This is a genomic window from Cellulomonas sp. WB94 (assembly GCF_003115775.1).
In the GTDB taxonomy this organism is placed as follows: domain Bacteria; phylum Actinomycetota; class Actinomycetes; order Actinomycetales; family Cellulomonadaceae; genus Cellulomonas_A.
Genome location: NZ_QEES01000002.1, coordinates 169,365 through 226,087, shown reverse-complemented (window position 1 = coordinate 226,087; position 56,723 = coordinate 169,365). Strand labels below are relative to the sequence as shown.

Annotated in this window: 51 protein-coding genes (2 of these 51 cut by a window edge); 25 read left to right on the top strand and 26 right to left on the bottom strand. The window is 72.4% G+C overall.

Annotation, left to right across the window (positions count from 1 at the left end):
• Together DDP54_RS02170 and DDP54_RS02165 are read left to right on the top strand one after the other, a co-directional pair.
• On the top strand, positions 1-1,095 hold the 3' portion of the coding sequence (locus DDP54_RS02170; protein WP_109130363.1) for an HD domain-containing phosphohydrolase. The gene continues 690 nt to the left of window position 1, outside the view; 1,095 of the gene's 1,785 nt are visible here — the last part of the coding sequence; its start codon lies beyond the left edge, outside the window; it ends in the stop codon at positions 1,093-1,095.
• Positions 1,096-1,135: 40 nt separating this feature from the next.
• Positions 1,136-2,374 (top strand): MFS transporter, encoded by a 1,239-nt coding sequence (locus DDP54_RS02165; protein WP_109130362.1) that lies wholly within the window; start codon positions 1,136-1,138, stop codon positions 2,372-2,374.
• A 62-nt stretch (positions 2,375-2,436) separates the two neighbouring features.
• Here DDP54_RS02165 and DDP54_RS02160 read toward each other — a convergent pair whose 3' ends face one another.
• Positions 2,437-3,165: an AIM24 family protein gene (locus DDP54_RS02160; protein ID WP_109130361.1), complete on the bottom strand. Its 729-nt coding sequence runs from the start codon at positions 3,163-3,165 to the stop codon at positions 2,437-2,439.
• A gap of 132 nt (positions 3,166-3,297) precedes the next feature.
• On the opposite strand from DDP54_RS02160, the gene DDP54_RS02155 reads away from it, so the two are divergent.
• Positions 3,298-3,735 (top strand): hypothetical protein, encoded by a 438-nt coding sequence (locus tag DDP54_RS02155; protein WP_109130360.1) that lies wholly within the window; start codon positions 3,298-3,300, stop codon positions 3,733-3,735.
• 39 nt (positions 3,736-3,774) lie between these two features.
• Entirely contained in the window at positions 3,775-4,899 is a 1,125-nt protein-coding gene (rlmC, locus tag DDP54_RS02150) for a 23S rRNA (uracil(747)-C(5))-methyltransferase RlmC (protein ID WP_109130359.1), read from the top strand.
• Positions 4,900-5,035: 136 nt separating this feature from the next.
• Here the strand turns inward: rlmC and DDP54_RS02145 are convergent, their stop codons facing one another.
• From DDP54_RS02145 to DDP54_RS02115, 7 genes are all read right to left on the bottom strand, one after another.
• A complete protein-coding gene (locus DDP54_RS02145) occupies positions 5,036-5,473 on the bottom strand; it encodes a PTS sugar transporter subunit IIA (protein ID WP_109130358.1) in 438 nt (145 codons plus the stop codon).
• A complete protein-coding gene (locus tag DDP54_RS02140; protein WP_158274431.1) occupies positions 5,470-7,080 on the bottom strand; it encodes a PTS transporter subunit EIIC in 1,611 nt (536 codons plus the stop codon). Before DDP54_RS02140 ends, DDP54_RS02145 begins: the two co-directional genes overlap by 4 nt.
• A gap of 123 nt (positions 7,081-7,203) precedes the next feature.
• On the bottom strand, positions 7,204-8,946 hold the full coding sequence (locus DDP54_RS02135; RefSeq protein ID WP_109130357.1) for a putative PEP-binding protein: 1,743 nt from the start codon (positions 8,944-8,946) through the stop codon (positions 7,204-7,206).
• Between the two features lie 93 nt (positions 8,947-9,039).
• Complete coding sequence (locus DDP54_RS02130; protein WP_109130356.1) at positions 9,040-9,315, bottom strand: HPr family phosphocarrier protein; 276 nt, start codon at positions 9,313-9,315, stop codon at positions 9,040-9,042.
• A 51-nt stretch (positions 9,316-9,366) separates the two neighbouring features.
• Positions 9,367-10,407, bottom strand: a complete 1,041-nt coding sequence (locus tag DDP54_RS02125; RefSeq protein WP_109130355.1) for an alcohol dehydrogenase catalytic domain-containing protein — start codon at positions 10,405-10,407, stop codon at positions 9,367-9,369.
• The gene (gene pfkB, locus DDP54_RS02120; protein WP_109130354.1) at positions 10,404-11,363 is read right to left on the bottom strand and encodes a 1-phosphofructokinase; all 960 of its coding nucleotides are present in this window, start codon (positions 11,361-11,363) and stop codon (positions 10,404-10,406) included. The genes DDP54_RS02125 and pfkB overlap by 4 nt, the downstream gene beginning before the upstream one ends.
• Complete coding sequence (locus DDP54_RS02115; protein ID WP_109132278.1) at positions 11,360-12,121, bottom strand: DeoR/GlpR family DNA-binding transcription regulator; 762 nt, start codon at positions 12,119-12,121, stop codon at positions 11,360-11,362. The genes pfkB and DDP54_RS02115 overlap by 4 nt, the downstream gene beginning before the upstream one ends.
• 196 nt (positions 12,122-12,317) lie before the next feature.
• Between DDP54_RS02115 and DDP54_RS02110 the strand changes: the two genes are divergently transcribed.
• Positions 12,318-14,393, top strand: coding sequence for a thioredoxin domain-containing protein (locus tag DDP54_RS02110; RefSeq protein WP_109132277.1), 2,076 nt, complete (start codon positions 12,318-12,320; stop codon positions 14,391-14,393).
• A gap of 50 nt (positions 14,394-14,443) precedes the next feature.
• Positions 14,444-15,823 carry a wax ester/triacylglycerol synthase domain-containing protein gene (locus tag DDP54_RS02105; protein WP_109130353.1) on the top strand — a complete coding sequence of 460 codons (1,380 nt, stop codon included), beginning with the start codon at positions 14,444-14,446 and terminating at the stop codon, positions 15,821-15,823.
• Positions 15,824-15,841: 18 nt separating this feature from the next.
• On the opposite strand, the gene DDP54_RS02100 is transcribed toward DDP54_RS02105, so the two are convergent.
• The 9 genes from DDP54_RS02100 to DDP54_RS02065 form a co-directional block, all read right to left on the bottom strand.
• Positions 15,842-17,176 carry an NYN domain-containing protein gene (locus DDP54_RS02100; RefSeq protein ID WP_158274430.1) on the bottom strand — a complete coding sequence of 445 codons (1,335 nt, stop codon included), beginning with the start codon at positions 17,174-17,176 and terminating at the stop codon, positions 15,842-15,844.
• A gap of 65 nt (positions 17,177-17,241) precedes the next feature.
• Positions 17,242-18,168 carry a Ppx/GppA phosphatase family protein gene (locus DDP54_RS02095; RefSeq protein WP_109130352.1) on the bottom strand — a complete coding sequence of 309 codons (927 nt, stop codon included), beginning with the start codon at positions 18,166-18,168 and terminating at the stop codon, positions 17,242-17,244.
• A 27-nt stretch (positions 18,169-18,195) separates the two neighbouring features.
• On the bottom strand, positions 18,196-19,518 hold the full coding sequence (locus DDP54_RS02090; protein ID WP_109130351.1) for an erythromycin esterase family protein: 1,323 nt from the start codon (positions 19,516-19,518) through the stop codon (positions 18,196-18,198).
• Positions 19,515-20,852 (bottom strand): phosphoribosyltransferase family protein, encoded by a 1,338-nt coding sequence (locus tag DDP54_RS02085; protein WP_109130350.1) that lies wholly within the window; start codon positions 20,850-20,852, stop codon positions 19,515-19,517. The genes DDP54_RS02090 and DDP54_RS02085 overlap by 4 nt, the downstream gene beginning before the upstream one ends.
• A gap of 102 nt (positions 20,853-20,954) precedes the next feature.
• Positions 20,955-21,083 carry a hypothetical protein gene (locus tag DDP54_RS18790; RefSeq protein WP_277949576.1) on the bottom strand — a complete coding sequence of 43 codons (129 nt, stop codon included), beginning with the start codon at positions 21,081-21,083 and terminating at the stop codon, positions 20,955-20,957.
• On the bottom strand, positions 21,062-21,346 hold the full coding sequence (locus DDP54_RS02080) for a hypothetical protein (RefSeq protein WP_197711282.1): 285 nt from the start codon (positions 21,344-21,346) through the stop codon (positions 21,062-21,064). The genes DDP54_RS18790 and DDP54_RS02080 overlap by 22 nt, the downstream gene beginning before the upstream one ends.
• Positions 21,347-22,637: 1,291 nt before the next feature.
• The gene (locus DDP54_RS02075; protein ID WP_109130349.1) at positions 22,638-23,531 is read right to left on the bottom strand and encodes an ABC transporter permease; all 894 of its coding nucleotides are present in this window, start codon (positions 23,529-23,531) and stop codon (positions 22,638-22,640) included.
• Entirely contained in the window at positions 23,518-24,540 is a 1,023-nt protein-coding gene (locus tag DDP54_RS02070; RefSeq protein WP_242448167.1) for an ATP-binding cassette domain-containing protein, read from the bottom strand. The genes DDP54_RS02075 and DDP54_RS02070 overlap by 14 nt, the downstream gene beginning before the upstream one ends.
• Positions 24,537-25,793: a hypothetical protein gene (locus DDP54_RS02065; RefSeq protein WP_242448166.1), complete on the bottom strand. Its 1,257-nt coding sequence runs from the start codon at positions 25,791-25,793 to the stop codon at positions 24,537-24,539. The genes DDP54_RS02070 and DDP54_RS02065 overlap by 4 nt, the downstream gene beginning before the upstream one ends.
• Positions 25,794-25,887: 94 nt before the next feature.
• Here DDP54_RS02065 and DDP54_RS02060 point away from each other — a divergent pair, with 94 nt between their 5' ends.
• The 3 genes from DDP54_RS02060 to DDP54_RS02050 all read left to right on the top strand — a co-directional run bounded on the left by DDP54_RS02060 (position 25,888) and on the right by DDP54_RS02050 (position 29,819).
• Positions 25,888-26,541: a response regulator transcription factor gene (locus DDP54_RS02060; RefSeq protein ID WP_109130347.1), complete on the top strand. Its 654-nt coding sequence runs from the start codon at positions 25,888-25,890 to the stop codon at positions 26,539-26,541.
• A gap of 4 nt (positions 26,542-26,545) precedes the next feature.
• On the top strand, positions 26,546-27,970 hold the full coding sequence (locus DDP54_RS02055) for a HAMP domain-containing sensor histidine kinase (RefSeq protein WP_109130346.1): 1,425 nt from the start codon (positions 26,546-26,548) through the stop codon (positions 27,968-27,970).
• A gap of 124 nt (positions 27,971-28,094) precedes the next feature.
• Complete coding sequence (locus DDP54_RS02050) at positions 28,095-29,819, top strand: AMP-binding protein (protein WP_109130345.1); 1,725 nt, start codon at positions 28,095-28,097, stop codon at positions 29,817-29,819.
• 90 nt (positions 29,820-29,909) lie between these two features.
• Here the strand turns inward: DDP54_RS02050 and DDP54_RS02045 are convergent, their stop codons facing one another.
• Genes DDP54_RS02045 through DDP54_RS02015 form a run of 7 tightly spaced genes read right to left on the bottom strand, consistent with a single transcriptional unit; the run spans position 29,910 to position 36,673 of the window.
• On the bottom strand, positions 29,910-30,845 hold the full coding sequence (locus DDP54_RS02045; protein ID WP_109130344.1) for a dihydrodipicolinate synthase family protein: 936 nt from the start codon (positions 30,843-30,845) through the stop codon (positions 29,910-29,912).
• Between the two features lie 44 nt (positions 30,846-30,889).
• Positions 30,890-31,615 (bottom strand): SDR family oxidoreductase, encoded by a 726-nt coding sequence (locus DDP54_RS02040; protein WP_109130343.1) that lies wholly within the window; start codon positions 31,613-31,615, stop codon positions 30,890-30,892.
• 42 nt (positions 31,616-31,657) lie between these two features.
• Positions 31,658-32,803, bottom strand: a complete 1,146-nt coding sequence (locus DDP54_RS02035) for a mandelate racemase/muconate lactonizing enzyme family protein (protein ID WP_109130342.1) — start codon at positions 32,801-32,803, stop codon at positions 31,658-31,660.
• Between the two features lie 43 nt (positions 32,804-32,846).
• Entirely contained in the window at positions 32,847-33,749 is a 903-nt protein-coding gene (locus DDP54_RS02030; protein ID WP_109130341.1) for a carbohydrate ABC transporter permease, read from the bottom strand.
• Positions 33,749-34,666 carry a sugar ABC transporter permease gene (locus DDP54_RS02025; RefSeq protein WP_109130340.1) on the bottom strand — a complete coding sequence of 306 codons (918 nt, stop codon included), beginning with the start codon at positions 34,664-34,666 and terminating at the stop codon, positions 33,749-33,751. The genes DDP54_RS02030 and DDP54_RS02025 overlap by 1 nt, the downstream gene beginning before the upstream one ends.
• Before the next feature lies 1 nt (position 34,667).
• Positions 34,668-35,936: a sugar ABC transporter substrate-binding protein gene (locus tag DDP54_RS02020; RefSeq protein ID WP_109130339.1), complete on the bottom strand. Its 1,269-nt coding sequence runs from the start codon at positions 35,934-35,936 to the stop codon at positions 34,668-34,670.
• Complete coding sequence (locus DDP54_RS02015) at positions 35,933-36,673, bottom strand: FCD domain-containing protein (RefSeq protein WP_109130338.1); 741 nt, start codon at positions 36,671-36,673, stop codon at positions 35,933-35,935. The genes DDP54_RS02020 and DDP54_RS02015 overlap by 4 nt, the downstream gene beginning before the upstream one ends.
• Before the next feature lie 277 nt (positions 36,674-36,950).
• On the opposite strand from DDP54_RS02015, the gene DDP54_RS02010 reads away from it, so the two are divergent.
• From DDP54_RS02010 to DDP54_RS01980, 7 genes are all read left to right on the top strand, one after another.
• Positions 36,951-37,931, top strand: coding sequence for a phosphodiester glycosidase family protein (locus DDP54_RS02010; protein ID WP_109130337.1), 981 nt, complete (start codon positions 36,951-36,953; stop codon positions 37,929-37,931).
• A gap of 8 nt (positions 37,932-37,939) precedes the next feature.
• A complete protein-coding gene (locus DDP54_RS02005) occupies positions 37,940-38,989 on the top strand; it encodes a bifunctional glycosyltransferase family 2/GtrA family protein (RefSeq protein ID WP_109130336.1) in 1,050 nt (349 codons plus the stop codon).
• Positions 38,986-39,861: an oxygenase MpaB family protein gene (locus DDP54_RS02000; RefSeq protein WP_109130335.1), complete on the top strand. Its 876-nt coding sequence runs from the start codon at positions 38,986-38,988 to the stop codon at positions 39,859-39,861. Before DDP54_RS02005 ends, DDP54_RS02000 begins: the two co-directional genes overlap by 4 nt.
• An 82-nt stretch (positions 39,862-39,943) precedes the next feature.
• On the top strand, positions 39,944-41,884 hold the full coding sequence (locus DDP54_RS01995) for an acyl-CoA dehydrogenase family protein (protein WP_109130334.1): 1,941 nt from the start codon (positions 39,944-39,946) through the stop codon (positions 41,882-41,884).
• A gap of 90 nt (positions 41,885-41,974) precedes the next feature.
• Positions 41,975-44,266 (top strand): heavy metal translocating P-type ATPase, encoded by a 2,292-nt coding sequence (locus DDP54_RS01990; RefSeq protein ID WP_109130333.1) that lies wholly within the window; start codon positions 41,975-41,977, stop codon positions 44,264-44,266.
• A gap of 108 nt (positions 44,267-44,374) precedes the next feature.
• A complete protein-coding gene (locus DDP54_RS01985) occupies positions 44,375-45,022 on the top strand; it encodes an LLM class flavin-dependent oxidoreductase (RefSeq protein WP_109130332.1) in 648 nt (215 codons plus the stop codon).
• Between the two features lie 126 nt (positions 45,023-45,148).
• A complete protein-coding gene (locus DDP54_RS01980; RefSeq protein WP_109132274.1) occupies positions 45,149-45,778 on the top strand; it encodes a GPR1/FUN34/YaaH family transporter in 630 nt (209 codons plus the stop codon).
• 51 nt (positions 45,779-45,829) lie between these two features.
• Here DDP54_RS01980 and DDP54_RS01975 read toward each other — a convergent pair whose 3' ends face one another.
• Positions 45,830-47,146, bottom strand: coding sequence for a DUF4921 family protein (locus tag DDP54_RS01975; protein ID WP_109130331.1), 1,317 nt, complete (start codon positions 47,144-47,146; stop codon positions 45,830-45,832).
• A 112-nt stretch (positions 47,147-47,258) separates the two neighbouring features.
• Here DDP54_RS01975 and DDP54_RS01970 point away from each other — a divergent pair, with 112 nt between their 5' ends.
• The 9 genes from DDP54_RS01970 to DDP54_RS01930 all read left to right on the top strand — a co-directional run bounded on the left by DDP54_RS01970 (position 47,259) and on the right by DDP54_RS01930 (position 56,588).
• Complete coding sequence (locus tag DDP54_RS01970) at positions 47,259-47,615, top strand: metalloregulator ArsR/SmtB family transcription factor (RefSeq protein ID WP_109130330.1); 357 nt, start codon at positions 47,259-47,261, stop codon at positions 47,613-47,615.
• Positions 47,615-48,112 carry an oxidoreductase gene (locus DDP54_RS01965; protein WP_109130329.1) on the top strand — a complete coding sequence of 166 codons (498 nt, stop codon included), beginning with the start codon at positions 47,615-47,617 and terminating at the stop codon, positions 48,110-48,112. The genes DDP54_RS01970 and DDP54_RS01965 overlap by 1 nt, the downstream gene beginning before the upstream one ends.
• Positions 48,109-50,253: a proton-conducting transporter membrane subunit gene (locus DDP54_RS01960; protein WP_109130328.1), complete on the top strand. Its 2,145-nt coding sequence runs from the start codon at positions 48,109-48,111 to the stop codon at positions 50,251-50,253. Before DDP54_RS01965 ends, DDP54_RS01960 begins: the two co-directional genes overlap by 4 nt.
• Positions 50,250-51,197 carry an NADH-quinone oxidoreductase subunit H gene (locus DDP54_RS01955; RefSeq protein WP_109130327.1) on the top strand — a complete coding sequence of 316 codons (948 nt, stop codon included), beginning with the start codon at positions 50,250-50,252 and terminating at the stop codon, positions 51,195-51,197. The genes DDP54_RS01960 and DDP54_RS01955 overlap by 4 nt, the downstream gene beginning before the upstream one ends.
• A gap of 16 nt (positions 51,198-51,213) precedes the next feature.
• Positions 51,214-51,873 carry a hypothetical protein gene (locus DDP54_RS01950; protein ID WP_109130326.1) on the top strand — a complete coding sequence of 220 codons (660 nt, stop codon included), beginning with the start codon at positions 51,214-51,216 and terminating at the stop codon, positions 51,871-51,873.
• 34 nt (positions 51,874-51,907) lie between these two features.
• Positions 51,908-53,494, top strand: coding sequence for a proton-conducting transporter membrane subunit (locus DDP54_RS01945; protein WP_242448165.1), 1,587 nt, complete (start codon positions 51,908-51,910; stop codon positions 53,492-53,494).
• Entirely contained in the window at positions 53,491-54,984 is a 1,494-nt protein-coding gene (locus DDP54_RS01940) for an NADH-quinone oxidoreductase subunit C (protein WP_109130325.1), read from the top strand. Before DDP54_RS01945 ends, DDP54_RS01940 begins: the two co-directional genes overlap by 4 nt.
• Before the next feature lie 31 nt (positions 54,985-55,015).
• Positions 55,016-55,942, top strand: a complete 927-nt coding sequence (locus DDP54_RS01935) for a pentapeptide repeat-containing protein (RefSeq protein WP_347338488.1) — start codon at positions 55,016-55,018, stop codon at positions 55,940-55,942.
• A gap of 100 nt (positions 55,943-56,042) precedes the next feature.
• Positions 56,043-56,588, top strand: coding sequence for a hypothetical protein (locus tag DDP54_RS01930; RefSeq protein WP_109130324.1), 546 nt, complete (start codon positions 56,043-56,045; stop codon positions 56,586-56,588).
• A 28-nt stretch (positions 56,589-56,616) separates the two neighbouring features.
• Here DDP54_RS01930 and DDP54_RS01925 read toward each other — a convergent pair whose 3' ends face one another.
• A protein-coding gene (locus DDP54_RS01925; RefSeq protein WP_242448421.1) for a DUF664 domain-containing protein crosses the window boundary here: on the bottom strand, positions 56,617-56,723 show its 3' end. It continues 289 nt past the right edge of the window; only the last 107 of its 396 coding nucleotides appear in the window; the start codon falls outside the window, past its right edge; the stop codon is at positions 56,617-56,619.

Sequence of the window (56,723 nt, the reverse complement as noted above, 5' to 3'; positions counted from 1 at the left end):
GCCGGGTGGCTCGGCGACTGGGTGCTGGCCGTCGGCCAGCACCACGAGCGTTGGGACGGCGGTGGGTACCCACGCGGCCTGGCCGGCACCGCGATCAGCCGCGGGGCTCGGATCGTGGCGGTGGCCGATGCCTACGACGCGATCACGTCCGCCCGGGCCTACAAGCAGCCGCTGACCCCGGCAGCCGCCCGCGAAGAGCTCGCGCGGTGCTCGGGCGCACAGTTCGACCCCGACGTCGTGCGGGCCTTCCTGGCGGTCGGTCTCGGCCGGCTGAGAGTCGTCGCCGGACCGGCGTCGGTCCTGTCGGCGCTGCCCGGCCTCGGGTCGACGCCGCTGTCGAACGTGGCATCCGTGGCGTCCGGTGCGACGACGGCGGTCACAACTGTCGTGGCGGCTGGGTTCGCTGGGATCCTCGGGGTCGTGCTCGCGGCGACCGGCCTGGCGACGGACGCCGCCCCCGCAACGGCGTCCGCCGACGGTCCCTCCGGAGTCGTGGCCACCCGTTCCGTCGAGCCGTCGTCGGCCGCCACGCCCGTCAACCCGGCCCAGGCAGCCGGAGCGACGAGCGCGCCCGACGTGGCGACGCCGACCGGAGATGCGCTGTCGCCTGCGCAACCACGGTCGCCGCGAGGGACGACGCCGCCGGGAGAGACGCTGCCGCCCGTCGGCGCGGCGCCCTCGGCCGTTGCGTCGTCGTCGACCGGACCGACGTCACCCCCGCCCAGCACCGCGCCGACCTCCCTGCCCGTCGCGACCCCGTGCGCCCGGGCCCAGGCCGGTGACATGGCGCTCGCGGGCGCCGACCTGTCCGGATGCGACCTGGCGGGTCGGACTCTGACGGGCGACCTCGCGGGCGCGAACCTCGTGGCGGCGGACCTGACCGGGGCGACGCTGACGATGCTCGACCTGAGCGGCGCCAAGCTCACCGGCACCAAGCTCAACGGGGCCGTGATCTCGGGCACGTCGTTCGACCGCGCCGTGCTGACCGGAGCGATCTTCACGGACGCGACGGTCACTGCCTCGAGCTTCGTGGGCGCGAGCCTGGGTCCGGCGACGTTCGACGACGCCCACGTGAGCGACTCGACGTTCGGCTGATCCCGACCCGCGGGCCGGGCACCGATACGATCTGGCCGTTGTGAACCGACTTCTCGAGACCGTGGCGCCCGAACGCCTCGGCCGCGGGTTCCGGTGGCTGCTCGCGTCGTCATGGGTCAGCAACCTCGGAGACGGGATCGCGATAGCGGCCGGTCCGCTCGTCGTCGCCTCGTTGACCCGGAGCCCCGCGCTCGTCGCGCTCGCAGCGACCGTCCAGTGGCTGCCGCCGTTGATCTTCGGGCTGTTCGCGGGCGCACTGACCGACAGGCTCGACCGTCGGCTCATCGTGGTGACGGTCGACGCGGTCCGGGCAGCCGTCCTGGCGGTCCTCGCGCTCGCCGTGGCCACGAACCGCGTGTCGATCGTCGTCGTCCTGGTCGCGTTGTTCGTGCTCGGCACCGCCGAGGTGTTCGCCGACAACGCCTCTCAGACGCTGCTGCCCATGCTGGTCGCGCGCGAGGACCTCGCCATCGCCAACGCACGGCTCCAGACGGGCTTCATCACCGTCAACCAGCTGGCCGGGCCACCGCTCGGGGCCTTGTTGTTCGCGGTGGGCGCGGCGTTGCCGTTCGCCACCCAGGGGTTCGTCGTCGCCTTCGGCGCGGTGACGATCTCCCGCATCGTCCTGCCACCGCACCGGCGGGCTGCGGGCGAGGAATCGCACATCCGCCAGGACATCGCCGAGGGCGTCCGATGGGTACGGCACCACGCCGCGGTCCGCACGCTCGTGCTCACGATCTTCACGTTCAACATCACGTTCGGGGCGGCCTGGTCCGTGCTGGTGCTGTACGCCACCCAGCGGTTGGGGATGGGTGCGCTCGGGTTCGGGCTCCTCTCCACCGTCGGCGCCCTGGGCGGTCTGGTCGGCACCGCGTCGTACGGCTGGATCACGAGGCGGGTCAGCCTCGGCAACCTGATGCGCATCGGCTTGGTCGTCGAGACGCTGACGCACCTGGCCCTCGCCGTGACGACGCGGCCGGCGGTCGCCCTCCCAGTCTTCTTCGTGTTCGGCGCGCACGCGTTCGTCTGGGGGACGACGTCGATCACGGTCCGGCAGCGAGCCGTCCCGACCGAGCTGCAGGGGCGGGTCGGCAGCGTGAACCTCGTCGGGGTCTTCGGCGGACTCGTCATCGGCTCGGCCGTCGGCGGGGCGCTGGCCGAGCGCTGGGGAGTGACCGCACCCTTCTGGTTCGCCTTCGTCGGATCGGCGGTGTTCGTGGTCCTGATCTGGCGACAGCTGCGACACATCGCGATCACTGACGAGCAGCCCGTCGCCTGAGCTGCGGTTCAGGCCACGGGCTGCGCGTGAGGCTGAGGGTGCGGTGCACCCGGGCGCACCGATCATCCGCCCAGCAGACCCCCGAGACCGCCGCTCCGGCTGCCGCTGCTGGACTGGGGACCGCCGCGGACGACCGACTCGCTCGGCTGGACCAGCACGTAGCCCTGTCCGCCGAACGCCATCTGGAAGGTCTCGCCGCTGCCACCGCGCACCATCGACATGAGGCCGCCGGTGTCGACCCGGAGGTCCATGGTCACGCCCGCGGTCCACAGGACGACGGCCTGGGCGTCCCCGAACGTCGGTGCGCTCGCGACGTCGAGGGCGACCGGCTCACCCTCGGTCGTGATGGCGACGTAGCCCGTGCCCCGCAGGGCCACGTTGTACAGGCCCCCCGCCATCGCGCCACCCCGCGCCTGGACGCGGTGGATGTCCCACTCGATCGAGGACGAGAAGGCCAGGACGTTGTTGCCGTTGATGGACAGCGCGTCGTTCTCCAGGTAGAGGATCTGCACCTCGGCGGCGTTGTCGGCGACGAACAGCTCGCCCTGCCCGGTGCACTGCATCATGTCGACGCCCTCGCCCGTGACCGCCGACTTGAGCATCTTGCTGAGCCCGCCCGCGCCCTTGTTCTCGAAGCGGACGTCGCCCTGGTAGGCCACCATCGAACCGGTCTTGGCCCAGACCGGGCCGTAACCCATCTGGATCTTCAGGAGCTTCTTGCCCTGGAGCGAGAACGGGTCCTGGGAGGCATTCTCCTGGAAGTCGTGAAAGAGCGATCCGTGGATGGTCATGACTGGTTGTCCCCTCGCACAGGTCCGACGGTCCCGCGGCCGGGGCCTGTCGAAACCTTAGCGAGACGGCTTGGACCTGCGTAGGCTTTCCGGTGGGAGCAGTTCCGCGCAGAAACGCGTGAAGGAGGAGTCATGGGCTTCCTGGACAAGGCGAAGGCTGCGGCGAGCGACCTCGCGGCGAAGGCCGACACCGCACTGGCGAGCTCGGGCCTGGGCGGACCGGGTGCCGCGGGCGGAGGCGACGCCGAGCGGTACTTCCGTGACCTCGGCGTCCTCGCGTATCTCGAGGCGACGGGCCGGCCGGGTGCTCCTGAGGACCGGCTGCGGGTGACGACGTCCCTGCAGGACCTGGAGGCGCGCGGCTCGATCCGGTCGTTCGCGCTGCACACGGCGCCGCCTCCCGCGCCCGGGATGGCCGGTTCCGGGGCGCAGCCGGGCTACCCGCCGCCTCCGCCGCCCGGCGGCGTAGCGCCACAAGGGCCGATGCCCCCGGCAGCCCCGGCGAGCGCGCCGCCACCACCGCCACCACCACCGTCGTGGATGACCACGGACGGGAGCGGCGGCAGCTGACCGGTCGGGGCGTCTCGACGGTCACCTAGACTCGCCCGCATGCACTGCTCGTACTTCGTCGCTGAGCGCTGCCGTTCGTGCGCTCTGATCGAGCAGCCTTATGGCGCGCAGCTCGCGGCCAAGCAGGCACAGGCTGAGAATGCGCTCGGCGACCGGTCCGACGTGCAATGGATTTCCCCGGTCGCGAGCCCGGAGAGGGAATTCCGGAACAAGGCGAAGATGGTCGTGGGCGGAACCGCCGGGAGCCCGACCCTGGGCATTCTCGACGCCGAGGCGCGGGGCGTCGACCTGCGCGACTGCGGCCTGTACACGCCGGGCATCCATGCGTGCTTCCCTCTGGTCGCGGAGTTCATCACGGTGGCCGACCTGACCCCGTACGACATCCCCCGGCGGACCGGGGAGCTCAAGAACGTGCTGGTGACCGAGTCGCCGGACGGTGAGCTCATGCTGCGGCTCGTGCTGCGGTCGCAAGAGCCGGTGGCCAGGATCCGCAAGCACCTGCCCGCGCTGCTGCGAGCGCTGCCACAGCTCAGAGTCGTCTCGGTCAACCTGCTCCCCGGGCACACGGCGATCGTCGAGGGGGAGCGAGAGATCGTCCTCACCGAGCAGGAGACCCTGCGGATGCGGGTCAACGGCATCGACATGTACCTGCGCCCGCAGAGCTTCTTCCAGACCAACACCGACGTCGCCGCGGCTCTGTACCGTCAGGCCGCGGACTGGGTGTCCGAGCAGGCGCCAGCGACGATCTGGGACCTCTACTGCGGTGTCGGCGGGTTCGCCCTGCACTGCGGGGGCGCCGCACGCGAGGTGGTCGGCATCGAGACCAGCCGGGAGGCGGTCGCGAGCGCCGAGCTGAGCGCACGTCAGGCCGGCCTGTCACAGGTCAGGTTCGAGACCGGCGACGCCACCGCGTTCGCGCTCGGGGCGAGCGAGGCGCCCGAGCTCGTCATCGTCAACCCGCCACGACGCGGGCTGAGCGACGACCTCTGTCGTTGGCTCGAGTCGTCGTCCGTGCAGCGGGTCGTCTACTCCAGCTGCCATGCGGGTTCTCTGGCCCGCGATCTCGCCGCGATGCCGTCGCTCGCACCGCGCCGCGCGCGCCTGTTCGACATGTTCCCGCAGACGTCGCACTTCGAGGTGCTCACCCTGCTCGAGCGGGTCTAGCGGTCCAGCCGCAGCAACCGCAGCCACAGCCGCGGCCGCAGCCGGCGGGCAGACCACCGCCCGCCCGCTGTCGTCCGGTGCAGCATGGACGGCAACGAGCGGGCGGTGTGTCAGCGCCGGCCGGTGTCAGCGGAGGTCACTCCGCGTTGACCGAGTCGAGCAGTCGGTACAGCTCGTCGACGCTGGTGGCGTCGGCCATGGCCTGGGCCTGCTCCATGTCGGAGAACAGGACCGCGATCTTCGACAGGATGCCGAGGTGCTCGTTCTCGAGCCCTGCGATCCCGACGACGATGCGTACCTCGTGCCCGCCCCAGTCGATCGGCTCGGCGTAGCGGACGAGCGACATGGCCGACCGGGTGATCGACGACTTCGACTCGTTCGTGCCGTGCGGGATCGCCAGGTAGTTGCCCATGTAGGTCGACACGGTCTGCTCGCGCTCAGCCATCGCGTCGACGTACTCAGGCGTGACGGCCCCGGTGCTCACGAGCAGGTCGCCCGCCTCGCGGATCGCGTCGTCCCTGGTCGTCGCCCGTCCTGCGGCGACGATCTGGTCCCTGGTGAGGATGTCGGTCACGGGGTCGACCCTTCGGTCTGCTGCCGGGACTTCGCCTCGCGGACGACGTCGTCGTACACGGGGCTGTTCATGAAGTTGTCGACCGAGATGTGCACCGAGGTCGGCGCCTTCAGCCGCGCCCGGTCGGTCAGCTCGCGTTGGCTGATCACGAAGTCGGCGTCGTCGTGCAGGCTCGCGACAGCCAGGTTCTCCACCTTCACGCCCGTGACGCCCGCCTTCTTGAGCTTGTCACGCAGGACGCTCGCGCCCATGGCGCTCGACCCCATGCCGGCGTCGCACGCGAACACGATGTGCCGCACCGGGTGATCGGCGACCGCGGTCGCCGCGGCGGCCATGGCAGGCTCGCCGGCGAGAGAACCAGCCAGGCCGGAGAGAGCGTCGAGCGCGCTGCTGCCCTTGCCCTTGTTCGCCTCGGTCTGGGCGATCGCGGCGGAGAGGCCGTCGCTCTCGGCGGCGAGGTCGCGGTTGCGGGAGGCCCGCAGGAGGACCGCGCTGATGAAGAACGTCACGGTGGCCGAGAGCACCACGGAGAGGATCACGCCGACGTAGCTGCCTCGCGGCGTCTGCGCGAGCACGGCGAGGATGCTGCCCGGAGCAGCAGGTGCACGGAGGCCGCTGCCGAAGACCGCGTTGGTGGCGACGCCGGTCGCCCCACCGGCGATGAGGCCGACGATGAGGACGGGCTTCATGAGGACGAACGGGAAGTACACCTCGTGGATGCCACCGAGGAACTGGATGATGATCGCGCCGGGGGCGGACGCCTTGGCGGTCCCGATCCCGAAGAGCGCGAAGGCCAGCAGCAGGCCGAAGCCGGGGCCGGGGTTCGCCTCGACGAGGAAGAGGAGCGACTGGCCGGTGTCGATGGTCTGCTGGACGCCGAGCGGGACGAGGGTGCCGTTGCCGATCGCGTTGTTGAGGAACAGGACCTTCGCGGGCTCGACGATGATGCTCATCAGCGGCAGCAGGTGCGCGTCGGCGAGCGACTGGACGCCGGAACCGAGCCACGCGGAGACGTTCGTGACGAACGGTGCGATCCCGAAGAAGGCACCGATCGCGAGGACCATGCCGAGGATCCCGGCCGAGTACATGTTGACGAGCATCTCGAAGCCGGGCTTGATCTTGCCGTCCCAGATGCTGTCGATCTTCTTCATGAGCCATGCGGCGAGCGGGCCGACGATCATGGCGCCGAGGAACATCGGGATGGTGCTGCCCACGATGACGCCCATGGTGGCGATGGAGGCGACGACGCCACCACGCTCGCCGTAGACGATCCGACCACCCTGGTTGGCGATCAGCAGGGGGAGCAGGTAGACGATCATCGGGCCGACGAGGCCGAGGTACTGCGGGAACGTCGTGCCGTCGGCGGCCTTGGCCAAGGCCGTGGCCGCGCCCTCCCAGCCGACCGTGTCGGCGTTGCCGAAGCCGCCGAGGATGCTGTTGGGCAGCCATCCCTTGGAGATGAAGAGCGACGTGATCAGGCCCCAGGCGATGAACGCCGGCAGGTTCGGCATGATCATGCCGGTGAGGAATGCTCCGAAGCGCTGGATGTGCACCTGGGCCGCTTTGGCCCCGGAGACCTTCGGCGGACTTGCTGCAAGGGAACTCATGATGACCCTCTCTTCGATGTGTCGACGCTGACTTTTCGATCGTTGCCCGGACGAGTCCTGGGGATCTCACAGGCTGTGACTCGGCCGCGTCTGTGCGGCCGGCCGTGTGCTGCGGCGGGGCCGCTACAGCTGCAGTGCCATGCGCACCTCGTCATCCACTAGCGCGAGCGCCGCGGCGCGGGCGCCCGGAGCGCTCCCGGCGGCGCGGGCTGCGCCGGCGATGTCCTGGAGCTGGCTCGTGGAGTGCCGCCGCAGGGAGTACCGAACGGCTGGCACGGCCGATGCCGACATCGACAGCGTCGTCACCCCGAAGCCGGCCAGCACCAGGGCGAGCAGCGGGTCCGACGCCGACTCCCCACAGACCCCGACGGGCTTGCCGACGTCCAGGCCGGCCCGCGCGGTCATGGCGACCAGGTCGAGCACCGCGGGCTGCCAGGGGTCGAGCAGGTCCCCGAGCTCACCGAGCGTCCGGTCGGCCGCCATCGCGTACTGCGCGAGGTCGTTGGTGCCCAGGGAGACGAAGTCCACCTCGGCGAGGATCTCCTTGGCCCGCAGCGCCGCCGCGGGGATCTCCACCATGACGCCGACCATCGACAGGCCCTTGGCGCGAGCGGCGGCGGCGAAGTCACGGGCCTCGGCCGGCGTCGCGATCATCGGGGCCATGACCCAGGCCTTGATGCCCGTCTCCTGCTCAGCGCGTGCGAGCGCCTCGAGCTGGGTGTCCAGCAGCTCGGGCATCGTGCGCACGAGCCGGTAGCCGCGGATGCCGAGGGCCGGGTTCGGCTCGTCGGACTGGTGGGCGAACGCGAGCGGCTTGTCGGCGCCGGCGTCGAGCGTGCGGACGACGACCTTGCGGCCGGCGAGCGAGCGCAGCACCTCGGCGTAGACGCCGGCCTGCTCCTCGACGGTGGGGGCCGTGACGCGATCGAGGAACAGGACCTCGGTGCGGAACAGGCCGACTCCCTCGACCGGGCTGTCGGTGAGCCGGGCGGCATCCGCGGCGGTGCCGATGTTGCCGAGCAGGCCGAAGGGGGCGCCGTCCGAGGATGCTCCCGGTGCGACGTCGTCCGCGAAGGACTGCTCGAGCCGGCTGCGCCGGTCGAACTCGCTCCGCAGGTCGTCGCCGGGGTCGACGGTGACGATCCCGGCCACCGCGTCGACCGCGACGACGACGCCGTCGGCCAGCTCCGTCGCCCCTGCCGTCTGCACCACGCACGGGAGCCCGAGCTGGCGCGCGATGATCGCGGTGTGCCCGGTCGGTCCGCCCTGCTCGGTGACGATCGCCAGGACCATGGTGAGGTCGAGAGCGGCGGTGTCGGCCGGCGCGAGGTCCAGGGCCACGACCACCGACGGTTCGGTGAGGTGCGGCACGCCCGGCGCGGGCAGCCCCACGATCTCGGCGATGACGCGGTCACGCACGCTGCGCAGGTCGGTGACGCGCTCCGCGAGGTACCCGCCTGCCTGTTCGAACATCGCCGCGAACTCGGCGACCACGATGGTGATCGCCCCCACCGCGCCGTCGCCGTCGTCCATGCGGGCGAGCACCTTGGCGCGCAGTGCCGGATCGGCGGCCATCTCGGCCGTCGCGGCCAGCACCCCGGCAAGCACCCCGGGCGCACGGCCGGACTCGCGCCGGAGTCGATCGGCGACGTCCGCGAACGCCGCCTCGACGGCTCCGCGGACCTCGTCGGGTCCCGCGGGCACGCCGTCGATCAGCACGGCGGCGTCCGCGGGTACCTGCGGCGCAGGGCGGACCTGCGCCACGGGGCCGACCACGCCGCCTCGACCGACACCGATGCCGTGAAGCTGCGTCGCACCGACCACGCCAGGCGCCTGTGCACTGTCGGGTCCGGTTGTGGTTGCCATCTCACGCCTCTGCAATGTCAGGGACTGGGGGAAGGATCAACGCCGGGTCCGTGGTGGGCACCTCGGGTCGAGGTGCCCACCACGGCCGGGGTGTCACGACTGGACGGCGTCCAGGTCGGTGGCGAGCATCGTGACGAGCTCGTCGAGCACGCGGTCCTCGTCCGGACCCTCGACGGAGAGGGTCACCGTGTCGCCCAGGGCCGCGCCGAGAGTCATCACCTGCAGGATGCTCGCGGCGTCGACCGGGCCCATGGCGCCCTTGGCGATGCGCACGACGAGCCCGCTGCGCGCAGCGGCCTGTGTGAAGAGCGCCGCCGGTCGGGCGTGCAGCCCGGCCTTGGACGCGATCACGACGGTTTGTTCTGCCATGTCAGCACGCTCCTTTGCGACCTGATCGCGGGCTTGCGCCCGTGGGGGATGTCACGGCTCGATCGTGACCTTGATGCCCTCGCCGCGAGACACGACGCCGATGCCCTCGAGGACCTGGTCGAGCGGCAGCCGGTGGGTGATGAGGTCGTCGACCGGCACGCTGCCGTCGGCGATCAGCGCGAGGGCACGCTTGTTGTGGTCCGGGCTGGAGCCGTTCGCGCCCATGATCATCAGCTCCTTGTAGTGCACGACGTTGGAGTCCAGCGAGATCACCGGCTTGTCCTTGGGGAGCCCGCCGAAGAAGCTGATACGCCCACCCGGGGCGACCATGCGCAGGGCGTCCTCCTGGGCCGCGCCCGACGCCGCAGCCGTGATGATGACGTCCGCGCCGCGACCGTCCGTGAGCGCCAGGACGGCCTCGACGGGGTCGGTCTCGCTCGAGCAGATGGCGGCGTCCGGCGTGACGATCGCGGCAGCGAGGTCCAGCCGGGTCCGGCTCAGCTCGACCAGGAACACGCGAGCCGCACCGCGAGCGCGGGCGAGCCGCACGTGCAGGCACCCGATCGGCCCGGAGCCCACGACGACGACGACGTCGCCGTCCCCGACGCGGACCAGCTCCTGTGCGTTGAGGGCGCAGGCGAACGGCTCGGCGACCGAGGCCTCCGCGTAGCTGACCCCCTCGGGGATCCGGTTGAGCCCGTCGACCGCGAGGACCACGGCCGGCACGATCATGAACTCGGCGAAGCCGCCGTCGAAGTCGTAGCCCATCGAGACCTGGTTCGGACAGACCGTCATGTGTCCGGCGACGCAGTCGGGGCACTTTCCGCACGGGATCGCGGCGATGACCTGCACGCGGTCGCCGGGCGCCCAGCCGGTCACGCCCTCGCCGACCTCGACGACCTCGCCGGCGATCTCGTGGCCCATCACCCGCGGCGGGACGATGCGGAAGTGGCCGGACTTCGAGATCTTGACGTCGGTGCCGCAGGTCGAGCAGGCGCGGACGCGGATCTTCACCTCGCCCGGCTGCGCGGTGGGCTCGGGTGCGTCCTCCAGCCGGATGTCGCCGGGTGCGTGGAAGCGTGCAACCTTCATGATTCTCCTTCAGTGATGGGTGTCAGAAGTGCGGGGGAGGGCTCGGGCAGGAGGTGGACGACCGATCGGTCGATGTCGCCCGGTCCGGGCATCCGGCTGCCGGGCAGGCAGACTGCGGCGGCACCCCAGGCGAGGGCCTCGGCAAAGGCCTCGCGACGGCTTGCGCCGGCGTGCTCACCGGCCAGGAACCCGGCCAGGAAGGCGTCACCGGCGCCGACGGTGCTCCGCGGCTCGGCGACGGGGGACTCGCCCGCGACGACGCCGTCGTCCACGAGCAGGGCGCCCTCGGCACCGAGGCTCACGAGGACGGTGCGAGCACCGAGCGCCTGGAGCTCGCGGGCAGCTGCGACGACGTCCGACCGCGACAGCAGCGGGTGGCCGACCGCCTCGGCGAGCTCCTCGGCGTTCGGCTTGACCAGCTCGGGGCCCGTGGCCACGGCCGCCTGGAAGGCCGGTCCGCTCGTGTCGACGGCCACCCGCAGGCCCGCGGCGCTGAACCTGCGAGCGAGCGAGGCGTAGGTGTCGACCGGGACATCGGGCGGGAGGCTGCCGCACAGGACGACCCACGAGCCGGGCGACGCCGCCTCGAGCACCTTGCCGGCGATCCCCTCGAGGTCGGCGGCGGACAGCGGCGCACCGGGCTCGTTGAGCTTCGTGACCGTGCCGTCGGCCTCGGCGATGGCGATGTTCGAGCGCGTGTGCCCGGCGACGTCGACGACCGCGACGGCGACGCCCTCGTGCCGGAGCAGGCCGACGAGCTGGTCGCCGTCGACGCCGGCGATCGGCACGACCGCGAGCGCGTCCACGCCGTTCGCGAGCAGCGCGCGGGCCACGTTGACGCCCTTGCCGCCCGGGTCGAGGCGTGCGGCCGTGACGCGCTGGACCTCGCCGGGGACGAGGTGGTCCAGCTCGATCGTGCGGTCGAGGCTCGGGTTGAGCGTGACGGTGACGATCATGCGCGCACCACCGTCGGTCCGGCGTCCTCGATCTCGTCGGCCATCTCATCGGCCAGTCCGGTGTCGCTGATCACGGTGTCGATCGCCTCCAGGTCGCAGACGTGGGCGAAGTCCTCTCGCCCGAACTTCGTGTGGTCGGCCAGCACGACGGTGCGCCGTGCGGCGGAGATCAGGGCGCGCTTGACGGCGGCCTCGCCGAGGTCCGGTGTCGTCAGGCCGCGGGTCGCCGTGATGCCGTTCGTGCCGATGAAGGCCACGTCGACGAAGACGTCCGCGAGGTTGGACCGGGTCCAGTCGCCGACGGCTGCCAGCGTGCGGGGCCGGACGACGCCGCCGAGCAGGTAGAGCGTCACGTTCGGCTTCGAGATCAGAAGGTTCGCGACGGGCAGGGAGTGGGTCACGACCATCAGCTCGCGGTCCAGGGGCAGCATCTGGGCGATGCGCACGGTGGTCGTCCCGGCGTCGATGATGATCGACCCGCCGTCGGGGAGCTCGTCGAGCGCGACCTTCGCGATGCGCTCCTTCTGCCCGGCGAGCCGCGTCTCGCGCTCGTCGACCGCGGGCTCGATCCCGAGCCGCTCCACGGGGATCGCCCCGCCGTGGACGCGCCGCAGCACGCCGAGGCGTTCGAGGGCTGTGAGGTCGCGTCGGACGGTCTCGGGGGTGACGTCGAGGTCCTCGGCGATCTGCTTGACCTCGACGCGGCCCTCGGCACGCGCACGCCGCAGGATCTCCTGGTGGCGTTCTGTCGCGTACACGATCACTCCCCGACGTCGATGTCCGAGCTTGCCCGACCAGATGTTGCTACGCCTTTTTATAGGCCCGTTTGTGCCCGTTGTCAACCATACGGGCCTAGGTTCGGAAACAGACGGACATCCCATGAGTCGGGTCGCGCTGCGGACGGCCGACGTGCTCCGCTCGCCGGCCCGCGACCGGTGAGCCATGGTGGACGGCATGTCGAACCGCCTGGCCTCCGCCACCAGCCCGTACCTCCAGCAGCACGCGGGCAACCCCGTCGACTGGTTCGAGTGGGGCGACGAGGCGTTCGCCGAGGCCCGGCGTCGCGACGTCCCCCTGCTGATCTCGATCGGGTACGCCGCGTGCCACTGGTGCCACGTCATGGCCCACGAGTCGTTCGAGGACCCCGGCACAGCGGCCTACCTCAACGACCACTTCGTCGCGGTCAAGGTGGACCGCGAGGAACGACCCGACGTCGACGCCGTCTACATGGAGGCGACGCAGGCGATGACCGGCAGCGGGGGATGGCCGATGACGGTGTTCGCCACACCCGACGGCGCCCCGTTCTCGTGCGGCACCTACTTCCCGCCGCGGCCGCTGCATGGCATGCCGTCGTTCGGGCAGGTGCTGAGCGCGATGCACGACGCGTGGACCACGCGACGCGGCGACGTCGACGTGAGCGCGGCGGCGATCCGCGAGGCGCTCGCCGGTCACGGGCCCGGGGACGTGCTGCCCGGAGCCGGGACGAGCGACCCGTCCGCCTCGAGCCGGGCGCTCGGGGTCCTCGCCGGCACGTTCGACGCGGCGCGGGGCGGGTTCGGCGGAGCGCCGAAGTTCCCGCCGTCCATGCTGCTCGAGTGGCTGCTCCGCCACGGCGTCGACCGCACGCGCCCCGGTGCACCGCTGGCCACGGCCATGGCGGCCGGAACGCTCGACGCGATGGCCCGCGGCGGGATGTACGACCAGCTCGGCGGCGGGTTCGCGCGGTACTCCGTCGACGCCGGGTGGGTCGTCCCGCACTTCGAGAAGATGCTCTACGACAACGCGCTCCTGCTGCGCGTCTACGCGCACTGGTGGCGGGCGACCGGGTCGCCGCTCGCCCACCGGGTCGTCGAGGAGACGGCCGGGTGGCTGCTCCGCGAGCTGCGCACGGACGAGGGCGGGTTCGCGTCGGCCCTCGATGCCGACTCCCCGGGACCCGACGGCACCTCGCGCGAGGGCGCCTTCTCGGTGTGGACGCCGCGTGAGCTGGTCGAGGCCCTGGGGCCCGACGACGGCGCCTGGGCGGCCGGGGTGTGGGGCGTCACGGAGGCGGGGACGTTCGAGCAGGGGGCGTCGGTGCTGCAGCTGCGGGCCGACCCGCCGCCGGAGGACGCCGGTCGCTACGCAGCGGTCCGGACCCGGCTGTTCGAGGCCCGCGCGTCGCGTCCACGGCCCGCCCGCGACGACAAGGTCGTCGCGGCATGGAACGGGCTCGCCGTCGCGGCGCTGGCCGACGCCGGTGACCTCTTCGGGCGGTCCGACTGGGTCGCGGCCGCGGCTGCGGCCGCTGACCTGCTGCTCGACGTCCATGTGCGTCGGGACGGCCCGGTGCTGCGCCTCGCGCGCACGTCGCGGGACGGGGTCGTCGGCAGCGCACCCGGGGTGCTGGAGGACTACGCCGACCTCGCCGAGGGAGTGCTCGCGCTCTACCGGGCGACGGGGGACCCGCGCTGGCTCGAGCATGCCGGTGAGCTGCTCGAGGAGGTGCTCGGACGGTTCGGCGACGGCGCGGGCGGCTGCTACGACACGGCGGTCGACGAGACGGACCCGGTGCTGGGCCGGATCCGGCGGCCACGAGACCCCGCGGACGGCCCGACGCCGTCCGGGCAGGCCGCCGCGGCCGGCGCCCTGCTCACCTTCGCGGCGCTCAGCGGCTCGCACCGCCACCGGGAGGCCGCCGAGCGGGCCCTGACCGAGCCCCTCGCGCTCGCCGCGCGGTACCCGCGGGCGGCGGGCTGGGCGCTGGCCGTCGCGGAGGCCGTGCTCGACGGCCCGCGCGAGGTCGCCGTCGTCGGTCCCGCGGGCGACGCGGGCACCGACGCGCTGCGCCGGGTCGCCGTGCTCGCGACGGCCCCAGGTGCTGTCCTCGCGACGGGGCCCGTGGCGGCATCCGGCCGAGCGGCTCGCGTCGGCCTCCTGCAGGGCCGCCCGATGGTCGACGGGCGACCGACGGCGTACGTGTGCCGGGGCTTCGTGTGCGACCGCCCGACGACGGACCCCGACGAGCTGGCCGCGCTGCTGGCACCCTGACCTGCCGGCTCGCCCAGGGGCGCGGGGGCCGCGCGCCTACAATCGTCGACATGGCGACGGACGGCCCGCGGACTCCCGAGGTCCCCGCGCGCGCTCCTCGGACCGGTCGCAGCGAGGTCCAGCGGATCAGTCCGGGCGACCTGGTCGAGCTGGCGACCGACGTCGGACCCGTGCCGATGAACGTCGGGGCGGTGCTGCTCCTCGCCGAGGGCACCGGGGCTGACGTGGCGACGGCGCTCGCGCAGCGGATCGGTGGGGTCCCTCGCCTGCGCCAGCGTCTGGTGGTGCCACCGTGGGGACTGGGCCGGCCGTACTGGGTCGACGACGCAGACTTCGACATCGAGGCGCACGTGTCGCTGGTGCGCTGCCCAGGCCCCGGCGACGAACCAACCCTGCTGGCGGTCGCGGTCGACGCGGTCACGCGCGCGCTGCCGCCTTCGCGCCCGCTGTGGCGGGCTGTCGTCGTCACTGGGCTGGCCGACGGCCAGGTCGCCCTCGTCCTCGTGCTGCACCACGTCCTCGCCGACGGGATCGGCGGTCTCGCGGTGCTCGCTCGCCTGGTGGATGGCGACGGGACGGCGTCGGCAGCGCCTCTGGCCTCCGAGCGCGTGCGGGCCGCGCACCCGGCTCCACGCGTACGGGACCTGCTTGCTGACAGCGCTGCTGAGCGGTGGCGCACGCTGCGCGGAGCACTGCGCGCCGTGGCGCGGGCCCATCGCGGTCGCGTCGAGCTGGGCCGGGGCGGCGGTCGGCGCGCGTCAAGCTGCTCGCTCAACGCCCCGACCGGTCCGCGCCGGCAGGTCGCGACCGTCGAGGTCGACCTCGCCCCGGTGCGCGTCGCCGGGCGACGGTACGGCGCGACCGTCAACGACGTCCTGCTGGTGGCCGTGACCGGGGCGATGGCCAGCATCCTGCGGGGTCGCGGTGAGGAGGTCGCGGAGCTGGTCGTCTCGGTGCCCGTCTCGGCCCGGGACTCGACGACGAGCCACGATCTGGGCAACCAGGTCGGGGTCATGCCGGTCCGGGCACCCGTGCACGGATCCGTGCCGGTGCGGCTGGAACGCGTCGCGGAGCTCACGCGCGCGCAGAAGACGCAGGCGCGAGGGGCGTCTGCGGGCCTCGTCGGGCCGGTGTTCCGGCTCCTGGCCGCAGCCGGCCTCTTCCGGTGGTTCGTCGACCGGCAACGCCTGGTCAACTCGTTCCTCACCAACATGCCCGGGCCGACCGCTCCGCTGGCCCTCGCCGGGGCGCGGGTCCTGCGCATCATCCCGATCACCATCACCGCCGGCAACGTCGGCGTCGCCTTCGCGGCCCTGTCCTACGCCGGACGGCTCACCGTCACCGTCATCGTCGACCCCGACGTCGTCCCCGAGGCAGACGCGGTCGCCGCAGCCCTCGCCGGAGAGCTGCGGGCGGTCGCCGACGCGTAGCCAGGCCGGGGTCGGGACTCACCCCTCGAGGAGACCGCCGCCCACCCAGGCGCGGATCGCCGCGACGTCCTGCGGGTTGAGGTCCATGCGACCGCCGCGGCAGAGCCCCACGACGTTGTCCGCCCACGTCTCGGCGAGCTTCTTCGCGCTGGGCTTCGTCGTCAGGTCGAGCCCGGAGTACAGCACCCCGGAGATCACGTTGTTGACCGACGCCCGACCGATGGCCTGGCCCGCCGCCTGGCAGGCGTCCCGCACCCGCCGCGCGGTCTCTGCCCGGTCGAACGGGTTGGCGCTGGCGTCGTCGGCGAGGGCCGTGAGGAGCACCCGGTACCGCTCGGCCGGCAAGTTGGGGATGTCCGTGACGTCGACCACCTGACGCTGCAGCGGCGGCAGGTTGACGCCGCCCGCCGTCGGCAGGTCGGCCTCGCTGAACCGCTGGGGGTCCCACACGAACCCGGGGGCGGGGCGCGACGCCGCACCGAGCTCGGGAACCACCTGGGCGAGCCACGGGAAGAAGCTGCCTGCGCCGTGCCAGCCGGAGGTGAGCACGGACGGGTCGGCCTTCTGGGCGGCCTGGGCGACGACACCTCCCGTGAGGGGGCGATCTGCCGTGCTCACGAGGCGGAGCACGGCCCTGCGCGCCGGCGTCGTCGTCGGCGGCGTGGTGGACACCCTCGTCGTCTGCGCCGGCCCCGACTGCCGGCTCGCGCTGCGTCGGCGTCCCGCAGTGGCCGGGGCAGGCTCCTCCACCTCCGGCAGCTCCACCGCGACGGGCGCGACGAGCGCGATCGGCTCGCCGAGCGCCAGGGCCTCGGGGTGCTTGACGAGCTCGGCGAGCTCGTCCGCCGTGACGACGGTGTCCGCCACGGCGCGGTAGGCGCTCGCGGCCGGGCTCGCCGTGATGATCGTGACGCGGCGATCGGCCGCGCGGCACCGGATCGCCAGGGGCGTGAAGTCGGCGTCCGCCGAGAGGATGACGAACTCGTCGTACCGGGTGTCGGCCGCGAGGGCATCGACGGCGTCGAGCACGAGGTTGATGTCGGCGCTGCTCTTGCCCTGCTGCGTCAGCGAGGGGCAGTCCACGACGCTGAAGCCCGCACGCGTGAAGTTCGGCCGGAACTGCGAGAAGACCGAGGGGTTGAGGTAGCAGGCGCGCACGAGGAACCGCCGCTGGAACTCCCCGTCGGCGTCGCTGCCCATCTCGAGTGCCGTCAACCAGTTCCCGGGGGACTCGGCGAACGCCTCGGCGGCGGCGGGGTCCAGGCGCCGCAGACCGATGTAGACGTTGTCGAAGTCGACGAACAGGGCGCACCGCAGGCGACGGACGGCCTCGGTGGTGTCGATGGTGGTCACGTGCGCATCTTCCTCGCCCCGTCCCGTCGAGGCGAACACCGGCTCGCCGGCCGGTGTCGACGGGTTCAACCCAGGCGGTCGAGGTACAGCAGGATCAGACCCTCGCGCAACGCCCAGGGGGAGACCTCCAGCTCGGTGACCTTGAAGGCGCGCATCGTCTCGGACAGCACAATCCCGCCGGCGACGATCTGGAACGTGCGGTCCACCGTGATCCCCGGCAGCGCCGGCCGCGAGTCGGCCGGGATCTTCGCCAGCCGGGGCACCCAGTCGTCGAGCGCCGACCTGCGCAGCATGAGCCGGTCCTGCGGGCCGACCCCGTCGGCGAGCGAACCGGCCAGGCGGGCGAGCGAGCGCACGGTCTTCGACGAGCCGACGACGTGTGCGGGCTTGGGGCGGTCGGCGAAGAGTCGCGCCGTCGTCGTGAGCAGCCCCGCCGCGTGCTCGCGCAGCGCCGCCGTCTGCTGGGCGGTCGGCGGGTCGTCGGGCAGGAACCCGATGGTCGTGCGCCCGGCGCCCAGCGGCAGGGAGACCGCCACGTCGGGGTTCTCGCTGCCGCCCGCCGCGATCTCGAGTGACCCACCCCCGATGTCGAACAGGAGCATGTCGCCGGCCGACCACCCGTACCAGCGGCGCACCGCGAGGAAGGTGATCCGGGCCTCGTCCTCGCCCGTGAGGACCTGGAGCCGCACGCCGGTCTCGGCTGCGACCAGGTCGAGCACCGCGGGACCGTTCGGTGCCTCGCGCAGCGCGGACGTCGCGAACGCGAGCATCTCGTCGATACCGGCGTCGGCCGCCTGCTTGGCGCCGGCCCCCACCGCGTCGACGACCGCACGGACACCCTCGGGGCTGATCTGCCCGGACGGCTCGAGGTACCGCATGAGCCGCAGGACCGACTTGTGCGACGACTGCGGGACCGGCTGGGCGCCGCGGTGGGCGTCCACGACCAGCAGGTTGACCGTGTTCGAGCCGACGTCCAGCACCCCGAGCCGCATGAGGCCACCGTAGTGCCGGGCCGGTGCCTAGAAGCCGCTCGGCTCCGTCTCGAGCTCGGGCTCGACCGGGCGGGCCTCGTGGTGGAGGGGCGTGAGCGCGGTGGTCTGCTCGAACCAGATCAACGCGTCGTACCGCTCGCCCATCCGGGTCGGCACGTAGTTCCCCGCCTCGCGCGCGGGCTGGTAGACGACGCCGATGGCGCGGTGGCCGAGCCAGGCCGAGAGCCACGGGCCGGACCGGTCCTCACCGAACGGCAGGAACGCCGCGCGACCCAGTGCCTGATGGAGCAGGTCCTCGTGGCTGCCGGCCCGCGCCTCGGGCACCAGCATCGACCGCTCCGGCGAGCCCCACGCCGCGGCGGCGAGCACCGACCCGCGGTGCGACGCGAACCCAACGAGCGCGACACCGTCGTCGCCGTGCCCCTCGCGCACGAGCTGGCCGACGTTGACGAGCCCGCCGCGGGCCATGTCGGTGGCCCGCGCGTCGCCGATGTGGGTGTTGTGCTCCCAGACCAGACCCTTCGACTGCGGCCCGAGGTGCTCGGAGATGCGGTCGATCGTGGCAGCCATGTGGTGGTCTCGGACGTTCCACGACTCGCGGTCGCCGCGCACCATGATCCGGTAGTAGTGCTCGGCGTCGGCGGCGACCTCCGCGTTCTGTGCGGTGTCGAACGCACCCTCGTCGTCCTGGGCCCGCGCACGCATCCGGCCACGCACCTCGGTGAGCAGGGCGACGACGTCCGGTTCGCAGGACAGCGGCACCAGCCGGGTGCTCCAGGCGTACTCGTGCGGGTCCTCGCGGTAGGGCATGAAGCACTCCCAGGCGCGGTGCGCGGTCGGCACGGCGTCCGGGGCGTTCGCTTCGAGCCACGCGACGATCTCCCGCAGCGAGTCCCACAGCGAGTACACGTCGAGGCCGTAGAAGCCGACGCGCTCAGCCGGGGGCAGCGCGAGGTTCCTCCGGTGCAGCCAGTCGAGGAACTCGGCGACGTCCCGGTTCGCCCACATCCACGTCGGCCATCGGGCGAAGCGGGCCAGGAGCCCGTCGACATCGAGGTCCTGCTCGTCGAGGCCACGCACCCACCGGTTGATCCGCCAGCAGTCGGGCCAGTCGCCCTCGACCCCGATCCAAGTGAACCCGCGTTCGACGATGAGGCGGCGGCTGAGCAGGGCCCGCCAGCGGTAGAACTCGTGCGTGCCGTGCGAGGCCTCCCCGAGGCACACGAACCGCGCCGCACCGATCTGGTCGACGAGCGGGTCGAGATCTCCGACGCTCCGCACCGGACGGGCGAGCGACCGAACCTGGGCGGTGGCGTCGGCGCTGCTCGCGTCGCGCCGCGACGAGCTCATGGCACTGCTCCTCCAGCGGGTCCTGCGTCGGTCGGCAGAAGGTGACGGGTGAACCAGTCGCGCGCGAGGAGTGCCGCCTCCGCGAGCGTGCCGGGTTCCTCGAACAGGTGCGTCGCGCCCTCGACGACGGCCAGCTCGCTCGGGCAGCGCAGCCGCGCCTGCGCCCGCCGGTTGAGCTCGAGCACCATCTCGTCCGCGCCGCCGACGATGAGCAGGGTCGGCGCGCGGACGTCCGCGAGGCGCGGGCCGGCGAGGTCCGGTCGCCCGCCGCGTGACACGACCGCTGCGACCACGGAGCCCGGCTCGGCCGCAGCCCACAGCGCCGCTCCGGCGCCGGTGCTCGCCCCGAAGTAGCCGACGCGGGCGGACGCGCTGTCCGGCCGGGAGCCGAGCCACCGGGTCGCTGCGGCCAGCCGATCCGCGAGCAGCTCGATGTCGAAGACGTTGGCGCGGGCCAGCTCCTCCTCGGGGCTGAGCAGGTCGAGGAGCAGGGTGCCGAGGCCGGCGCGCTGCAGCACCGAGGCGACGAACTTGTTGCGCGGGCTGTGGCGGCTGCTGCCGCTCCCGTGGGCGAACACCACCACGCCCGTCACGGGTTCAGGCAGGTGCAGGTGACCCTCGAGGGCGCTGGCGCCGACGGGGATCGAGACGTCGATGTCGCAGTCCGGGGCGTCGTCGACCGTCGGCACGCCCCCGAGGCGCAGGGCCGCGGTGTCGAGCAGGACGATGACCTCCTCGTCGCTCGTCGGGGTGAAATCGCGGTAGTGGTACCCCACCGCCATGAACCCCGGCGGTGTCGAGACGCACACGAGCTCGTCGGCCTCGGGCAGACCCTGGACGGCCTCGACCGGCGCGACCGGCACGGCCACGACGACGCGGGCGGCGCCGAGGTGACGCGCCACCGCGCAGGCGGCCCGCGCCGTCGAGCCGGTCGCGATGCCGTCGTCGACGATGACCGCGATCCGCCCCGCCAGGTCGACCGGGTCTCGACCTCGCCGCAGCCGTGCGACGCGCGACTCGAGCTCGGCCCGCTCGCGACTCTCGATCGAGGCCAGCTCCTCGGCGGTGACCCGGGTGGCCGCGAGCACCCGCGAGTCGAGGACGCGCGCGCCGCCCTCGCCGATGGCCCCCATGGCGAGCTCCGGCTGGTACGGGACGCTGAGCTTGCGGACCACGATGACGTCGAGCGGCAGGTCGAGCGCCGTCGCCACCTCGAAGGCCACGGGGACGCCGCCTCGCGGCAGACCCAGCACGACCGCATCCTGACCCCTCAGGTGCTGCAGCCTCCGCGCCAGCTGTCGGCCGGCGTCGACCCGATCGGCGAAGACGATCATGGCGATGACCCTTCCGTCACCTACACGTCCACCATGCTCCTCGGAGCCCGCGACCGCAGCCGCAGCCGGGCAGGGAGAGGGAGCCGACGAGGCAGCGGCCCGTCAGCCCGCGTTGATCCAGGACGTCCAGCCAGGACGCGCGACCGCGGCGACGACCGCCGCGACGTCGATCGCGACACCCAGGAGCAGCTGGGTGTCCCAGAACGCGATCAGCACCGCGAGCGAGGCCACCGACCCGACGACCGCGAGCCACGGCCAGATCGCCGCCAGCCCCGGCACCCCCAGACGGCGAGCCCGAGCAGGGCGAACGCGACGATCGTCACGGCGACGAGGACCGTTGCGACCGGACGTCGCGCGGGCTCCGGCACGAGCCAGGAGCTCGTGATCGTGAACGGGAACTTCGGGTCGTCCGCGGAGGTCACGAAGTAGAGGAGGTGCACGAGACCGTGCGCGAGGAGCAGCAGACCGACCACGATGCGCAGCACGACGTCCATCGTTCGAGTCTTCCGGGGTGCGGGCCCGCCGCACCAGAGGACAACAGCCCGGCTAGCGTGGATGGCATGGGGACCGCGCTGAGGCGCGAGTCGTGGACGGCCCTGCTGGGCGCCGACCCGCGCGAATGGCTCCTGGCCTGCGACGAGCCCGCGCGCGCTGGGTGACGCTCACCGAGCTGCTCGACCGGCCCGAAGATGATCCCGACCGCATCGCGGCCCACGCCGGTGTGCTCGCCGATCCCGGCACACGGACGCTGCTCGAGCGGCTGCCCGACTGGGCGACCGACAACCACCTGTCCGCGCACGCGAGCCCTGGCTTCGCCCCGAACCTGCTGAACCTCCTGGCCGACATGGGCGTCGGAGCGGGCGACGACGGGCGCGTCGAGCATCTCCTGGATGCGTTCTGCGACCACCAGGACGCGAACGGACGGTTCATGTCGTGCGCGACCAGTGCGACGATGTCGACGCTCGTCTGGGGATCGCTGCTCTGCGACACGCACGCCGTGACCGAGGTGCTCGTGCGGTACGGCCGAGCGCACGACCCGTCGGTCACGCGATCGTTGCGGCGCATGGTGGCCGACCTCGCCCCGACACCGCAGGGCATGGCGTGGCCGTGCCTCCCTGACCCTGTGACGGGCTTCCGGGGCCCGGGCCGCCAGGCGGACTTCTGCCCGCAGGTCACGCTCGAGGCGTTGCGGACCTGGGCTCGTCTGCCCGAGAGCGAGCAGCCCGAGCAGGCGCTGGACGTGGCGCGCACAGCGGTGCGTGCCTGGCGGGTGCGTGCCGCCGAGAAGCCGTCAATGTTCGGCCACGGGCACCAGTTCAAGACTGTGAAGTGGCCGACGTTCTGGTACGACATCCACTGGCTCCTCGACACCGTCGGGCGCTACCCCCGGCTGTGGAGCGGGCCGGTGGCCGACCCGGCCGATCGCCGCAGCGTGGCCGAGCTCGTCGCGGTCCTGGTCGCCTACAACTTCGGAGCCGACGGCACCGTGACGCCGCGGTCGTGCTACCGAGGCTTCGCCGCCTACTCGTTCGGGCAGAAGAAGACGCCTTCCGGCTTCGCGACAGCCCGGCTCGCCGCGGTGCTCCGTCGCTTCGACGACCCTCGCCGACGACGCTCGCGCGGTCGATGTCCTCAGCCGGGGGAGCTCCCGGGGTGGCACCGGCCACCCCCTGGCGCCCCGACTGCTCCCGACCCGGGCCACGTAGCTCACGCGGGTGCGTGCCGGTGGCCGGCATGCACCGCGCGGCGACCCGGCGGCAGTCTGTGTCGCGACCCGCCCCTGCGTCAGGACGTGACGTCGGCCGTGGTGAACCGGCTCCATGCGAGCGCCCCGAAGATCACGACCCACGCGGCCTGGACGCCCAGCCCGCGACCGAGCACGCCCCAGTCGACCTGGATCCGCAGGAACTCGGCGAAGTCCAGCCAGTGGTGCGTGAGCAGGGCGGGGTGGATCGCGGCGAGCTGGGGGAGGGTGTCGAGCACCGCGGAGACGATCGCGACGACGACCGTCGCGGCCATCGCGCCGACGGGGACCTCGGTGAGGGTCGACAGGAAGAGCCCCACGGCAACCAGACCCGTCAGGGACAGCGCGACGTAGGCGGCGACGCCGGCCATCCGCAGCATCCCGTCACCCATCGGGACGGTCGAGCCGGAGAGCAGCGTGACGTCGCGCAGGCCGAAGTACACCGCGCCGACGACGAGCGCCATGACGGCGATCGCCATCACCGCTGCGGCTACGAACATGCCGGCGGCCAGCGCCTTGACGGCGAGCAGACGGGTGCGCGAGACGGGCACGGCCAGCAGGTACCGGAGCGTCCCGGCCTGCGCCTCGCCGGCGATCGCATCACCGGACGCGATCCCGGTCGTGAGCGGCAGGAGGAACGGCAGGCACATGAACAGGGCCGCGACCACGAGGAAGAGCCCGTTGCCGGTCACCTTCCCGATGAAGCCGGGTCCCTGACCGCCGAGCGCCGTGTCCTGCGTGATGAACAGGACGGTGCCGAGCAGCAGCGGGACGGCGGACAGCCCCACGAGCAGGGCGATGTTGCGGCGCCGACCGAAGACGAGCCGGAGCTCGCTGCGCAGCAGACGCCCCCACGCCCCTCGTCGGGGGCTCGCGTCGGCGAGGGGCGCCGTCGGGCCCACGACGCCCGCCTGGACCACGTCAGCGCGCGACATCGAAGCCCTCTCCGGTCAGTGCGACGAACAGCTGTTCGAGGCTCGGGCGTCGGACCTCGAGGCCGAGCAGGTCGACCCCGGCATGGACGAGCGCCGCCGCGACGCGCTCGGGGGCCACGTCCGCGAGCAGACCGGTCAGGGTCATGCCGTCGACGCTCACCTCGGTGATCTGGGCTGCGGCGAGCACCTCGGCCGCTGTGGTCACGTGCCGGAGGGTGGTCGTCACGACGAGGTGCGCAGCGCCGCGCGCGGTCAGGACGCTCCGGTCGCCCTGGAGCAGGAGCCGGCCGCGTCCCATGATCCCGATGTGCGAGCACACCTGCTCGATCTCGCTGAGCAGGTGCGAGGAGACCAGAACCGTGGTTCCGGCGTCGGCCAGCTCACGGATCAGGACGCGCACCTCGCGGGTGCCCTGCGGGTCGAGCCCGTTCGTCGGCTCGTCGAGCACGAGAAGCTCGCGGGGTCGCAGGAGCGCGGCGGCGAGGCCGAGCCGCTGCTTCATGCCGAGGGAGTACTGCCGGTACCGCTTGGTCGCGGCCGCTGCCAGCCCGACGCGTTCGAGGGCGTCGTCGCAGCGGCGGCGGGACGTGCGCGGGTCCGCTGTCGCGTCGCACGCGTCGAGCCGCGCAAGGTTCGCGCGACCGCTGAGGTACGGCTGGAAGGCCGGACCCTCGACGAGGACCCCGACCCTCGGCAGCACCGACCCGCCGGCCTGCGGCATCGGCTGGCCGAGCAGCCAGGACCGCCCGGCCGTCGGGCGCACGAGACCGAGCAGCATCCGGATCGTCGTCGTCTTGCCCGAGCCGTTGGGTCCGATGAAGCCGTAGACGGAGCCGCGCAGCACCTGCAGCCCGATCCCGTCGACGGCGACCTGGCCCGAGCCGAACCGCTTGGTGAGGCCCTGGCTCCGGACAGCGAACGCCGACGCCTCGTCAGCGGTCAGGTCGTCCGTCGTCGCGTCGTCGGGAGCCACACCAGCCAGCATGGCGTCCGGCAGCGTCGAGGTCACGCCATCCCGCGCAGCGTCTCGGCCGGGACCGCGCCGATGAGCACGCGGCCGTCGGTGGTGACCAGGACGCTCACCAGCGCCGAGCTGAGCAGGCGCCCCTCAGGGACCTCGGTCGTGAGCTGCTGGTACAGGGCCGCCGTGTCGAGCGTGAACTTGTCGCCCGGACCCTTGCCGTCGCTGGGGCCGAACTCCTGGATGAGCCCCTGCGCGCTCTCGGAGCCGATCGTCGGCCGCGTCCCGAGTGCCCCGGTGAGGGCTGCGGGGTCGCCGGCGACGAGCGATGCGACGTCGACGTGGGCCAGTGTGACGACGGTCGCCCAGCCCGTGCCGGTGACGGAGACGCCGTCGGGGAGCGTCCCGGGCGTCGGCGCGGGCGCGGGGGAGACCATCGCGGACTTGTCGGGCAACGGGACCACGACCTCCTTGACCGTGGCGCCCGCGGGGGCCGAGAAGGCCAGCACGGAGGGGTCGGGCGTCGCGAACCGCACGTCGGTGAAGCCGAGCTCGAGGGCGGGTGCCGTGGTGTCCTGCGTGCTCCACGCCTGCACGCGCAGGGGGGTCGAGGTCACGGCGTCGATGGCGACGACGATCCGCGCGACGAGCGTGTCAGTGCTTCGCGGCGTCACGACGAGCTGGTACGCGGCGCGTCCGGCAACGGTCGTCTGCGCGTCGAGGGTCACGACCGAGGTCGTGTCGGCGTGCGCGAGGGCTGCGCGGGCAGCGTCTTCCGGGGTGGGCAGGGCGCCCGCGGCGGGGGACTCGGTCGTGGCGCGCAGGTCGCTCGAGAGCTTGTCGTAGCGGGCCGCGTCGGCGGCGCTGAGCGCGTAGTGGACGGCGGCGTCGTCGGCGCTCGAGTACGTCCACGCCTGGGCGCCGTCCCGGACCACCGAGTACTCCGACGTCGCCCCGAGCAGCGCGACCCTCGACCGGTCCGCGCCGTCCGACCAGACCCGCATCGTCGAGCTGCCGCCGAGGAGCACGATCGGGTCGGCGCCGCCGGCCGACGCGAAGGGGATCTCGGGCAGGCCGAGCCGGGCGGTGTAGACGACGGTGCCGGACAGGGCCGTCGGCTGCGCCGCCGCGACCTGAGCGAGCAGCTGCTCCGGGGTCACAGGTGGGAGCCCGCGATCACCTGCCGACGCGATCAGCGGCGGCGCGATGAACGCCCCGGCCACGAGCGCCGCGACGGCGACGGGGACGCTCCAGCGGGACCGCAGGCTGAGGGTTCGACGAGGTACGGCTGGCTCGGTCATGGGTCCACTGTGCGACATCACCCCTGAGAGCACGCTGAGAGCCGGTGGCAACGGCTGACGCCGTCCGCGGGGTCCGCAGTGGGATGCTGCAGTCGTGCGGGTCCTGGTGGTCGACGACGAGCGCGGACTGACCCGCGCACTCGAGCGGGGGCTGGCGGCCGAGGGTTTCGCGGTCGATGTCGCCCACGACGGCGAGACCGGGCTGACGCTCGCGACGGACACCGAGTACGACGCCATCGTCCTCGACATCATGCTGCCGCGCCGCAACGGGTACGACGTCGTCACGGCGCTGCGCGAACGCGGCATCTGGACGCCCGTGCTCCTGCTCAGCGCGAAGGACGGCGAGCACGACGTGGCCGACGGCCTCGATGTCGGCGCCGACGACTACCTGACCAAGCCGTTCTCGTTCGTCGTCCTCGTCGCGCGGCTGAGGGCCCTCGTCCGGCGCCCGGCCGGGGCCCGACCCGCGGTGCTGACCGCCGGGGACATCGTGCTCGACCCGTCGACGCGCACGGTCACGCAGGCGGGCGCGCCGGTGGACCTCACGACCCGGGAGCTCGCGCTCCTCGAGTACCTCATGCGCCACAGCGACCGGGTGGTCGGCAAGGTCGAGCTCCGCGACCACGTGTGGGACGGATCGGGGGAGGACCTCAACGTCGTGGAGGTCTACGTCGGCTATCTCCGACGCAAGCTCGGCCGGGACGCGGTGACGACCGTGCGCGGGGCCGGCTACCGCGTGGCGGGCTGACCTGGTGCCGGCGGGCGACGTCCCGACGCGGTCGAACCGCAGGCAGCACGGCCGCGGCTGGCGCGGCTGGTCGCTGCGGCTGCGGCTGACCGTGCTGACCGCGGTGCTGCTGTGCGTCACGCTCGTCGCCGGTGCCGTGGCGCTCACGAGCGTCCTGTCGCGCAGCCGGGTGGCGGCGCTCGACGGCATCGCCCGGGACCGGGCCGTGACGATCGCCGCGCTGGCGACCGACGACCGCCTGCCCGAGGCGCTCCCGGTGGCCGAGCCGCGTGAGATCGCCCAGCTGCTCGACGCGTCCGGCCTGGTCATCGCGTCGTCCCCCAACGCGAGTCGCACCTTGCCCGTCCTGGTGTCGAGCGAGCTTGCCGCGCTGCGGTCGAAGGCGGGCGACGAGGTGCTGGTCACCACGGCCGCCACGACCTACGACGACGAGGCGCGGGTCGCCGTCCGGGCGACCACCTACCGGGGCGCCCCGGTCACCGTCGTGGCGACCGTGCCGCTCGCCGAGGTCCGAGGACTGCTGGGCGCTCTGCGCGTCTCGCTCGTCGTCGTCGTCCCGCTGCTCACCGCCCTGCTCGCGTGGGTGATCTGGATGGTGCTCGGTCGAGCGCTGCTCCCCGTGGAGCAGATGCGCCGGGCCGCGGCCCAGGTGGCACGCACGGGCGGACCGGGCTCGCTGCCGGTCCGCGACGCGGACGACGAGCTCGGCGCGCTGGCCCGGACGCTGAACGAGATGCTCGACAGGCTCGAGGATGCTGCCGCCCGCCAGCGCACCTTCACGGCCGACGCAGCGCACGAGCTGCGGTCGCCGCTCGCCGCCGTGCGCGCGAGCATCGACGTCGCCCGCGCCCACCCCGCCGCGTACAGCACGGCGGAGCTCGCCGAGGACCTCAAGGGCGAGGTCCTGCGCATGCAGGCGCTCGTGGACGACCTGCTGCTGCTCGCCCGGGTCGGGTCCGCGCCGGTCGTCCGCAGCCCGATCGACCTCGGCCGCCTGGCTCACGACGCGGTCGGGGCCGCGCGTCCGGTCGACGGCGTCGACGTCGGCGTCGCGGGCTCCGGCGTCGCGCTCGGCGACCCGGCAGCGATCGGCCGGGTCGTGCGCAACCTCGTCGACAACGCGCTGCGGCACGCCTCGACCCGCGTCCTGGTCACCGTCGACGACGGTGCGGTCACGGTCGAGGACGACGGCCACGGCGTGCCCGAGGAGGACCGCCAGCGGGTCTTCGAGCGCTTCGTCCGGCTCGACGAGGCGCGGGAGCGGGACTCCGGAGGCAGCGGGCTCGGCCTCGCGATCGCCCGCGAGGTCGCCCGGGAGCAGGGCGGAGACGTGACGCTGGCCCCGTCGGCGCTGGGCGGGCTGCGCGCCGCGCTGCGCCTGCCCGTGGATGCCGCGCCGGGCCCCGGGGGGCGTGACCCGGGTCCCTGAGCGGGATGCGACCTGCGGAGGCGTGACAACAGTCCCGTGGATCGGTGCGGGCGAGCGAGTAGCGTCCACATCCGGCGCCCGGACTGCCCCGAGGCGGCGAGCGGACGGAGAAGGACGAGTGACCATGGCTGACCTGGCTGACCTGCACGCCCAGTACCTCACCGAGGACCTCGACGAGGCCGGCAACCCCCGGTCGTTCGCGCTGCAGTGCCCGCCCGGCTTCAACTTCGGCTACGACGTCGTCGACCGGCTCGGTGCCCTGACCCCGGACCGGCGCGCACTGCGGTGGTGCAACGACGAGGGCGAGCAGCGCACCTACACGTTCGGTGAGATCCAGCGGCTCAGCGACCAGGCCGCGTCGTACTTCCTGTCCCAGGGCATCCGCAAGGGCGACCGGGTCCTGCTCATCCTCAAGCGGCACGCCCAGTTCTGGTGGGCCATCACGGCCCTGCACAAGATCGGCGCCGTCGTCGTCCCGGCCACGAACCAGCTCATGGCGTACGACCTCGTCTTCCGGCTGTCCGAGGCCGACATCAGCGCGGTCGTGTGCACGCTCGAGGGCCAGGTGGCCCACGAGGTCGAGCAGGCCGAGGCCCAGCTCGGCCGGTCCCTCGTGAAGATGGGCGTACGGGGCACCCGGGACGGGTGGGCGGACTTCGACGGCGGCCTGGCGGACGCAGCGCCGTTCGTCCGCCCCGCGGCCGCAGACCTGCCCGCGGTCGACGACCCGATGCTGCTCTACTTCACGTCGGGCACGACCGCGCAGCCGAAGATGGTCGTGCACGACTTCTCGTACCCGATCGCGCACATCGCGACCGCCAAGTACTGGCAGCGCGTCGACCCCGAGGGCCTGCACCTGACCCTGTCGGAGACCGGCTGGGCCAAGTCGGTGTGGGGCAAGCTCTACGGGCAGTGGCTGATGGAGACCTGCGTCGACGTCTACGACTTCGACCGGTTCGACGCGGTGCGCCTGCTCGAGCACCTGCAGGACGCCCGGGTCACGACGTTCTGCGCGGCGCCCACGGTGTACCGGTTCCTCATCACCCACGACCTGTCCCGGTACGACCTCTCCGCGCTGCAGCACTGCACGATCGCGGGCGAGGCGATGAACCCGGTGGTCTTCGACACGTTCAAGGCGCTCACCGGCCTGGAGCTCAAGGAGGGCTACGGCCAGACCGAGATGACCCTGGCCGTCGTCACGAACTACTGGCAGGCGACCAAGGCAGGCTCGATGGGCAAGCCGTCGGCCGGGTACGACGTCGGGCTGCGCACCGAGGACGGCACCGAGGACGGCACCGAGGCCGCGCCGGGCGAGGACGGCGAGATCTGCATCCGGGTCCCCGAGGGTGCCCGACCGATCGGGCTGTTCGCCGGGTACGCCGGCGACCCGGCCACGACGCAGTCGGTCTGGCACGACGGCTGGTACCACACGCGCGACCTGGCCCGGAAGGATGAGGACGGCTACTTCTGGTACGTCGGGCGCACGGACGACATGATCAAGACGTCCGGCTACCGCGTCGGTCCGTTCGAGGTCGAGAGCGTCGTCATGGCCCACCCGGCCGTGGTCGAGTGCGCGATCACCGCGGCTCCCGATGAGGTCCGCGGCACCGTCGTGAAGGCGACCATCATCCTGGCCGCGGGGTACGAGCCGACCGACGCGCTCAAGAAGGACATCCAGAGCTTCGTCAAGCACCGCACGGCGCCGTACAAGTACCCGCGCGTGATCGAGTTCGTCGAGGCGATGCCGACGACCATCTCGGGGAAGATCCGGCGCGTCGTGATCCGTGCGGACAGCGAGCGGGCCGCGCGCGAGGGCGGACCCGCCGCGGGCGGCGGCGACAAGGGCTGAGGGCGCCTCGCCGCGCCGAGCGCACGACGGGGACGAACGAGCGAGGCGGCCGGCCGAACCACGGGTGGTCGCCTCGCTCGTCGTCTCCGGTCAGGCGTCGATGCGCCCGAGGCCCTGGGAGTCGAGGACGGCCTTGACCTGCGCCCGCTCGGCGTCGTCGAGCGGCAGGAGCGGCGGCTGGAGCCCGTCGTGGTCGATGATGCCGCGCAGCACCTGCGCGGCCTTGAAGGATCCGAGCGTCGCGCTGAAGCCTCCGATGCGCCCGCCGGCGATCTTGGTGATGAGCCGCAGCGCGTGCAACCGTTCCTGCACGCGACGAGCCGTCTCCCAGTCACCCTTGACCGCGGCGTCGTAGACCTCGACGAAGCCGTGCGGGTCGATGTTGGCGACGCCCACGATCATGCCGTGCGCCCCCTGGAAGATGGCGGCGTCACCGGTGATGTCCGAGCCCGTGATGACCGAGAAGCCCTCGATGTCGCGCGTGTGCTCGATGATGTAGCGGAAGCCGTCCTCCTCCCCGCTGGTGTCCTTGACCCCCGCGATGACGCCGTCCTTCGCGAGCTGCACGGTGAGCTCGGCCGGGATCTTCACGCCCGTGAAGACCGGGATGTCGTACGCGTAGAGCGGCAGGTCGCTCGAGGCAGCGATCGTGCGGAAGTGGTAGTCGATCTCGTTGCGCCCGACGCTCCCGTAGAACGCGCTCGTGCTCACGAGGGCATCGATGGGGTACTCCTGCGCGATCGCCGCGTTGTGCAGGACCCGGCGTGTTCCGATGTCGCTGACGCCGGCCAGGACGGGGATGCGCTTGGCCACGGTCGTCGTGACGGTCTCGAGCGTGGTCCGCTGCTGGTCCTCCGTCAGGTAGGGCCCCTCGCCGCCGGTGCCGAGGACGAAGATCGCGTGGACTCCGGCGTCGACCTCGAAGTTGACGAGGCGTTCGAGCGAGACGACGTCGACGTCACCGGACGGTGTCAGGGGAGTGATGATCGGGGGGATGACTCCCCGGAGTGGTTCGCGTGCGGTCATGACGGCTTCCGTTTCTGCAGGTGGGAGTGGACGGGCTGTCGTGCTCAGCCCCAGGACGCCTCGGTCATCGGGCGCAGCGCGGTCTCGAGGATGCGCAGGTGTCGCGGGCGGGTCAGCACGAACGTGATGAGCTCGGCGATGTCCGCGGGCCGCATCATCCCCTTGAGCTGGTCGCTGCCGTCGGTGCGGCCGCGGGCGTCGTCGATCGCGAAGTTCGTCCAGACGCCACCGGGGCAGATGTTGGTCGCCCGGATGCCGTCCTCACGCAGCTCGTTGTCGAGCGCGCGGGTCAGGCCGACCTGCGCGAACTTGCTCGCCGAGTAGACGGCCTCCCCAGGTAGACCGCGGCGTCCGGCCTCGCTGGCGACGGTGATGAGGTCGCCGCCCCCGGCGGCCTGCAGGTGCGGGACGGCGGCGCGATACAGGTAGATCGTGCCGAGGACGTTGGTGCGGATCATCTCGTCCTCGTGCTGCTCCGGCACGTCGACGAACTGGCCGTAGGAGCCGACGCCGGCGTTGGCCACCACGATGTCCAGGTGCCCGTACGTGTCGACCGTCTTCTGGACCGCGGCGTCGACGTCGGCGCGGTTGCCGACGTCGCCGTGGAGCTGGAGCGTGTCGGGCAGCTCGGGGGCGGTGCCCGAGCGGGAGAACAGGGCGAGCTTGACGCCCTGGGCGCTCAGGCTCCGGGCGACCTCGGAGCCGATGCCGGAGCTTCCTCCGGTGATGAATGCGACCTTTCCGGTCAGGTCAGCCGTCTGGTAGGTCATCGTCGTTCCTCCTGGGTGGGGACTGGGGCAGGGTGGGGGGCGTCAGAGTGCGACGCGGTGCGCGGCGAGGTAGTCGAGGTCCCAGACGAGGCCGGTACCGGGCTCGTCCGACGGGAAGTAGAAGCCGTCCTTCTCGGTCCCGCCGCCCTTGACGATCTGCAGGTCCTGCCAGCGACCGCCGTCCGTGACCTCGGCGGCGCGGGCGTTGGGCACGGCAGCGAGCAGGGAGGCGCTCAGCTCGAGAACGAAGTGCGGTGTCATCGGGAGGTTGCGCACGCGGGCCAGCGTGGCGATGTCCATGAAGCCGGTGATCCCCCCGACGCGGCCGACGTCGGCCTGGACGAAGTCGACGATCCCCGCCTCGAAGTACTGGTTGAACTGGTCGGCGGTGTAGACGTTCTCGCCCAGCCCGATCGGCGTCGTGGTCCGGGCCCGCAGCCGGGCGTGACCCAGGATGTCGTCCGACGGCAGCGGCTCCTCGATCCACAGCAGGTTGAACTGCTCGAACCGCTGGAACGCGCGCACCGCGTCCGGGAAGGACCATCCCTGGTTGGCGTCGACGGCGATCGGATAGGTGCCCACGGCCTCGGTGAGCAGGGCGAGCCGCTCGACGTCCTCCTCGACGTCCGGCTTGCCGACCTTCACCTTGCCGAACGCGTACCCCTTGGCCTGCCACCGCTTGACCTGGTCGATGACCTCGTCGATCCCGAGGTGGAGGTTGATGCCGGAGCCGTACAGCGCGACCTTCTCGTGGACGCGGCCGAGCAGGTCGACGACCGGGACCCCGTAGGACTTGCCGAGCAGGTCCCAGAACGCGATGTCGAACGCGGAGATGGCGTGCGTCGTCACCCCGGCGCCGCCGATGTCGTGGACGTAGCGGTACGCGCTGGTCCAGAGCGCCCGTGGGGACACGCGTCGGCCGACGAGGACGGGGGCGATCTCCCGCGCGAGCGCGCCGATCGTCGCCCCGCCCATCCCTGACGTGTGGCTCGCGCCCCGGCCGACGAGGCCGTTGCTGCCGTGCACCGTCACGAGGGTGACCTCGATGTCGGTCACGTGGTGGATCTGGTCGCCCCACGGCCCGTCCGGCAGCGGGACCCGGAAGACCTCGACGTCGATCGACTCGATACGGGGGATGCGGTCGTCGGTCGAGGTCGTGGCCGACGCGGTCTGGGTGAGGAAAGACATGGCAGAACCTTTCGATGGGTGGATTGCTGGCGCGCTCCCGCGCCTATCCCTTGACCGCTCCGGCCGTGAGTCCGCTGACGAGCTGCTTCTGGACGAGCATGAATCCGACGAGGACGGGGACTGCGGCCAGCACCCCTCCTGCGGTGAGCAGGTCCCAACGGATCTGGTACTCACCGATGAACATGCTCAGACCGACCGGGATCGTCTGAGCGGCCGTGGTCTGGGTGAACGTCAGGGCGTAGAGGAACTCGTTCCACGCGAAGATGAAGATGTACGTGCCGGCGGCGGTGAGTCCCGGACGCATCAGGGGCAGCAGGATGTGCCGGACCATCTGCATAGGCGAGCAGCCGTCGATCGTCGCGGCCTCGTCCAGCTCTCGTGGCAACCCGTCCAGGAAGCCCTTGAGCAGGAACGTGGCGAACGGCGTCGCGAACGTCGTGTAGACGAGAAGCAGACCCCAGCGCGAGTCGAGCAGGCTCATGGTCCGCAGCTCGACCTGGAGCGGGATGACGAGCAGGACCGCCGGGAACAGCTGAGCGACCAGCAGGCCGGTGAGCACGGCGGACCGTCCACGGAAGCGGAAGCGCGACAGGCTGATCGCAGCGGCCACGGCGATCAGCAGCGAGAACGCGACGGTGCACAGTGCCGTGATCACGCTGTTGGTCAGGTACGACACGAACGGCGTCTTGTCGAACAGCTCGCGGTAGGCCGCGAGGGTCGGGTGGGTCGGCAGCAGGCTGCCGCCGGGCGCGATGAGCTGGGACTGCGGGCTCAGCGAGGTGAGCAGCATGATGACGTACGGCCCGAGGGTCGCTGTCATCCAGACGGTCACGGCGATGTAGAGGGACGGTCGGCCCAGGCGGGCCAGGCCGTGCCTGCCCGCTCGCGGCTCGAGCCTCGGCGTGACCTGGGCGAGCGGCCGCGGCCGGACGATCTCGTCGGTCATCACTTCTCCTTCTCCGACGTGAGTCGCACGTAGAAGACGACCATCACGGCGAGCACCGCGGCCTGGACCATCGCGTACGCCGCGCCCTGGCCGAAGTCGCCGCCCTTGTAGGCGGTCAGGTACGACTGCAGCGGCAGCGTCGTGGTGGCGCGGGCCGGACCGCCGCCCGTGAGCACGTACGCCAGATCGACGTAGTTCGCGGTCCAGATGACGCGCAGGACCGTCGTGATCACGATCGTGGGCAGGATGTAGGGCACGACGACGTGACGGAACACCGCCAACGTCCCGCACCCGTCGGTCCGGGCGGCCTCCTTGAGCTCGGCCGGCACGCCCTGCAGCGCTGCGAGGACCATCACCGCGAAGAACGGGATGCCCTGCCAGGCGTCGACCGCGATGAGCGAGCCCATCGCCGTCGAGCTCTGGCCGAGCCAGGCGATGGGTGCGTCGATGACACCCAGGCCGAGCAGCGCCCGGTTGATGACGCCATGGTTCGGCTCGAGCATCCACATCCAGATGAGCGAGACGAGCACGCTCGGTGTGGCCCAGGGGATCATCGCGAGACCGCGCACCACGCCACGCAGCCGGAAGCTCTGGTTGAGGAGGAGTGCCCCTCCGACGCCGAACAGCAGCTGGAGCGAGACGGCCCCCACGACCCACACGAGCGAGTTGCCGACGTATGTGCCGAACTGCACGTCGGTGAAGATCGCCGCGTAGTTCTGGGTCCCGATGAACCCGATGATGCCGCCGAGGAAGCTGGTCTCGTTGAACGAGAACCAGATCGCCCGCAGGAACGGGTAGGCGATGAAGACAGTGAAGAGGGCGAGGCTCGGAGCGAGGTAGAAGACGGGGAGCCAACGGGCCCCCCGCGGTCCGGGCGCACGCCCGGACCGCGGGAGCCGTCGGGTGACGGTCGTCATGTCACTTGCCTGCCAGGACGTCCGCGAGGACGGTCAGCGCATCCTTGCTGGAGGTCTGGCCCTCGAACGCCGACTGGATGGTGGGCTGCCACTCCTTGTTGACCACCTTGGACGTCCCGGCCACCCCCGGCCACGACGACGCGTACGCCTCGGCGCCGATCGCGATCTTGAGAGCGGGGTCGGAGACGAACGGCTCCTCCTTGGCCACCGAGCTCAGCACCGGCAGCTGGCCCTGCGGAGAGGTGCTGATCTTGAGCATCTGGTCGTGCTCGGCGAGCCACGAGATCCAGTCGAAGGCGAGGTCCTTGTTCTTCGAGCCCGAGAAGACGACGTTTCCGCTCATCGAGCCCAGCGTCGCCTCACCGGCCGTGGTCTTGCCCGGCATCGGGATGACCGCGACGTCGTCTCCGAGTGCCTCGCGCACAGCCTTCAGCGAGCCGGGGTGGTGGATCATCATGGCGGTGGTGCCATTGAGGAAGTTGCCCCGGACGGCCGCGAAGTCTGCGGTCAGCGAGCCGGGCGGGGTGGCCGCGAGCTTGCCGGCGAGATCGAGGTAGTCCTGGTTGACGGCGACCGCCGTGTCGTCGTTCAGCACGACCTTGTCGCCGTCCATGAACTTCGCACCGCCGGACAGCATCCAGGCCGCCCACTGGTCCTGGCCGCCGGCGCCGCCGCGCACGTCCATCGCGAACTGACCCTTGGCTGCGAGCACCTGCGCCGCATGGAGCACGTCCGCATGGGTCTGGGGTGCTTCGAGCCCGGCGGCGGCGAAGATCGACGGCCGGTAGTACATGTAGAGCGTCGTGAACTGGTGGGGGAGCATGTAGACGGCGTCGTCGCCGGCGACCTTGCCGGAGTTGAACAGCTCGGGGACGACGTCGCTCTTCCCGCCCCACGCGTCGATCTTCGTCGTCAGCGGCTCGAGCGCCTTCGCCTTGACGAACTCCCCGAGCCACCAGTCCTTGAACCGCGCTGCATCCGGGCCGCCGCCGCTCGCGAGGGCGTTGAGCATCTTGTCCTCGTACTGGGCCAGCGGGATCACCTGGAGCGCCACGGTGCCGGTCGTGCTCTGGGCGTTGAACTCCTCGGCCAGCTGAGCCCAGGTCTGGTCGGTGGCGTCGTCCTGCCAGAGCCAGTAGTTCAGCACCGCAGTGCTCGAGCCAGTGCTGCTCCCGGCGCTGGCTGTCGAGCCGCCGGAGGCGCAGGACGCCAGGAGGGTGGCCGCACCAGCGGCCACGGCCAGGGTGCGAGCGAGAGCGCGAATCTTCATTGATCTGCTCCTTGCTTGTCAGGTGAGTGCTTGTCGGGTGACTGCTTGTCGGGTGACTGCTTGGCGGGTGACTGCGTCGTGCTCTGGCGGACGAGCCGGGACCGGACGTCGAAGAAATGTGAGTTCAGGTGGTGGGACGCGAGGGCCATCTCGCCGATCACGAGGGCGTCGACGATCCGGGCATGGGCGGCCGCGGTCTCCGGAAGGTTGGTTCCCGTGCGCGTCTCGGCGCCCATGTTGTCGAAGAGCTCCCAGAACGCCTCGAGCAGGCCCCACAGGATCGGGTTGTGGAGGTGGTGGTAGATCGCGGCGTGGAAGGCCTGGTCCTCGGTGACGAACACCTCGCCGCGCGACGCCTTCTCCTGCATCGTGTCGGTGAGCGAGCGCAGCTCGGCGACGTCCTGCGGAGTGAGCTTCGCTGCGGCCTGGGGAAAGAAGCCGACCTCGAGGACCCGGCGAACCTCCAGGAGGGAGCGCAGCGACTGGAGGTCGGGGACGATCCCGATCGTCAGCGTCCGGATGACGGCACCCATGTCGAACGTGCCGAGCGTGCGGCGCGCGCCCTGGCGGCTCTGCACGATCCCGATGACCTCGAGCGCGCCGAGGGCTTCGCGGAGCGCAGGGCGGCCGACCTTGAGCTCGGAGGCGAGCTCGAGCTCCGAGGGGACGACGTCCCCGGCGCGTAGTCCGGCGGTATGGAAGTACGCGAGGACTCGATCCTCGAGGGAGTTGGCCAAGGCACACCACCTGTCCTACTTCTGACGGTCGCTCGGCGTTGAGCGACAACCGGAAACGTAGGTGGCGAGGGAAAGCGCGTCAAGGATTCGGAGCCGATGTGGGTTGCCTGTCCTACAAGTGACCTCGAAACGGGGACTAGTCGGGCATGGATGGCTGCGCCGTGCGCGATGCGCGGTGCGACGGTGAGCACCGGTCGACGTCGACCGCCTCGGCGCTCACAGGGCGGCCACAGCGCGCGCACGTGAGCGACGTACGTGCGGTCCGTAGACAAGGGACATGCCCAGAAACCCCCGCAGACCCCGACCCCCGGCCCGCCGAGCGCTGATCGCCGGCGTCCTGACCGTCGCACTGACCGCTGTCGGTGCGAGCGCGTGGGCGCTGGACCGCTACGTCATCGAGCACGTCGAGATCTCGGACGTCTCCGCCTACGAGGCGAGCCTGTCCGCGACGCCGACATCCGACGCCACGACGGGCTCGACCACCTCCAGCTCGACGTCGGACGCCGTCGTCACCGCCACCTCCTACGAGTCCGACGGCGCGGCGATCACGATCTCGACAGTGACCACCGGGACCGGCAGCTCCACCGTCACGTACTACGTCGCAGACGTCGTGCTGAGCGACGCGACGAGCCTGCGCTCGGCGTTCGCCCAGGACGCCTTCGGGCTCAACATCACCGAGAACACCTCGGACATCGCGGCTGACAACGGTGCGGTGTTCGCCATCAACGGCGACTACTACGGGTTCCGCGACACCGGCATCGTCATCCGCGACGGCGTCGTGTACCGCGACGAGGGGGCGCGCGAGGGGCTCGCGTTCTACCGCGACGGAACCGTCGAGGTCTACGACGAGACGACCACGACGGCGGCCCAGCTGGTCGCCGACGGCGTCTGGAACACGCTGTCGTTCGGCCCGGCTCTCCTCGAGGGCGGGCAGGTCGTCGACGGGATCGACAGCGTGGAGGTCGACACGAACGTCGGCAACCACTCGATCCAGGGCGCGCAGCCGCGCACTGCTGTCGGGGTCATCGACTCGAACCATCTGGTCTTCGTCGTCGTCGACGGCCGGAGCCCGGGCTACAGCGCGGGCGTCACGATGACCGGCCTGGCCGAGATCATGCAGGGGCTCGGCGCCACGACCGCGTACAACATCGACGGCGGCGGCTCGTCGACCATGTACTTCGACGGCGAGGTCGTCAACAACCCGCTCGGCAAGGGCCAGGAGCGCGGCACCTCCGACATCCTCTACATCGCGGGCTAGGCCCGGCCATGATCATCCTCATCCCCGCCTATGAGCCCGACGAGCGGCTCGTCCGTCTGGTCGCCTCGATCCGCGCCGCGTCGCCCGCGCACGTGGTCATCGTCGACGACGGCAGCGGCACCGCCTACCGGCACGTGTTCGACGCCGCCCGCGCCCTGGGGTGCACCGTGATCGGGTACGCCACCAACCGCGGGAAGGGCCACGCGCTCAAGGAGGGGTTCCGCCACGTCGCGCTCCACCACCCCGGCGAGGACGTCGTCTGCGCCGACTGCGACGGCCAGCACACCGTCGTCGACATCCTCCGTGTCGCCGACCGGCTGCACGGCGCCTGCGACGCGATGGTCCTGGGGGAGCGCCGCTTCACGGGTGCGGTGCCGGCGCGCAGCCGGTTCGGCAACGCCGCCACGGGCGTGCTGGTCCGGATGGCGACGCACCTGCCCGTCCAGGACACCCAGACCGGTCTGCGCGGCTATCCCGCGTCGATGCTCGACTGGCTGCAGACCGTCGACGGCGACCGGTTCGAGTACGAGCTGAACCTGCTGCTGCGTGCGGGCGGCGCCGGCTACGACGTCGAGGGGGTCGGGATCGAGACGATCTACCTCGACGGCAACCTGTCCTCGCACTTCCGCCCGGTGGTGGACTCGGTCCGGGTCTGTGCGCCGCTCCTGCGGTTCTCGTTGTCCTCCTTGGCGGCGTTCGCCCTGGACACGGTGGCGCTGCTCGCGCTGCACGCCGTCACCGGGAACCTGCTCGCGTCCGTGGTGGGTGCGCGGGTGATCAGCTCGACCGCCAACTTCGCGGCGAACCGGCGGCTCGTCTTCGCCCACGGTCAGGACAAGCGCCTCGGCGCAGCGGCGCTCCAGTACTGGGTGCTGGCGGTCGCCCTGCTCGCCGCGAGCTACGGCCTGCTCTCGTTCCTGACGCGCACCGGGCTGCCGCTGCTGGCTGCGAAGGTCCTCACGGAGGCGACGCTGTTCGTCGTCAGCTACCAGGTGCAGCGACGCCTCGTGTTCGCCCGCGGGTCCGTCCCAGCCGCCCGTGTGACGATCAGGGGGTGAGTCTCCTCGCGCAGCCCCGTGCCGCCCTCGCCCATGCCCTCCTGAGCCGGGTCGCGGGCCCCGAGGCCGACGCTGCGCGCAACGAGATCCACCGGACGCCCGGGCCGCGCTGGTTCGACCCCGAGAGCCCGATCGGGCGCGTGCACGGCGACGCGTCGATGTTCGTCGGCGGTGTGCGGGCGCTGCTCCTGCAGTCGCTGCACCCGCAGGTGATGCAGGCCGTCGCCGACCACTCCGGGTACCGGTCGAACCCGTGGGGTCGGCTGCAGAACACCGCGACGTTCATCGCGACCACGACCTTCGGCACCGTCGAGGCTGCCGAGCGCGCAGTGCGCATCGTGCGCGCGAGGCACAAGCGGGTCGTCGGCGAGACGCCCAGCGGCGTGGCGTACGCGGCGTCCGACGCCCACCTGCTGACCTGGGTGCACGTCGTCGAGGCGGAGAGCTTCCTGCTCGCGCACCAGATCTTCGGCCGCCGACCGCTCGACCGCGACGGGTGCGACGAGTACGTGGCACAGGCGGCCGTCGTCGCGCGCGCCCTGGGTGCGCAGGACGTGCCCACCACGCTCGCGGAGCTGCGTGCGAGCCTCGCGGGGTTCCGTCCCGAGCTTGCGAGCACCGGGCCTGCGCGCGACGTGGCACGGTTCCTGCTGCTCACCCCGCCGCTGCCGTGGCCGGCCCGGCCGGGGTACGCCCTGATCGCCGCGGCCGGGGTCGGCCTGCTGCCCGTGTGGGCCAGGCGTGAGCTCGCGCTGCCGGCGGTCCCCGCGCTCGACCCGGTGCTGCGCGCCGGGGGCAAGGCCGTCACGGCGACGATCCGCTGGGCGCTGGACCCGGTCGACCCGGTCCGCACGGCCGTGCCCACGGCCTAGCGCAGGCCGCCGCAGCGGCCCGCGCGTAGCATCGGCAGCACGCGACGGGCCTGTGACCGGCGGGCCGCGCCAAGGGGTCCCGATGAGCGCACAGCCCGTACAGACCACGACGCACGACGTGAGCGAGCGCACCGCACGCGCGGTCGCGGAGGCGGCACGCGAGACCGAGTGGGTTCGGCCCAGCTTCGCCAAGGGGCTGTACCTCGGCGCGTTCGACCTCTCGCTCATCCATCCGTACCCCGGGGCGAACCCGCAGGACGCGGCACGCGGCGAGGCGTTCCTCGCCGACCTGACCGCGTACTGCGCGACGCTCGACGGCGCCAGGATCGAGCGCGACGACCGGATCCCCGACGAGTACATCAAGGGTCTGACGACGCTCGGCGCGTTCGGGATCAAGATCCCCCGTGAGTACGGCGGGCTCGGGCTGCCGCTCGTGTACTACGGCCGGGCGCTCATGGTCCTCAGCACGGTGCACCCGAGCATCGGCGCGCTGATCTCCGCGCACCAGTCCATCGGGGTTCCCGAGCCGGTGCGGCAGTTCGGCTCCGAGGAGCAGAAGCGGGAGTTCCTGCCGCGGTGCGCAGCGGGTGCCATCTCGGCGTTCCTGCTCACCGAGCCCGACGTCGGTTCCGACCCGGCGCGCATGGGCTCGACGGCGAGGCCGACCGACGACGGCTCGGCCTACCTCCTGGACGGCGTGAAGCTGTGGACGACCAACGGCCCGATCGCCGAGCTGCTCGTCGTCATGGCCACCGTGCCGCGGAGCGACGGGCATCGCGGAGGCATCACCGCGTTCGTCGTGGAGGCGGGGTCGCCCGGCATCACCGTGGAGAACCGCAACGCGTTCATGGGCCTGCGGGGGATGGAGAACGGTGTCACGCGGTTCGACCACGTGCGGGTCCCGGTCGCGAACCGGCTCGGCGCGGAGGGCCAGGGGCTCAAGATCGCGCTGACGACGCTGAACAGCGGTCGGCTGTCCATCCCGGCGATCTGTGCGGGAGCCGCCAAGTGGTCGCTGAAGATCGCGCGCGAGTGGTCGACCGAGCGTGTCCAGTGGGGCAAGGCGATCGGCCGGCACGAGGCGGTCGGCAAGAAGGTCGCCTTCATCGCCGCGACGACGTTCGCGATCGAGTCGGTGTTCGAGCTCTCTGCGGCCATGGCCGACGCCGGCCTCAAGGACATCCGGATCGAGGCGGCGCTGGCCAAGCTGTGGGCGAGCGAGATGGGTTACGTCGTGGCGGACGAGCTCGTGCAGATCCGCGGCGGGCGTGGCTACGAGACGGCCGACTCGCTCGCTGCCCGCGGTGAGCGGGCCGTCCCGGTCGAGCGCCTCCTGCGCGACATGCGCATCAACCGGATCTTCGAGGGGTCCTCGGAGATCATGCGGCTCCTGATCGCGCGCGAGGCCGTCGACGCGCACCTCGCTGCGGCGGGTGACCTGGCGTCGGCAGACTCGAGCCTCGGCGCCAAGGCGAGGGCGGCCGTGCACGCGAGCGGGTTCTACGCGCGCTGGCTGCCGCAGCTGGTCGTGGGCACGGGGTCGTTGCCCGGCGCCTACCCGGAGTTCGGGCGACTCGCGCGGCACCTGCGCTACGTCGAACGCTCGTCGCGCGCGCTGGCTCGGCGGACGTTCGCCGCGATGGCGCGGTGGCAGACCGGCCTCGAGCAGAAGCAGGCGCTGCTCGGACGCATCGTCGACATCGGCGCCGAGCTCTTCGCGATGGCTGCGGTCTGCACGCGCGCCGAGTCTCTGCGCGCGCAGGACGCGACGGTCGGCGCGAGCGCGTACGGGCTGGCGGACGCATTCTGCGCGCAGTCGAGAGTGCGGGTCGACGAGCTCTTCCGGCAGCTGCGTCGCAGCACCGACGCGGGAGACCGCGCCTTGGCCCTCGCCGTGCTGGACGGGAAGGTGCAGTGGCTCGAGCGCGGGGTGCTCGACCCGTCCGAGGGCACCGGTCCGTGGATCTCGCCCGCGCCGACCGGCCCGTCCACCAAGGCGAACGTGCGTCGCACCTACCGGTGAGGACGGGCGTCGGCGCCGCCGGGCGCGGCGGGGCGATCTCGGGACGTTCGGTCCGTTCCGGCCGGTGTCGGGCGTCCGGAGGATGGTCGTATGACGTGGTGGCGTGATCGGGTCGAGCTGCTGCTGTTCGTCGCGTCGACCGTGCTGCTCGCGGGCGGTGGGGCTGCCTGGCTGGCGCACGTGACCACCGTGGCGGACGCTGCGTGGGTCGGCGGCACCGTGCTCGGACTGGTGTTCTCGGTCGCGTGGACCGTCAGCGCCGTGCGCCGCCGTCAACCGAGCGTCGACGTCATCGCGCTGCTCGCGCTGGCCGGTGCCCTCTGGGTCAACGAGTCGTTCGCGGGCGCCATGATCACGGTCATGCTGGGCACGGGTCAGCTGCTCGACGCGCACGCGTCGGCGCGGGCCCGCCGCGAGCTGAGCCTGCTGGTCGAGCGGGCCCCTCGGACGGCCCGTCGTCGTGTCGCCGGTTGCGTCGTCGACGTGCCGGTGGATGAGGTCGCCCGGGGCGACCTGCTCCTGGTGGGCACGGGGGAGGTCGTCCCGGTCGACGGCCGGCTCATGTCGGGCGCCGTCCTGGACGAGGCGGTGCTGACGGGCGAGTCGCTGCCGGTCGAGCGGCCCGCGGGCGACGTGGTGCGCAGCGGTGTCGTCAACGCAGGCCCCCCGCTCGACCTCATGGCGACTGCGGTCGCGGCGGAGTCCACCTACGCGGGCGTGGTGCGGCTCGTGGAGCAGGCTCAGGCGTCCTCGGCGCCGTTCGTGCGCGCGGCCGACCGCATCGCTGTCGTGTTCGTCCCGCTCACCCTGCTGCTGGCCGGCGCCGCGTGGGCGCTGAGTGCGGACCCGGTGCGCGCGGTCGCTGTGCTGGTGGTGGCGACGCCCTGCCCGTTGCTGCTCGCGGCGCCCATCGCCATCATGTCGGGGCTGTCCCGCGCGGCTCACATCGGGGTGGTCATCAAGGGCGGTGGCGCGCTCGAGCGCCTGGCCGCGGGTCGCGTGATGCTGTTCGACAAGACGGGCACGCTGACCCAGGGCCAACCCGCGCTCGCCGACGTGGTCACCGCGAGCGACCACGTGGACGCCGACGAGCTGCTGCGCCTGGCCGCCTCGCTCGACCAGGTCTCGCCGCACGTCCTGGCCAGCTCGATCGTGACCGCAGCAACCCGCCGCGAGCTCGCCCTCGAGATGCCCCAGGACGTCCAGGAAGAGCACGGATACGGCCTGCGGGGCCGGGTCGGCGGTCATGAGGTGCGGCTCGGCAAGGCTGTGTGGATCGTCGGCGACGCTCCCGCCGCGTGGGTGCGCCAGGTGCGCCGGCGCGCGGACCTCGACGGCTCGCTCACCGTGTTCATCGCGGTCGACGGTGCGCCAGTGGGCGCCTTCCTGCTCGAGGACCCGATCCGGCCCGACGCGCCGCGGACGGTCCGTGCCCTGCGCGAGGTCGGTGTCAGCCGCGTGGTCCTGGTCACGGGCGACCGGGCCGACATCGCGGACACCGTGGGTCGGATCGTCGGGGTCGACACCGTGCTGGCCGACTGCGACCCGGCCGACAAGCTCGCCGCCATCCGGACCGAGGGTGCGCACGCCGCGACGATCATGGTCGGCGACGGCGTGAACGACGCCCCGGCGCTTGCCGCTGCCGGGGTCGGGGTGGCTCTGGCCGCGCGCGGTGCGACGGCGTCGTCGGAGGCGGCCGACGTGGTCCTGACCGTCGACCGCATCGACGCCCTCGCCGACGCGATCCTGATCGCCCGCCGGTCCAGGCGGATCGCGATGCAGGCGGTCGTCGTCGGCATGGGACTGTCGCTCGCAGCCATGGTCGCGGCCGCAGTCGGGCTGCTGCCGCCCGCGGCCGGCGCGGTCCTGCAGGAGGCCATCGACGTGCTGGCGATGGGGATCGCCCTGCGCGCGGTGCTCCCGGGCGCGGTCCACACGATCGCGATGACGCCGTCCGACATCGCCACCGCGCACGTCCTGCGAACCGAGCACGATGCGATGCATGCCGTCGTCGAGCAGATCCGCGGCGTGGCCGACGCGCTCTCGACCCGGGACAGCGACCTCGTCCCGGCGCACGCGCTGCTCGACCGGCTCGAGCGGGAGCTCATCCCGCACGAGCGTGCCGATGAGGCGTTGCTCGTTCCGCTCGTCGCCCGCGCGCTCGGCGGCTCGGACGCGACCGCGTCGCTGAGCCGGACCCACGCGGAGATCGAGCACCAGGTCAACCGGCTGCGTCGGCTGCTCCGCGACGTCGACAACGACACGGTCCAGCCGGAGGACGTCGTCGAGCTCAGGCGCCTGCTGTACGGGCTCTACGCGGTCCTGCGCCTGCACAACGCCCAAGAAGAAGAGGGCGCGTTCAGCCTCGTACCCGCCCACTGACGGGACGGCGTCGACGGTCGGCCCGGAATCAGTCCGAGGTGTTCGGCCGACAGGACTCACTGACCGAGCTCGCCCGCCTCTCCGCCGACCTGCACCCGCGTCGCAGCGATGGCGACCGCGACGCTGCACCGCCTGTTCCCGGGCCGCATCACGGTCGGCATCGGGCACGGGGTCCAGGACTGGATGGGCCAGGTGGGCGCCCGGGTCGAGTCTCCGATGACGCTCCTGCGGGAGTACGCGACCGCGCTGTCGGCGCTGCTCGGAGGCGAGAGCGTCACGACGTCCGGCCGGTACGTGCACCTCGACGACGTCCGCCTGGACTGGCCGCCGGCGGCGGCTCCCGCCGTGGTCGTCGGTGCGGGCGGGCCGCGCTCCCTGCAGCTGTCCGGCGAGCTGGCCGACGCGACGCTCATCACGTGCGGGACGACGCCCGAGGGGCTGCGGCAGGCGCGCCGGCACATCGACGCGGGTCGTCTCGCGGCCGGTCGCAGCGGCCCGCACCCCCTCATCGTGAACGTGCTCGCGGCGACCGGAGTGCATGCGGCGCAGCGGCTCGACGCCGAGCGGCGCGCGTGGGGGTTCGACCCGGCGCACGACGTCGGGGTGGCCGGCGACGCTGCGACGGTGGCCGACGCCGTCCGGCGCTGGGCCGACGCCGGTGCCGACACGGTCGTCCTGCAGCCGACCTCCGACGAGCCGGACCCTGAGGGATTCGTGCGGTTCGTCGCCGCCGAGGTCCAGCCGCTCGTGCGCTGACGAGCCGAGCCGACGCACGTCGCCTCCTTCGAGCGCTCGCCCTGGCAGCGAGCAGCCGCTAATGTCTTGATGTCAAGACAGTGCGCCGCGCTCAGCCGGGGCCGGCGGTGAACCGGGGGTTCAATGATGAACAGCACCGTTCAGGACGTCGATGCCATCTCGCCCGCTGCGAAGCACGCCGTCGTCCGACCGACCGCTCCACCCGCAGATCCCGGTGCTCTCGGCCTCGCCGCCTTCGCGCTGACGACGTTCGTCCTCAGCTTCGTCAATGCCGGTCTGCTTCCGGTGACGGTCGAGCCGGTCGTCTTCGGCCTGGCGCTGTTCTACGGCGGCCTCGCGCAGTTCGCCGCGGGGATCTGGGAGTTCGCGAACCGCAACACGTTCGGCGCCACGGCGTTCTGCTCCTACGGGGCTTTCTGGCTGTCCTTCTGGTTCCTCGCCCGGTTCACCGACCTGTCCGGCGCCGGCTCGGACAAGGGCAAGGGCGTGGGCGTCTTCCTGCTCGCCTGGGGGATCTTCACGCTCTACATGACGATCGCGGCACGCCGGACGAGCGTCGCGGTGTTCCTCGTCTTCGTCTTCCTCACGGTGACGTTCTTCGCCCTCGCCGCCGGTGACTACACCGGGACGGTCGCGTTCACGCGTGTCGGTGGCGTGCTGGGGATCGTCACCGCGCTGCTGGCCTGGTACGCGTCGTCTGCCGTGGTCATCAACTCCACGCACCAGCGGACCGTGCTTCCCGTCGGTCCCCAGTAGCACCGCGGGGCGGTTCGGGCCCGCAGCGGTCGCCGGCCATCGAGCGTCGGGTCAGCGACCGCCGCGGGCGTACCCGAGCGCCCCGAGGCGGTGCGTGCACTCGTCCCCGAGGCGCATCGACCCGATGGTTCCTGCCGCGCGCAGCCGGTGCAGCTCGGTGACGACCCGGTCGCGCACCGTGACCGGGTCGATCGTGTTGACGTTGATCCGGGTCCCGCCCTCGAAGCCCGCGAGGGTCGACACCCGCCACTTGAGCACGATGCGCCACGGCATCGGCTGGGCGACGTCGGGCGGGCGGTGGTGCCACTCCTCGTTCGTCGGCACGCGCGTGCCGGTCGCGGCGTGCGCGGCGTGCAGCAGGTCGGACACGCCGCGCACCTCGTCGTCGGTGTGCTCCCACGGCCGCTGGTTCTCGCTGGTCGAGTAGACCTCGATCGCCGGGTAGCGGTGCCCGACGCCGGCCACGGCGATCGCGTGGTCGTTCTCCGCGATGACGAGGCGGTGCGTCGCGGCGTGGTCGACGACGGCGGTCGTGAACAGGCCGGGGTCGTCGCGCAGCAGTCCGAGCTCCCGTTCGATCTCGGGACCGTGCTCGTCGATCGCGACCAGCTGCTTGTGCAGGTGGTCGAACGACGCCCCCGCGGGCCGGAGCCAGTTCTGGAACACGGCGACGTACCGGGCGTGCGGCTGCGCGGCGTACAGATCGCGCAGGGCTCCGATCGTGAACGCCACGTAGCGGTGGTGCTCGTCGGGGGTGAGTGTTCCCGAGCCGGCGAGCTCGTCGTCGAACAGGGCGCCGTCGACGAGGTGACGTCGCGCGACGATGACGTCGTGGGACCCGGCGAACAGGTCGACACCGCGCTCGAGCCACGTGTCGTCGTCGGTCCGGGCCCACTCGTCGTCGGTCATGCCGCCCGCAGTCAGGCGTCCGTGCACGATCGCGAGCGTGTGGGCGCGTCCCTGCGGCGTCGCGGTGTAGGCGCGGAACCGGTCGAGCACCGCGACCGGCGGAACGTAGCCGTGGTTGGTTCGCCAGTAGGCGGGCGGCAGGATCTCGAAGAGGTTGGGGATCCGTCGCAGCTCGGGCACCGTGTCGCCGAGGTGCTCGACGGGGAGGTCGTGCAGCACTGACGACGTCCCGTCGGGAGCAAGGACGAGGCGGGACTTCTCCGGCGGGGTCTCGAGGCGGCGGTCCGCACAGAACGCGCAGAGCCGCTCGGCGTCGCGGGCATCGACGTGCCGGCGGCTCTCGGGCGGCCCGGTGAGGGGTCGGTGCGCGCGGCCGGGGACCGTCCAGACGACGGTGCCCGTGAGGGGCGAGACCTGCTTCACGGTGCCGTCGGGCAACCGGACGAGGGGATCGAGCACACCAGCACCCTAGATCCGCCAGACCCTCCACGGCTCGCGCACTTGCAGAGTTCTGCAACTCGTCACGCTGTGGCATGATCGCCTGAGCGCCGACGACACGAGAGGGGCCACGATGACGACTCCCGTCCATCAGCTGAAGGCCGAGCTCTTCAAGACCCTCGGTCACCCCTTGCGGATCCGCATCCTCGAGAAGCTCTGCCTCCGCGAGCACTCGGTCGGCGAGCTGTTGGCCGAGCTCGACGTCGAGGCGTCCAACCTGTCGCAGCAGCTCGGTGTGCTGCGCGCTTCCGGCCTGGTGGCCACGCGACGGGACGGGTCCGCCGTCCTGTACGCCGTGACCGACCCCGAGATCGCCGAGCTGCTGGCCGTGGCCCGCCGCATCCGGACCAAGCTGTTGTCCGACCAGCTCGAGCTGCTCAGCGACGAGGTCGTCGAGACGTCCGGTCAGCCGACGGGCGCGTCCTCCTGATGAGCGTGCTGCGCAAGATCCTCCGCACCGGGCGCGTCGCCGAGCCAGAGCTGCCGCGTCCTGCGGTCGAGGACGCAGCCGGTGCCGCGTCCGCTGCGGCCGGACCTCTCGCGGGCTCCGTCCAGCTGCGTCACATCGACGCGGGCTCGTGCAACGGGTGCGAGCTGGAGATCGGCTCAGCGTTCGGTCCGGTGTACGACGCGGAGCGCTACGGCCTGCGGCTCGTCGCGTCCCCTCGCCACGCCGACGCGCTCCTGGTGACCGGCCCGGTGACGCGCAACATGGCCGACCCGCTGCGCGCGGTGTTCGACGCGACCCCGAACCCGAAGCGTGTCGTCGCGGTCGGTGACTGCGCCATGAACTGCGGTGTGTTCGCGGGGGGCCATGGCGTCGAGGGCGCCGTCGGCGACATCGTGCCCGTCGACGTCGAGGTGCCCGGCTGCCCGCCCACGCCCGAGGCGCTCATCGCGGCGCTGCGGGGGCTGACCGGCCGATGAACCTCATCAGCGTCGGGCTCGCCGTGGTCGCCGCCGCAGCGCTCGTGGGCGCCGTGGCCGGCGGCTCGGCGCCCGCGCGCACCCGGCCGGTCGCCGCGGGCGCGGCGACCACGGTCGTCGGCATCGGCGGGGTTCTCGCGGGGGTCGGCGCGCTCGGCGGTCAGACCTGGTCGTTGACGGCCGCGCACCTGCTCCCGCTGGCCGAGACGACGTTCGCCGTCGACGCGCTGTCCGGAGCCTTCCTTCTGCTCATCGGCGCCGTGGCGATCGCGGCCGGCATCTACGCCGTCGGCTACACGAGCCCCGGCGGCGCGCACGCGACCGACGACGCCGCACAGGTCCACGACCCGGCGGCCGCGCACGACGGCACCGAGGCGCACGACGAGGCGCACGACGACCCGTCGGGTCCGGCCACCGCGGCCGCCTCCAGGACGGTCCAGGCGGTGCTCCCGCTGTTCGCCGCCGCCATGCTGCTCGTCCCGGCGGCGGCGAGCGTCAGCACGTTGCTGGTCCTGTGGGAGCTCATGGCGCTCACCTCGCTGGTTCTCGTCCTCGCCGAGCACCGGCTGCGCCGATCGGTGCGCGACGCCGGCCTCTGGTACGCGGGCATGACGCACGCCGGGCTCGTCGCGATCATGCTCGGTCTCGTCGTGCTGGCCGCCGGCGCCGGGGGCGAGTCCTTCGCCGCGATGCGCGCCGGCTCGGCCGGGCTGTCCCCAGCCACCGCCTCCTGCGTCTTCGTGCTGGTCTTCCTGGGATTCGGCTCCAAGGCGGGCATGGTGCCGCTGCACGTCTGGCTGCCGCGCGCGCACCCCGAGGCACCCAGTCACGTGTCGGCGCTGATGTCCGCGGCCATGGTCACCCTCGGGTTGTACGGGATCATCCGCGTCGGGTTCGACCTGCTCGGCGGGGGAGCCGGCTGGTGGTGGCTCATGGTCCTCGCGGTCGGCGCCGTCTCCGCGCTGTACGGCGTGCTGCAGGCCAGCGTCGCCGCTGACCTCAAGCGGCTCCTCGCGTACTCGACGACCGAGAACGTCGGCCTGATGCTCGTGGGCATCGGCGCCGCCGGCGTGTTCGCGGTCGAGGGGAACCGGGTCCTCGCGGGGCTGCTCCTGGCCGCCGCGGTGCTGCACGCGGTCAACCACGCGGCGTTCAAGGCGCTGCTGTTCTTCGGCGCCGGGTCCGTGCTGCGCTCGACCGGGCTGCGGGACCTCGACCGCCTCGGCGGGCTCGTGTCGCGGATGCCGGTCACGACGGCGCTGTTCGCCGTCGGCGCGCTGGGTGCGGCCGGGTTGCCGGCGGGGAACGGCTTCGTCTCGGAGTGGCTGCTGCTCCAGGGACTCATCCACAGCATGACCGGCGCGACGGGACCCTCGGTCGTGGTCGCGATCAGCATGCCGCTCGCGGTGGCGGTGGTCGCCCTGACGTTCGGACTCGGTGTGGCGACGTTCGTCAAGGCGTTCGGTGTCGGCTTCCTGGCCCGGCCACGGTCCGCCGCGGCGACCGGTGCGACCGAGGGACCGCTGAGCATGCGGGTCGGCATGGGCCTCGCCGCGGTGGCGTGCACGGCGCTCGCCGTGGCTCCGGCCGTCGCCGCGGCGCCGCTCGGCCGGCTGCTGGACGTCCTGCCGTCGGTGCGGGACGGTGCGCCGCTCGCCGGCAGTGACGTGTCGCTGCGCCTGGCGGGCATCGCCGGCTCCATGTCGCCGCTGCTGATCATCGTCGGGCTGCTCGTCGCGGGCCTCGGCGCGGCGGCGCTCGTGCGCCGCGTGACCCAGCGAGCGCCGCGTCGGGCGACGCCTGTCTGGGGCGGCGGCAGCACGCGCCTCGGCCCGCGGATGGAGTACACGGCGACGTCCTTCGCCGAGCCGCTGACCCGGGTGTTCGAGGACGTGCTCAGGCCGGAGAAAGACGTCGACATCACGCCCTTCGCCGAGTCGGAGCTCCTCATCGCGAGCATCAGCTACCGCCAACGCGTCCCCGACCGGGTCGAGGCTCGGCTGTACCCGCCGCTCCTCGCCGCGGTCCGCCGATGGGGCCAGTGGTCGCGGGGGATCGCCAACGGCAGCGTGCACCGCTACCTGGCGTACGGGTTCATCGGGCTGCTCGTGGTCCTCGTCGTCGTCGGGATCACGTCATGACCGCCGTCGGCGTGGTGGGCGTGCTCGTCCAGGTCGTCGTCGTCGTGGGCGGGGCACCGCTGCTGGTCGGGCTCATGCGGCAGGTGCGGGCGGTGCTCGAGGGTCGCGCGGGCGCCGGCATCGGCCAGCCGTGGCGCGACCTGCGCAAGCTCCTGAAGAAGGAGGCGGTCCGGCCCGAGGGCACCAGCTGGATCTACACGTCCGGGCCGCTCGTGGTGTTCGCCTCGACCCTGGTCATCGCCGCCGTCGCGCCGTTCGTCTCGACCGCGTCCCCGCTCGACGGCGTCGCGGACCTGTTCGCGGTGGTCTCGCTCCTGCTGCTCGGCACCGTCGCACTCACGCTCGCCGGTCTCGACACCGGGACCGCGTTCGGCGGCATGGGGGCGAGCCGCGAGGTGACGATCGCGGCGCTGGCCGAGCCCACGATCCTGCTCGCGGGCTTCGCCCTGTCGGCCCGGGTCGGGTCGTCGAACCTGGCGGACATCGTGGCGGGGACCCTGGCCGCGCCCGCACAGGTCCTGTCACCGGCCACGTTGCTGGCGGCGGTGGCGTTCGCGGTCGTGGTCATCGCCGAGGCCGGACGGCTCCCGGTCGACAACCCGGCGACCCACCTCGAGCTGACGATGATCCACGAGGCGATGATCCTCGAGTACGCCGGGCGCGACCTGGCCGTCGTCGAGCTCGCGTCGGCGATGCGCCTGACCGTGCTCCTCGGCCTGAGCGTCAACCTCTTCGTGCCGTGGGGGGTCGCGACGTCGTCGGCGCCGCTCGCGCTGCTGGGGGCGACGGCCGTCTTCGCGCTCAAGGTCGGCGTGCTCGGCGCGGTGCTGGCGACCTTCGAGGTCTTCATCGCCAAGTGGCGCCTCTTCCGGGTGCCCGAGCTGCTCGCCGGGTCGTTCCTGTTCGGGCTGCTCGCCGTCTCCGCGTCCTTCTTCCTGGCATGAGAGGCGGTGGGCCGAGATGAGTGACGTCATGTTCGTGCAGATCCTCGACCTGGTGTGCGGCGGCCTGCTGCTCTCCGGGGTCCTGATGCTGTGGCGCCGAGAACTCGCCGCGATCGTGCGGCTGCTGGTCGTGCAGGGAGTGCTGCTCGCCGCGCTCGCCGTGCTCCTCGGGGTGCGCGAGCACAGCGTCGAGCTCTACCTCGTCGCGGTCGGGGTGCTCGTCCTCAAGGCCGTCGTGCTGCCGGGCGTGCTGCACCGGGTCCTGCGCGACAGCGGGGACGTCCGGGAGGCCGAGCCGCTCGTGAACGTGACGTCGTCGCTGCTCGCCGCCGCACTGCTCACGCTGGTCGCGTACGCCGTGAGTCGGCCGCTCGTGGCGCTCGCGCCGTCCGCGACGACACGCGCGCTGCCCGTCGGGCTCGCCGTGGTGTTCCTCGGCTTCTTCGTCCTGGTGACCCGCCGCCACGCGCTGTCGCAGGTCGTCGGCTTCCTGCTGCTCGACAACGGCATCGCCGCCACCGCCTTCCTCGCGACGTCAGGCGTCCCGCTCGTGGTCGAGCTCGGGGGCTCGCTCGACCTGCTGCTCCTGGTGCTCGTGCTCCAGGTGCTCGCCGCCCGGATGCGGCTGACCTTCGGGCGGACCGACATGGACGAGCTCTCCGAGCTCCGCGACTGATGAGGACACCCATGCACGCATCAGCAGGGTCACTGTGACCGCGATCGGCGGCCTCGGCACCGCCGTGCTGCTCGCGCCGCTGGTCGCACCGCTGCTCGCGGGAGGCGCCGCGGCGCTGCTCGGCTGGCGGCGGGCAGTCGCCTGGTCCGCCGTCGCCGCCTCCGCGGTCATCCTGGCGAGCGGCGTGCTGGCAGCCGTGGCGACGGCGGACGGCTCGGTGCTCGTCGCTGGCGACCTGCTGCGGGCGGACGCGCTCACGGCGGTCATGCTGCTCGTCATCGGCGCCGTCGCGGTGATCGCCACCTGGTCGAGCGTCGGCTACATCGACCAGGAGCTCGCCGCCGGGCACACCGATGCGCGCGGCGCGGGGCGCTACGGGCTCCTCGTGCCGATGTTCCTCGCGGCGATGGTGCTCGCGGTGCTCGCCGGCAACCTCGGCGTGCTGTGGGCGTCGATCGAGGCGACGACGATCGTGACGGCGTTCCTCGTCGGGCACCGCGGCGGTCGCAAGGCGGTCGAGGCCACCTGGAAGTACGTGATCATCTGCTCGGTCGGCATCGCGCTGGCCTACCTGGGGACCGTGCTCGTCTACTTCGCCTCGCAGCACTCCGGCATGGGGTCGGAGGGCTCGCTCGACTGGACGGTGCTCCTCGAGCACGCGGACCGGCTGGACCCCGGTGTGATGCGGGTCGCGTTCGCGCTCCTCGTGCTCGGCTTCGGCACCAAGGCCGGGCTCGTGCCGATGCACAGCTGGCTGCCCGACGCCCACAGCCAGGCGCCCGCGCCGGTGTCCGCGCTCATGTCCGGCGTGCTGCTGTCGGTCGCTGTCTACGCGCTGCTGCGGTACCGCGTGATCGCGGTCGCGGCGCTCGACCCTGGCTTCGTGCGCGGCCTGCTGCTCGTCGCGGCGCTCACCTCGCTGGCGCTCGCCGCATCGATGCTCATCGCCCAGCGCGACTACAAGCGGCTGCTCGCCTACTCGAGCATCGAGCACATGGGGCTCGTCGTGCTCGGCGCGGCGGTCGGCACCCGGCTCGCCGTCGCGGCTCTGCTGCTCCACATCCTGGGCCACGGCCTGGCCAAGTCGGTGCTGTTCTGCGGTTCCGGCCAGATCCTTGCCCTCGAGGGCACGACGCAGATCTCGGGCGTGCGCGGCCTGCTGGCTCGCCGCCCGGTCCTGGCCGGCACCTTCGCGCTCGGGCTCGCGGCACTGCTCGGGCTCCCGCCGTTCAGCCTGTTCGTGAGCGAGCTCGCCCTGGCTCGGGCGGCGGCCGACGCCGGTCTGGGCTGGGCCGTCGCCGTGGCGCTCGTGCTGCTCCTGGTGGTCTTCGTGGCGATCGCCTCGCACGGTGCGGGGATGCTGTTCGGACGGCCTCCCGCCCTCGCGGCGTCCCCGAGTGCTGCGCCGCCGCCGGCCACAGCGCCGCTGCCGACCGCGGCGGCTGTCTCCGCGGTGCTGACGATGACGCCGGTGCGCCCGCAGACGATGCAGCCCGTGCGCTCGGCCGGCGGGGTTGCTCCGCTCGTGACAGGGCTCGCGGTGCTCGCCGCGCTCGGGGTCGTCGCGTGGCCGTTGGACCAGCTGCTACGCGCGGCCGCGCTGATCGCGGGGACCCCGTGAACGCCCCGACGTCCAGGCGCCAGGAGGTCGGCGCCGCTGAGCTCGCCGTCCAGGTCGGCGCGCTGCTCGACGACGGCTACCGGCTCGCGCTCGTGGCTGCCCACGAGGACCCGGACGCCTTCCGCGTCGTGTACCTGTTCACGGCCGGCAACCCGGACCGCCGGGTCGAGCTCGTGCTGCGCACGGATCGGGAGGTACCCGAGGTGCCGTCCCTCGCGGCGCTGTCGTTCCCTGCCGGTCGGTTCGAGCGTGAGATGCGTGACCTCTACGGCATCGTGCCGCTCGGCCACCCCCTGCCGCGCCGGCTCGTGCGTCACCAGCACTGGCCCGTCGGGTGGTACGCCATGCGGTCCGACGCGGGGCCCGCACCCGAGTTCGGCGCGGTCGACGAGGCCTACCCGTTCGTGACGGTGCAGGGTCCCGGGGTCTACGAGATCCCGGTCGGCCCGATCCACGCCGGTCTCATCGAGCCCGGGCACTTCAGGTTCTCCGTCGTCGGCGAGACCATCCTCAAGCTCAAGGCCCGCCTCTGGTTCACGCACAAGGGCATCGAGAAGCTCGCCGAGGGCCGCACGCCGTCGGACGCGCTCCTGCTGGCTGAGCGGGTCTCGGGAGATACGAGCGTCGGCCACGCGCTGGCCTACTGCCTCGCGGTGGAGGATGCCTACGGCTGGGACGTGCCCACCGAGGCGGGACTCCTGCGCGCGGTCCTGCTCGAGCTCGAGCGGCTGTACAACCACGTCGCCGACCTCGGTGCGCTGTGCAACGACGTCGGCTTCGGCATCCTCAACGCGCACGCGCTGCGGGTCCGGGAGCGGCTGCTCCGACTGAACGCCGACGTCACCGGTCACCGGCTGCTGCGGGGCGCGGTCATGCCCGGCGGCGCACGCGTCGCCGAGCTGCCCACCTCGGGCCAGCTGGCGGAGGTCGCGGCCGAGGTCGCGGAGATCGTCGACCTCGCGCTGGCCAACAGCGTCGTCCGGGACCGGTTCACTGGCACCGCGGTGCTCCGCGGGGACCAGGTCCGCCAGATCGGTGCCTTGGGATACGTCGCCCGGGCCAGCGGTGTCGACGTCGACGCCCGTCGCGACCACCCGTTCCACGTCGCTACCACGCAGGTCACGCCGGTCACGCGGAGCGAGGGCGACGTGCTGGCCCGGTTCCTGGTGCGTGCGGGCGAGGTGCGGGCCAGCATCGCGCTGCTCGACCTCCTGCTGCACGACGCGCGGACCGGGACTGCGCACCGCGACCGGGCGTCGGTCGTCCCTGGTGGTCAGGTCTCGGGGGTCGGGCTCGTCGAGGGCTGGCGCGGCACGATCGCGCACCGAGTTGAGATCGCCGCGGACGGCACGCTGGCGCGGCTCAAGATCGTCGACCCGTCGTTCATGACGTGGCCCGCTCTGCCGGTCGCGCTGACCGGAACGATCGTCCCGGACTTCCCCGTGGCGAACAAGAGCTTCAACCTCTCGTACGCCGGCAACGACCTGTAGCGGCACCCGATCGCGCGGCGAGGCATCATGGGTGTCCGAGCCGCGGTCCGACGTCGCGTCGGACCAGGGCCGCGAGCACCGCGAGCACCGCGAGCACCGCGAGATCAAACCAGGAGGCGACGTGCCACATCGTGTGCCGGCCGTCGGCCCGTCCGAGCTGCGCGCCGACTGCGCACACTGTTTCGCGCTGTGCTGCGTGGCGCTCCCGTTCGCGGCCTCGGCCGACTTCGCGATCACGAAGCCTGCGGGGGAGCCGTGCACCCACCTGCAGACCGCCTTCCGCTGCGGGATCCACGACCGGCTGCGGGAGCGCGGGTTCCCGGGCTGCACGGCCTACGACTGCTTCGGCGCCGGGCAGAAGGTCTCCCAGGTGACCTTCGGCGGTCACGACTGGCGGGCGGCTCCGCAGACTGCGTCGTCGATGTTCGCGGTGTTCCCGGTCGTCCGGCAGCTCCACGAGCTGCTGTGGTACCTCACCGACGCGCTCGCGCGACCGGCCGCTGCCCCACTCGCGGCCGCAGCGCAGCAGGCGCTCGACGAGACCGAACGCCTCACCCGGCTGTCGCCGCAGGACCTCGATCGCCTGGATGTGGCAGCGCACCGGGCGACGGTGAACACCGTTCTGCTGGCGGTCAGCGAGATCGTCCGCACCGAGGCCGGTCGCGCCGCGGCGCAGCACCGGGGCGCTGATCTCATGGGGGCCATGCTGCGTGGAGCGGACCTGCGCGGCGCAGACCTGCGCGGCGCCTACCTCATCGGCGCCGATCTGCGCGGCGCGGACCTGCGTCTTGCCGATCTCATCGGAGCCGACCTGCGAGGCGCGGACCTCTCGGGCGCCGACCTCACCGGGAGCCTGTTCCTCACGCAGTTCCAGCTGGCCGCAGCGAAGGGTGACGCGCGCACCCAGGTCGATCCGCCGTTGACCCGGCCGGCCCACTGGCTCTCGTCGGCCCGATAGCGACCGGACGCGGACGCGATCTGGCCCGCCGCGGCCTCGGTCGGGTGCACGATGGGCTGGCGTCGGTGTCGGCGCACCGCCCGACCGGAAGGACGCTGACATGACCGTGGACGACCTGGGTTCCGACGAGCCGCTCGGCGAGGTGCCGCCCGTGTCCGCCGAGCTCGACCTGGCCGCGGATGGCCTCGGCGGCGGCGGTCCGATGGTGGGCATCGCGATCCGGCTCCCGGTCGCCACGCTCGACGCTGCGCGACAGATCGCGAACGACGAGGGCGTCAAGGTGACGGCGATGCTGCGCGAGTGGATCGACCAGCGGGTCGCCGAGCGGGTGGACGACGCGCGGGTCGTGACGGTCGCCGACCTGCGACGCCTCATCGCCCACCGCGCTCAGGACCTCCAGCCCGGCCGCGACGTCGGAGGCGACGAGCTGCACGCGGTGCAGTCCGAGCCTGCCCGGTCGGCGACGGCGGCTGCCTCGAAGCCGAAGGCCGCCGCGGTCGCCAAGCCGACGCACGTCGAGGCCGCGAAGCCGAAGGCTGCTGATGGCGGCAAGCACAAGGGCAAGTTGTCCGCAGGCGCGAAGGCCAAGGCGAAGTCCAAGTCGTCGGGCCACGGTTCCGGCAAGGGGGGCCCGAAGGCAGGCTGACCGGCGGCTGGATCGTCGCGCGGTCCGATCAGGCCGCGTCGGTCCGGTGGTCCCCGGTTGCTCCGTCGATCAGCTCGCGGAGGATGTCCATGTGGCCGGCGTGCCGCGCGGTCTCCTCGATCAGGTGGATGAGCG

What these genes read in the sequence shown, in the direction of transcription:
- DDP54_RS02040 (WP_109130343.1), bottom strand. Translation starts at nt 31,615, where the DNA reads ATGACCTACCAGACGGCTGACCTGACCGGAAAGGTCGCATTCATCACC.
- DDP54_RS01960 (WP_109130328.1), top strand. Translation starts at nt 48,109, where the DNA reads ATGAACCTCATCAGCGTCGGGCTCGCCGTGGTCGCCGCCGCAGCGCTC.
- DDP54_RS02075 (WP_109130349.1), bottom strand. Translation starts at nt 23,531, where the DNA reads ATGTCGCGCGCTGACGTGGTCCAGGCGGGCGTCGTGGGCCCGACGGCG.
- DDP54_RS02035 (WP_109130342.1), bottom strand. Translation starts at nt 32,803, where the DNA reads ATGTCTTTCCTCACCCAGACCGCGTCGGCCACGACCTCGACCGACGAC.
- DDP54_RS01970 (WP_109130330.1), top strand. Translation starts at nt 47,259, where the DNA reads ATGACGACTCCCGTCCATCAGCTGAAGGCCGAGCTCTTCAAGACCCTC.
- DDP54_RS01980 (WP_109132274.1), top strand. Translation starts at nt 45,149, where the DNA reads ATGAACAGCACCGTTCAGGACGTCGATGCCATCTCGCCCGCTGCGAAG.
- DDP54_RS02125 (WP_109130355.1), bottom strand. Translation starts at nt 10,407, where the DNA reads ATGAAGGTTGCACGCTTCCACGCACCCGGCGACATCCGGCTGGAGGAC.
- DDP54_RS01955 (WP_109130327.1), top strand. Translation starts at nt 50,250, where the DNA reads ATGACCGCCGTCGGCGTGGTGGGCGTGCTCGTCCAGGTCGTCGTCGTC.
- DDP54_RS02105 (WP_109130353.1), top strand. Translation starts at nt 14,444, where the DNA reads ATGGCGACGGACGGCCCGCGGACTCCCGAGGTCCCCGCGCGCGCTCCT.
- DDP54_RS02090 (WP_109130351.1), bottom strand. Translation starts at nt 19,518, where the DNA reads ATGAGCTCGTCGCGGCGCGACGCGAGCAGCGCCGACGCCACCGCCCAG.
- DDP54_RS02155 (WP_109130360.1), top strand. Translation starts at nt 3,298, where the DNA reads ATGGGCTTCCTGGACAAGGCGAAGGCTGCGGCGAGCGACCTCGCGGCG.
- DDP54_RS01985 (WP_109130332.1), top strand. Translation starts at nt 44,375, where the DNA reads ATGGCGACCGCGACGCTGCACCGCCTGTTCCCGGGCCGCATCACGGTC.
- DDP54_RS01950 (WP_109130326.1), top strand. Translation starts at nt 51,214, where the DNA reads ATGAGTGACGTCATGTTCGTGCAGATCCTCGACCTGGTGTGCGGCGGC.
- pfkB (WP_109130354.1), bottom strand. Translation starts at nt 11,363, where the DNA reads ATGATCGTCACCGTCACGCTCAACCCGAGCCTCGACCGCACGATCGAG.
- DDP54_RS01990 (WP_109130333.1), top strand. Translation starts at nt 41,975, where the DNA reads ATGACGTGGTGGCGTGATCGGGTCGAGCTGCTGCTGTTCGTCGCGTCG.
- DDP54_RS02160 (WP_109130361.1), bottom strand. Translation starts at nt 3,165, where the DNA reads ATGACCATCCACGGATCGCTCTTTCACGACTTCCAGGAGAATGCCTCC.
- DDP54_RS02110 (WP_109132277.1), top strand. Translation starts at nt 12,318, where the DNA reads ATGTCGAACCGCCTGGCCTCCGCCACCAGCCCGTACCTCCAGCAGCAC.
- DDP54_RS02130 (WP_109130356.1), bottom strand. Translation starts at nt 9,315, where the DNA reads ATGGCAGAACAAACCGTCGTGATCGCGTCCAAGGCCGGGCTGCACGCC.
- DDP54_RS02095 (WP_109130352.1), bottom strand. Translation starts at nt 18,168, where the DNA reads ATGCGGCTCGGGGTGCTGGACGTCGGCTCGAACACGGTCAACCTGCTG.
- DDP54_RS02080 (WP_197711282.1), bottom strand. Translation starts at nt 21,346, where the DNA reads ATGGACGTCGTGCTGCGCATCGTGGTCGGTCTGCTGCTCCTCGCGCAC.
- DDP54_RS02005 (WP_109130336.1), top strand. Translation starts at nt 37,940, where the DNA reads ATGATCATCCTCATCCCCGCCTATGAGCCCGACGAGCGGCTCGTCCGT.
- DDP54_RS02025 (WP_109130340.1), bottom strand. Translation starts at nt 34,666, where the DNA reads ATGACGACCGTCACCCGACGGCTCCCGCGGTCCGGGCGTGCGCCCGGA.
- DDP54_RS02085 (WP_109130350.1), bottom strand. Translation starts at nt 20,852, where the DNA reads ATGATCGTCTTCGCCGATCGGGTCGACGCCGGCCGACAGCTGGCGCGG.
- DDP54_RS02135 (WP_109130357.1), bottom strand. Translation starts at nt 8,946, where the DNA reads ATGGCAACCACAACCGGACCCGACAGTGCACAGGCGCCTGGCGTGGTC.
- DDP54_RS02065 (WP_242448166.1), bottom strand. Translation starts at nt 25,793, where the DNA reads ATGACCGAGCCAGCCGTACCTCGTCGAACCCTCAGCCTGCGGTCCCGC.
- DDP54_RS01965 (WP_109130329.1), top strand. Translation starts at nt 47,615, where the DNA reads ATGAGCGTGCTGCGCAAGATCCTCCGCACCGGGCGCGTCGCCGAGCCA.
- DDP54_RS01995 (WP_109130334.1), top strand. Translation starts at nt 39,944, where the DNA reads ATGAGCGCACAGCCCGTACAGACCACGACGCACGACGTGAGCGAGCGC.
- DDP54_RS02020 (WP_109130339.1), bottom strand. Translation starts at nt 35,936, where the DNA reads ATGAAGATTCGCGCTCTCGCTCGCACCCTGGCCGTGGCCGCTGGTGCG.
- DDP54_RS02045 (WP_109130344.1), bottom strand. Translation starts at nt 30,845, where the DNA reads ATGACCGCACGCGAACCACTCCGGGGAGTCATCCCCCCGATCATCACT.
- DDP54_RS02030 (WP_109130341.1), bottom strand. Translation starts at nt 33,749, where the DNA reads ATGACCGACGAGATCGTCCGGCCGCGGCCGCTCGCCCAGGTCACGCCG.
- rlmC (WP_109130359.1), top strand. Translation starts at nt 3,775, where the DNA reads ATGCACTGCTCGTACTTCGTCGCTGAGCGCTGCCGTTCGTGCGCTCTG.
- DDP54_RS02050 (WP_109130345.1), top strand. Translation starts at nt 28,095, where the DNA reads ATGGCTGACCTGGCTGACCTGCACGCCCAGTACCTCACCGAGGACCTC.
- DDP54_RS02140 (WP_158274431.1), bottom strand. Translation starts at nt 7,080, where the DNA reads ATGAGTTCCCTTGCAGCAAGTCCGCCGAAGGTCTCCGGGGCCAAAGCG.
- DDP54_RS02010 (WP_109130337.1), top strand. Translation starts at nt 36,951, where the DNA reads ATGCCCAGAAACCCCCGCAGACCCCGACCCCCGGCCCGCCGAGCGCTG.
- DDP54_RS01930 (WP_109130324.1), top strand. Translation starts at nt 56,043, where the DNA reads ATGACCGTGGACGACCTGGGTTCCGACGAGCCGCTCGGCGAGGTGCCG.